The following is a 57671-nucleotide window of genomic DNA, read 5'->3' as shown; positions in this document are numbered from 1 at the left end:
TAATCAGCTAATTGAGTCTTGATTTCGTCAACTTCTTGTTCTGTTTGTTCTACTTGCTCACGATAGGTTTGGTACTGTTCATTCGCTTCAAGTACCACTTCGTTTTGTTCTTCTAACTTTAAGTTTAAATCATCTAAATCTGCTTGATAACGGTCGATTTTTTCCTGTTGACGTAATGCAGTTTGCGCTAAATTGAGGTGATCATTAGCAGCCTGTAAATCGGTTTCCAAATCATTTTGCGCATCTTGATATTCTTTAAGTTCTTTTGCCATTTCAACTTGGCGGTATTGATTGCTTATAAGCAGATCTTGCGTTTTAAACATGTCACGACGCAGGCCAAGTACTGATTCTATATGAACTCGGCGTTCATTATTATGGCGCATATAATCAGCTGCCACATAATTAGTTGACTCAGTAATTAAGTGTTTAAATAAGTCACGATCTGATTGAGTTACTCGAATAGCTTCTAACGTCATCCGATTCTCGCGTAATGCGGCTTCCATATCTTGGAAAGCTTTTCGCACACCACTATTTTCTGGTAATAAATAATCACGTAGGGAACGAGTAATAGCACTTGAGATACCACCATAAAGTGAGGCCTCAATCAAACGGTAATATTTACTTCTATCGGATGGAGAGCGTAAGCGTTTTGGTAAAATACCAAAATCAAACATAACCGAATGATAATCAGTAATTGAGTTAAATTGTTTAAAGATAATGCCTTCCATTGATTCGGCTTTATCTTTTAACTCTGGTAACGATAAAATTCGCGCTTGTTTATCATTTAAACGCTCCGTAACCAACTCTGTTGGGCTTACACTGATAGATAATCCTTGCAATAAAAAAGGCTTGATATCGACTTTTTTGTCTCGCCCTGCTACTTGTTGCAAACGTACACCACAAATAATTCTTTGATTCCGTGAGTTAATTACGTCCAGCATAGAATAACAGACGCCTGGTTTTAATTTACCATGCAAGCCTTTATCTCGTGAGCCTGATGTGGCTCCAGCTTCGGTTGTATTTCTAAAGTGTAATAAAGTTAAGTCAGGTATTAATGCAGTTACAAATGCCGCCATGGTAGTTGATTTACCAGCACCATTACCACCAGATAATGTCGTAACTAATTGGTCAAGCTCAAAAGTTCGTGCAAAAAAACCATTCCAGTTAATTAGCGTTAATGAGTGAAATTTACCGTGTCCAATCATGATTATTCAGTCTCCTCATTAACATCTTCATCTTGTTCTTCATTATTATCATCTAAAATAAGTGCTGATTCGATTTTAATTGCTTCGCCATCTCGAATTAGGCGTAATTGCGCTTCTTGTGCGTCATCACTACTTCGTACATCCGCACCAAAACGGAAAATTGATTCGTTAATGCGAAAACGGCTACTGTCATTACCAACAATAAAAAAAATCATGCCTAGCCGGCGTAGGCGATTTAACGCTGTTTTCACTTTATCAAATAGTTTTTGGCGATCTAAATCTGAACCTGTTGAACGTTGGTTTACTAATTTGAGTAACTTACTCTCATCGGCTAATGAAACCAGTTCATCAAACAATTCTTGTAAGGTAAAAATCCCCTCATGCGCTAATCTCTCGGGACTCAAATACAAATAACAAAGTACTTTGCCAACAAGCATATCAAGTTCCGATAATACTGAACGAGGTATTAATGTTGTTGAGCGAGGGCGAAGATAGAAAAATCCTTCGGGTGCACGAATTAGCTCAACATTATAACGTTGATAAAATTGTTCAAGCTCAAGTTGGAAATCCATTAGAAAAGCATGATGATCAAGTTCATCAATACCAATATGACGGCCAGAGCGTAATAAACTATCCAGTTCTGGAAAGATCGGATTAGCAATTGCTTGGGCCAACTTAACGGGCATATATTTATCGATAGAAGCCTGAGAACTAGCGACTATGCGCCCCATAACTTCATCAAGATGATGTGCAGTTTGTTGTGTTTCGAAATCGTTAGTATCTGTTGATGACATGTGCTTGTACCTTAGCTCCATAATCGTTAATAGGTTTCCATTCGGCAGGAATTCCAAGCCAATCATCTTCAGCAATACCGAGACGAATGGCTTGATCAATAAATAATCTTGCTATATCAAAATGTTGTTCGCGCGGGAACTGAGCCAAATAGCTATGAATGGTAGCGCCCATATCAAGTAGTTTATTTTCTTGCTTAAATACCATTAAATTTTGTTCAATATGAGCAATAATATGTTCTTGAATCTCTTCAATCATTTCAAATTCAAGTTCCGACGGTAATTCCCCAGTTACTTCAGCATCATGTAAAGCCAATTCTTCATCACGCATATCTAGTAAGCGATCGGCATTAGCAAAAGTGAGTGACCAAGGCAAATCAAAGTATCCTTGAATCGATTTTCGTAAGCGTTGTGAAAACACACGATTTTTATCTAAATCAATAGCAGTACGAATAAATTTATGAACATGGCGATCATAACCGATCCAAAGGTCAATCGCTTTTTGCCCCCAACCAATAATGCGATCTAGTTTACCTTGCAGATCCATAACTACATTGTTGATTTTATCTAGTTCTGGATTATCAAGCGTCGCATCTTGTATTAAAAGTAAACTGGCTTGTAATTTATCACCTGCAGCAGCCAAAGTATCTTGTAACTCCCGCAATGTTTGTGATGTTTCAGTCAGCAACCCTTCACAACTGCTAATTGCTGCTTGCCAATCTTGACTTAATAGGGCAGAAATATTTTGTTTAACATCAGCTTGTTGTTCATCCATCACTCGTTGTGTGATATCGATACTATCAAAAATTTCAGCGACTGAATATTTTAATGGAGCAAAGACATTTCGATGCCAATGTAAATCATCACCACCTTCGATGGCTGCATCTGCAGCTCGTTTTAACTCTTGCGCAACAATAGATAACTGAATGGATAAACGCAGCGTTGAGAATTCACGTTGGCGAATATAATAATCAGAAATACCTATACCTAACGGAGTTAAACGATAAATCGAGAAACCGTCTGTCATTTCACTTGCAAAACGTGTGATTAAGCGTTGGCGTACCAAATCATTGATAGCATTATTGGCTCGCAATGTAATAGTGTCTTCACTCTGCTCGAAAATTTGTGAAACATGCCTAAAAGCATCAATTAATTCAGATTCCGTCATTTCACCGTCAAAACGTTCGCTATTTAATACGGCAATAGCTAATAAAAAAGCTAACCTTTCCACAGGCAAAGCGATCGAAAAATCATTCTTTTTTGCCCAAGAGACCAGTTCTGGCACTGATTGGGAAAAATCAATCATAAAAAATCCTTAATTCAAGGAGAACAAAATCGAATCATGCCTTAAAGTTTACACTTCAAGGTAGACACAAAAATAACGCCAATTATATAACAATATAGAGTAAATTTGTAATGGAATTCAATGAAAGCATTAAAACTGTTTTATTTAAATTATAGCTATTTCGATATAGCCTTATAATAATATTAATTAATAAATATTACTCAAATAATTTAAAAATCTTATTTCTTGAATAAAAAATAGATTCACTACTCGCACAGAACCCTATTTATGCTAAAATCAACTTACATACAATAAACTAACATAAGGACGTAACGAAATGCATATCGGTATACCTAAAGAACGGTTAGCCAATGAAGCTAGAGTTGCAGCAACTCCTTTGACTGTTGGACAACTGTTAAAACTGGGCTTTACAGTTTCCGTAGAACAAGGCGCTGGACATGCAGCTCATTATGAAGACCAAGCTTTTATTGATGCTGGAGCCACAATTCAAAACACACAAGATGTTTGGCAAAATGATTTAATTTTGAAGTTTCATGCGCCAAGCGATGATGAAATTTCTTTAATGAAAGAGGGTTCAACCCTTATTAGCTATATTTATCCAGCTCAACATAAAGAGCTATTAGAAAAATTAGCCACCAAAAATATTACTGTAATGGCTATGGATTGTGTACCACGTATTTCACGTGCACAATCTCTAGATGCATTAAGCTCAATGTCTAATATTGCTGGTTATCGTTCAGTTATTGAAGCAGCAAATCAATTTGGTCGATTCTTTACAGGGCAAGTTACTGCTGCTGGTAAAGTACCGCCAGCTAAAATATTAGTTATTGGAGCAGGTGTTGCAGGCCTTGCAGCCATTGGCGCAGCGGTGAGTCTGGGGGCAATTGTTCGTGCTTTTGACACCCGCCCTGAAGTTGCCGAACAAATTAATAGCATGGGAGCTGACTTTTTAGAGTTAGATTTTGAAGAAGAAGCAGGTTCTGGTGACGGTTATGCTAAACAAATGTCAGCGGCCTTTATTGAAGCTGAAATGGCACTGTTTGCAGAGCAAGCCAAAGATGTTGATATCATCATAACAACTGCACTAATTCCAGGTAAACCAGCTCCAAAACTCATTTCGAAAGAAATGGTTGAATCAATGAAACCGGGTAGTGTTATTGTTGATTTGGCTGCGTTAACTGGTGGTAACTGTGAATTAACTAAACCAGGTGAAATTTTCGAAACAGATAACAATGTTAAAATTGTTGGTTATACTGATTTAGCTAATCGTATGCCAGCACAAGCATCACAGCTTTATGGTACTAACATTGTTAACCTATTAAAACTGCTTGCTAAAGAAAAAGACGGTAATATTGATATCAATTTTGAAGATGTTGTAATTCGTGGTGTAACTGTGGTTAAAGATAAAGAAATCACTTGGCCAGCACCACCGATTCAAGTATCTGCTCAACCTCAGAAAAAAGCAGCAGAGCCAATTGTTAAACCAGAACCAAAGCCAATGGATCCTCGCAAAAAATATGGTATTTTAGCTTTAGTTCTCATTGCTTTCTTCTGGCTTGCAAACTCCGTTCCTGAAAGCTTTTTAGGGCATTTTACTGTATTTGCATTATCTTGCGTTGTTGGTTACTACGTTGTATGGAATGTTACACATTCTTTGCATACACCACTAATGTCGGTAACTAATGCAATTTCTGGAATTATATTGGTCGGAGCAATATTACAAGTCAGTGATGATAATGGCTTAACTACGGCAATTGCTTTTGTTGCTATTTTGATTGCTAGTATCAATATTTTTGGTGGATTCTTTGTTACTCAAAGAATGCTGAAAATGTTCCAACGTGGCAAGTAAAGGAGAGCATACATTATGAGTAATGGAATCATTCAAGCAGCCTATGTTATTGCTGCATTACTTTTTATCTTTAGTTTACGAGGTCTTTCCAACCAAGAATCTGCCAAATCTGGTAATATTTACGGTATGATTGGTATGGTAATCGCACTTATTGCAGCAGTTGCAAGTATTAAAGGCGGATTACACTGGATAGTTATTGCAATGATTATTGGTGCTGTAATTGGTTTATATTTGGCTAAAAAAGTTGAAATGACTCAAATGCCAGAGCTTGTTGCACTACTTCATAGCTTTGTTGGAATGGCTGCTGTTCTAGTTGGCTTAAACAGTTATTTAGAACCACACATTCAAAATTTTCAAGGTGGTGAGTTAACTGTACATTTAGTAGAGATTTTTGTTGGTGTCTTTATCGGCGCAGTAACCTTCTCCGGCTCTGTTGTCGCATTTGGTAAATTAAATGGACGCATTAGCTCAAAACCATTATCAATTCCAAATAAACATTATTGGAATCTAGCAGCAATTGTTGTTTCTATCATTTTAATGTTTACTTTTGTTGAAGTAAAAAGTGGCGCTGGTGCAACAATTAGTTTGTTGATCATGGCAATTATTGCATTCGTGTTTGGTTTCCATCTTGTTGCTTCAATTGGTGGTGCTGACATGCCTGTTGTTATTTCAATGCTAAATTCTTATTCAGGTTGGGCAGCAGCAGCAGCAGGCTTTATGTTAGGCAATGATCTATTAATTGTAACAGGCGCATTAGTTGGTTCATCAGGCGCAATTCTTTCATATATTATGTGTAAAGCGATGAACCGCTCATTTATTAGTGTTATTGCTGGCGGTTTCGGTAGCGATGGTAGCGCAGCTAGTTCATCGGATGAAGAACAAGGTGAATACCGTGAAATGCAACCAGCTGAAGTTGCACAAACTTTAAAAGAAGCTCGCTCAGTTATTATTGTCCCTGGGTATGGTATGGCAGTTGCTCAAGCTCAAGGTGCAGTAAGTAATATTACTGAAAGACTACGTGGTATGGGTATAGAAGTTCGTTTTGGTATTCACCCAGTAGCAGGACGTTTACCTGGGCATATGAATGTATTATTAGCCGAAGCAAAAGTCCCTTATGATATTGTATTAGAAATGGATGAAATCAACGATGACTTCCCTGATACTGATGTGGTTTGGGTAATTGGAGCTAACGATACAGTCAACCCAGCGGCAGAAGAAGATCCAAATAGCCCAATAGCAGGCATGCCTGTTCTTGAAGTTTGGAAAGCAAAAACGGTTGTTATTTCTAAACGCTCAATGAATACTGGTTATGCAGGTGTACAAAATCCACTATTCTTTAAAGAAAATAGCTATATGCTATTTGGTGATGCTAAAGACAGTGTTGAAAAAGTACTACAAAACCTTTAAGTATCACTAAAAGTATTACTGCGGCTTTTGCCGCAGTATATTTCTAAAATAGGCACTTAATTTAAATTCACCTTAGCTAAAAAATCGATTATTTGATCCGTTATTTCACGGTGTATCTCTGTCCTTGTGCGATTCCCACCATCTTTACAAATGATTGCTTCTCCTTTAGCCTCTTGCTCTAAAATATCTATAGCATCTGATTTACAAATTTGCATGAAACTAAAATGCGTTGCATCAGGGATAACAATATAAGTTGATAATGATTTTGAAAGAAACTGTTGTAAATAACCAGATTCTAGTTCTACATTCATATCACCAACATCAATACCAGCGCCAATGATTAAAGAAGGAAAAGCAATATTTTTCAAACTATCTGCAGTAAATCCTCTAACTAATCCAGCATCTAAAGAAATAAATGACTTTATTCTCTGATCTGACATGTTTTTATTTAATTGTGGGTTATCCAGTCCAAGTTCATTTACTAACTGGCAAGCTTTTAAATGTGAATGTATAGTGCAATCTTGTTTAAAAAGATCTGTATCAAACCTTGCTCCAGCAAGTGCAGCTACTGTCCAACCGCCAAGGGAATGTCCAATAGATGAAATTTTATTCATATCAATATAGTTTGCCAAAAACTCATCTATTTGTAACGCATCAATAGTTTTACTTAGATCTTGAGGACGTAACCACAATTTAGTAGATTGAGTAATATCTTTATTAAAATAAGTAGTTCCCGGATGATTTGGTGCAGCAACAATATATCCCCTATCTGCCAGTTCATAAGCAAGCCAATTTAAACTTTGCCAACTTCCTCCATAACCATGCGAAATAACAATCAAAGGATGTTTACGATAATTTGAAATAGATGCTGCATTAGGAATGACTTTAGAACCGTAAAAAACGGCATTATCGCCAATAGCTACTGCTCTTTGTTGAGCATCTGTCGGATACCATATTGCAATATTTAAAGGTCTACTGTCTTCTTTGCTATAATAGATTTCCTTAAATCCCACATTTGAATAAGCATAGTTGAAAAAGGGAAAGGACAAAATAAGCGAATAAAGCAAAAAGTATAGTTTAGTCATGAAATTAATTTCTATTTAACAATGTTTCTCTTTTTTTTTTAATGCTACAGTATGAATAACAAAAACACAATAAATAGTAATAGTAAAAATCAGTAATTAGTAGATATTCTTATTGAAAATAATTAATTGCTAAACAGCATGAAACTTTAATATTACAACCAAATTAGGGTTTTGAGATGAGGCATATCGATTAATGACTATCTTTTTTGATTTGTTCTTTATGGTATAGATAATAAGCTCCACGAGATACCATTCGTAGTTGAAAAATGAGATCTTCAATTAATTTTTCACGCTGCACCAAATCAAAATCAATCGCTTCTGCACCAGCATTAAATGCAATAGTGACCATCGCTTCTGCTTGAGCTTCATTATAATGGTGAGGCATTTGGTTAGCATTATCAAGATAATCCACAAGTTCGACAATAAAGTGTTGAATTTCACGGGCAATAGCAGATCGAAAAGCGGCTGACGTCCCCGCTTTTTCACGAAGAAGTAATAAAAAGACCTTCGGATTCTTATCAATAAATTCAATAAATGTGGTCACCGATGTCCGTAATACACTACCACCTTTTTCAATACGCTTACGTGCTTGTCGCAATAATTGACGAAGCGTTAAACCGCTTTCATCAACCATGGCTAAACCCAACTCATCCATATCACGAAAATGACGATAAAATGAAGTAGCAGCGATTCCAGCTTCACGCGCTACTTCTCGCAAACTTAAACTTGTAAAACCTTGCTCAGCATTAAGTTGATTAAATGCTGTTTCAATTAAAGTACGGCGAGTTCTTTCTTTTTGTTGAGCACGAACACCACCGGTCTTGATATTTTTCATTTGATAGCTCAGTTATAATATTTTCGATTTACTACCTATCTCTAAATTGATTTGTTTAATAATCGTTCTTTCTCAGCAAATACTTTGGGCATATGCTCTCGGATTGTTTTAGCTATTGTTTCATAACGGGAACGTAATGGTGAACCAGGACGATAAATAAGAGCAATGCTGCGTACAGGTACAGGATCAGTACAAGGAATATAGCAAATATTATCACGAATTCGCTCGTTAGGTATAGCAAGTTCAGGAAATAAAGTAATACCGCGACTAGCAGAAATCATACTCCGAAGCGTTTCAAGACTAGTAGCTTTAAATTGTTTATCTTCATCAACTCCAACTTGAAAACAGTATCCCATTGCATGATCTCGTAAACAGTGACCATCTTCTAACATTAAGAATTTTTTACCTTTTAAGCTAGAAAGTTTAACTGTATTTTTGCTAGCTAATTCATCAGTAGCAGGAACAGTTAAAAACATGGGTTCATCAAATAAAGGTAGTTCAATAAATTGTGATGTTTCTTTGACTTGTGCAATGATTGCGCAATCAAGCTTGCCGCTTTCGAGTTGAGCAACAATATTGGCGGTTTGTGCTTCGTGCAAGTAAAGTTCCAACTGAGGAAAAAAGTCATGTAAAACTGTAATGACATGAGGTAAAAGATAAGGTGCTATAGTAGGGATCAGGCCTACATGCATTGGTCCAGACATTTCTTCGCCTTGACGGCTAGCCATTTCTTTTAAAATTTGGATATTACGCAAAATCTCTTTGGCTTGTTCAACTAGCATCATACCAGTTTGAGTAAATAGTACTTTGCGACTTGTGCGCTCTAATAACATTACGCCTAATTCATCTTCTAATTTTCTAATTTGACCACTGAGAGTTGGTTGACTCACATTGCAAGCATCAGCAGCTTTACGGAAATGGCGAAATTCAGCTAACGAAACAAAATATTCCAAATCACGAATGTTCATAATGTCCCCAATAGGTTATCAGTTAATGGTATATACTCAAATAACTTCTATTATGTAATAGTTATAACAAATAACATCAAAAGCGCTTTATAATTTATCAAATTATAAAGCGTTATTAATTATATTTTGTGATACAAATAAGTAAAAAGAAGTTCTGAGTACAGTTTTATTCCATCTTAATTAGCTAATTAAATACACTAATCAGAGTAAAACAAAGTTTATTTTTTTTATTAGATGTTGTTAATATTACTATACGAGACACTATTGTTGATAATTATGTTTAAAAAATCAAATAGAATATTTAAGTCATCTAAAAAAATACAATTTTATTGAACGAAAAAATACCAATTCCAAGAAAAATGGAAACTTATTAGCAATTACTATATAATTGCGCGCTATATTATTATGAAGCAAAAAAACTTTTTGAGGTGCACCATTTTTAAACAAGTTTCACGCTTTTATCGAAAGTTTTTTCACAATGAAGACGAACAAAAAGCTAGCTATGTGTCCATTCCTCGTAATGAACATAATATATCTCGTAAAGAGATTAGTGAAAATGCATTAAAAGTCCTTTATCGATTAAATAAACAAGGGTACGAAGCTTATCTAGTCGGGGGATGTATCAGAGATCTTATCTTAGGTAAAACACCAAAGGATTTTGATATCACAACGAATGCTACGCCAGAACAAATTCAGAAAATTTTCCGTAACTGTCGCTTAATAGGAAGACGATTTCGTCTTGCTCATATTATATTTGGGAAAGAAATTATTGAAGTTGCAACATTCCGCGGTGAGCACGATTCTCAAAAAGGACAAACCAATATATCTAAACGTTCGCAGTCAGGTATGCTATTACGTGATAATGTCTACGGAACCATTGAGCAAGATGCTATCCGTCGGGATTTCACTATGAATGCACTTTACTATAATGTAAATGATTTTACTTTACGTGATTATTGCGGAGGATTAGAAGATTTACAAAAAGGCATTATTCGATTAATTGGTGATCCGCAAACACGTTATCGAGAAGATCCTGTTAGAATGCTAAGGACAGTCCGTTTTGCCGCAAAACTGAATATGAAAATTGAACTAGCTACTGCTAAGCCAATTAAACAGCTTGCATCATTATTAAGAAATGTACCTTCAGCACGACTTTTTGATGAGTCCATTAAATTATTACAAACTGGGAATGGTTACAAAACTTATAAGTTACTAAGAGAGTATGGCCTTTTTGAACAACTATTTCCTGTTATTGAGCATCTATTTGCTAACAATCCAAACAGTTATTTAGAGAAAATCATCGAACAAGTTTTAAAAAATACTGATTATCGCATTGCCAACAATAAGCGAATTAATCCAGCATTTTTGTTTGCAGTTTTTTTCTGGTATCCAATAATTGAACAAACACAAGCAACGTGTATCGAAAGTGGTTTGCCATTTCATGATTCGTTTTCGATGGCAATTAACGAAGTACTAAGTGAACAATGTAAAAGTATTGCTATACCTAGACGCTTAACGAGCATCATGGGTGATATTTGGCGTTTACAGCTACGAATGAAGAAACGGAATGGTAAACGAGCGTTTGCCATTTTAGAACATCCTAAGTTTAGAGCTGCTTATGACCTTTTAGAAATGCGAGCCTCAATCGAAAAAGGAGAGCTCTTGCAGTTAGCTAGGTGGTGGGATGAGTTTCAAAATACTACAGCCGAAAAAAGAATAGCAATGGTAAAACAGCTTAATAAAATAAATAAACGCATAGGGAAACGTTAATTTTTAATTCGCACTTTTATAAATAACCGCTATAATGCTGCAATTAAAATAATCAAAAATAGCTTTAGAATCATTGATGAAAAATTTAACGCCTTCTCTTATTGCTATAGCCGTTACTCTTTTTTTGTATAATAGCTCTAGTTATGCTTTAGATTTACCTAAAACCGTTGTAAGCAATAATCCTCAATGCCTTATAGACGTTCCTAAGTTTGATCGCCCTTTAGTTAATGGAGATATAGATACTTTACCCGTAAATGCTGAAGCTAATCAACTTGAAGCAATCTACCCTAATATTGCTATATATAAAGGTGAAGTATTAATAGAACAAGGCAACCGAACGGTTCAAGCAGACAAAGTAACAATTGATACTCAAGATAGTAATAATAGAATAGTAACATTAGAAGGTGATATTACTTATCAAGATAATTTAATAAAAATGAAAGGCGATAAAGCATCAATGAATCTAAATAACAATGATGCAGATATGATCCCAAGTGAGTATCATCTTGTCAATAGGCTTGGTCGCGGTAATGCAGATAAAATGCAACTTGAAAAAAATCGTTATGTTATTTTAAAAAAAGGTAGTTTTACATCTTGTCCTATTAATGACAGCACATGGGATATTAAAGGAACGACCGTTATTCATGACAACGAGGAGCAATTTCTAGAGGTCTGGAACGCTGTATTTAGTATTGGTAAAGTGCCTGTTCTATACTCGCCTTATTTACAATTACCAACTGGTAATAAACGCCGTTCAGGATTATTAATTCCTAATTTCGGCTATGACAGTATCGATGGCATTGATTTTTCAATACCTGTTTATTGGAATATTGCACCAAATTATGATGCAACCTTTACCCCAAGAGTATTAGAAAAACGAGGTCTACAATTGCAAACAGAATTTCGTTATTTAAACGAAATAGGTTTAGGTACACTTGCATTTGACTGGCTTCAACACGATACTAAATATAATGAAGATAGAGACAATCGTTTTAATGGTAACAATTATGACGACAATCGTCACCGTTGGTTATTTCATTGGAAAAATGATGAATTAATTAACTATAATTGGCGCTTTTATGCAGATACAACTCGAGTTAGTGACAATCAGTATCTTACAAACTTAAGTTCTAAATACGCCTCCCAAACTGCAGGATATTTAACGCAGTATTATAAAATTGCTTATAATGATGAAAGTTGGGATATTATGTTAGGCTATCGACACTTTCAACCATTCCATTCAGAATTAAAAAATTCGCTTTATCAAACTCAACCACAATTGGATATGAATTATTATAATAATGATTTGGGGCCATTCAAATTTAGAGTATTCTCTCAAGTATCTCGCTTCTTGACGTCTGGAAAAAGTAAACCTAAAGCATGGCGAGCACATTTTGAACCAACGCTTAATTATACTTTATCCAATTCTTGGTCATTATTAACCACTGAAACTGGGATTATGGCAACTCATTATAATCAAGATAATATCAATAAAAATATTGAACAATATAAATATTTAGATAAAAAGGTAAATCGCTTTTTGCCTAAGTTTAGCATTGATGGTAAAGTCATCTTCGAGCGTGATGTTCCATTTATTAATGGCTATACGCAAACCTTAGAGCCTAGAGTAAAATATATCTATATTCCCTATCGGAACCAATCTAATATTAGCGACTATGATTCCACTATATTACAGTCAGATTATATTGGTCTATTTAGAGATCAACCATATAGTGGTTTAGATAGGATTGCTTCAACCAATAAAATATCAACTGGTGTAACAACTCGATTTTATGATAATAACAAGGTTGAAAAATTTAACTTATCTATTGGGCAAATTACTTATTTCACCAAATCAAAAACGAGTGAACACAATAATGATTTAGATGAAAACTCCGATACAGGCAGTATTACTTGGGCATCGGATAACTTTTGGCGTATAAGTAATGATATAATCTTTAGAAGTGGCGTTCAGTATGATACTCGAATTGATACAATATCATTAGCCAATGCAATATTTGAATACCGGCCAACTGGCGATAAGTTAATCCAATTATCATACCGATATGCAAACCGTAACTATATTGATACTGTCGATAAGAATCCATTTTATAGAGGCTATAGACAAGATATTTCACAGGCAGGAATGATGACCGCTTGGCCATTATCGCAAACATTCAATGCTGTTGGTTCATATTATTATGACGTTAAATTAGAACAAACTACAGATGGTTCTATCGGATTGAATTATAGTGATTGTTGTTGGGGAACAACAGTACAATATGGTAGAAAATTGACGGACTGGGATAATACTTCTCGCAAAAGTAAATATGAAAATAAACTATCGATTAACTTCGAATTAAAAGGATTGGGTAGCAACCGAGATACCAAAGCTAAAATGCTTAATTTCGGTAAACTACCGTATAATACAGCATTTGAATAAAATATTTTTGTAACTATAAGATTACCAATAAATTTATTACTAGCTGTCTATGCTGAAAAACAAAATGAGTTAAGTGAATATGAAATTATTAAAACTATTAATAGCATTAAATCTAAGCATAACTTTAGGAATTATAACTCCGTTATCTGCTAATGCAGCTCCGAAAGTTGTAGAACAAGTTGCTGCGGTTGTTAATAACAATGTCATTTTAGAAAGTGATGTTAATGATATGTTAAAAACGATTAAAGCTAGCTCAGATCCTAAAAATCTACCTAATGATAAAATACTTAGGCAACAAATTATTGAACGTTTAATTATTGAAAATTTAATTTTACAAAAAGCAGCTAAAGCTAAAATTACAGTTAGTGATGACGAGGTAACTGATGCTATTAATAGAATTGCAGCAGAAAATGGTATGAGTGTAGACCAACTTAGAAGTAGACTTTCGATGATGAGAATAAGTTATGGTGCCTATCGTGAAAGAATTCACAATGATATGCTAATAGATAAGACTCGAATGCATGAAGTTAGATCAAGAGTCAGAATTTCAGAAAAAGAAATAGAAAATTTAGCAAAAAATATTGCTCGTCAACCAGCCAATAATATTGATGTAAAAATAAGCCATATTTTGATTTCTGTTCCAGAAAAAGCATCAAAACAACAAATTGATAATGCAACAAATAAAGCACGAGATATCATTAATCGAGCTCAAAAAGGGGAAAGTTTTGCTAAATTAGCCACTTCATATTCAAACGATGATTTTGCATTAAAAGGTGGTAGTATGGGGTGGCGTAAACTTAATGAATTACCTACTATCTTTGAAGAGCGATTAGTACGAGCTACAAAAGGTAGTATTATTGGACCTATCCGTTCTGGGGTTGGTCTACATATTCTAAAAGTTGATGATACTCGTTCAGAAGCACCAAGAACCTTCACAATTGAAGAGGTAAATGCGCGCCATATACTGATTAAAACAAATGTATTAGTCACCGACCAAATTGCAAAACAAAAGCTAAGTGATATCCGTAAATCAATTACTAGTGGAGCCACAACTTTTGAAGCAGCAGCTAAAGCTAACTCTGAAGATACAGGCTCGGCAAGTAAAGGGGGCAACTTAGGTTGGAATCGTCCTGAAATTTATGATAATAGCTTTAGGACTGCTCTGATTCAGTTAAAAAAAGGAGAAATTAGCCAACCAATAAAATCAGCCTACGGTTGGCACTTAATCCAATTAATTGATAAAAGAAAAGCTGATGGAACAAATGCAATGAATAAAGATCAAGCTTATCGACTTATTTTTAATCGTAAATTTTCTGAAGAAGCCCAAGTATGGATTCAAGAAATAAAAGGTGACGCTTATATTAAAATCACAGGTGAAGATAAACATGAATAACCGTGTTCACCAAGGGCATTTTGCCCGTAAAAGATTCGGGCAAAATTTTTTACATGATGATTACATTATCGAAAGTATTGTTTCAGCTATACAACCTAAAAAAGATCAAGCACTAGTCGAAATCGGTCCTGGGCTTGCGGCATTAACAATACCTATCAGTAAACATATTGATCATTTGACAGTTATAGAGATAGATAGAGATCTAGCTAATAGATTAATTGAAAATCCATTTTTAAATAATAAATTAACGGTTATTGAACAAGATGCCCTGACCTTTGACTTTAATCAGTTAGCCGATCAATTAGGTAAACCATTAAGAGTATTTGGTAACTTACCTTATAATATCTCGACACCGTTAATGTTTCATTTATTTGAACATACAAATATCATCACTGACATGCATTTTATGCTACAAAAAGAAGTAGTAACTCGCTTAGTTGCATCGCCTAACAGTAAACATTATGGTAGATTGAGCGTTATGGCTCAATATTATTGTCAGATTATTCCTGTTCTTGAAGTACCACCAACATCATTTAAACCTGCTCCAAAAGTTGACTCTGCTGTTGTTAAATTAATACCTTATAAAGAAAAGCCTTATCTTGTTAATGATATAAAAATACTTTCTCGCGTAACTACAGAGGCATTTAACCAACGACGTAAAACTATCCGTAACAGTTTAAGTAACTTGTTTACTGTTGAACAATTAACTGAATTAAATATTGATCCTAATTTACGTGCCGAAAACTTAACAGTACAGCAATACTGTCAACTTGCAAATTCATGGAGTTAACAGGAATGGCAAACTTACTTATTGGTGATATTCATGGTTGTTATGATGAGTTTATGCGCTTACTTGAAAAAGTGAAATTCTCATCATCGGATATTTTATGGTTAACAGGTGATCTAGTTGCTAGAGGTCCAAAATCATTAGAAGTTCTAAGATTTGTTAAACATAATGCTAACCAAATTCGATTGGTATTAGGTAATCATGACCTACATTTATTATCAATTTATGCCAATGTTACCCCTTCTAAAAAGAAGGATAATCTTGATGAAATTATTCGTGCACCAGATTTTGGTGAATTAATGGAATGGCTGCGTAGACAGCCATTGGTCCAAATTGACGAATCATTAAAGTTAATTATGACCCACGCTGGTATTTCACCACAATGGGATATCGAAACACTAAAAAAATGTGCTTATGATCTGAATGTTATGCTATCTAGTGATTCCTATATCCTATTCCTTGATAAAATGTATGGCAACTTTCCGGATGAATGGTTTCCTGAACTACAAGGATTAGATAGATTGCGTTATATTGCTAATGCATTAACTCGTATGCGTTTTTGTTATGAAGATGGTCGATTAGATTTTTATTACAAAAAATCACCTGAGCAAGCACCTTCGAAACTTAAACCTTGGTTTTTATTACCAAGCAAAATTCCAAACGAGTATGCAGTTGCCTTTGGCCACTGGGCTGCATTAAATGGAAAAGGTACACCAGATAATGTTTATGCACTCGATACAGGATGTTGTTGGGGTGGAAAATTAACGTGCTTAAGATTTGAAGATAAAAAATACTTTAAAAAGAAAAATATTGAAGTAAAAAATTAGATAAACTATCTATGAAAGGATCATTTATTATGTCTGCTTTATCTGTCATTAAATCAATATGGAAAGTGATTAACTTAATAAGAGAAATATTTCTTAATCTAATATTTCTAATTATTATTATTTTAATCTTTAGCGTCATCGCATTAGTCCAAGAAACACAAAAACAAGAAATTATTCCACAATATGGAGCATTGGTGTTGGATATTGAAGGAGTAATTGTTGACAATACATTATACGGTGATGAAATTTATGCTTTACAAAGCAAAATCTACGGTAAGAAAGTAAATACTTCTCGTGAAAATAGTTTATTTGAATTAACTCAAAAAATAGCTCAAGCCACAGCAGATCCAAAGATTACAAGCATGGTTCTTAAATTAGATCATTTTGTCGGTGCTGATGTGAGTTCGCTACAGTATATTGGTAAATATTTAACCAAATTTAGTAAGGCGAATAAACCAATTTATGCTTATGGTTCTAACTTCAATCAAAGCCAATATTATTTAGCCAGCTATGCTGATAAAATATATTTAACACCACTTGGCTCAGTTAATGTATATGGTCTAGCGGCCAACAATCTATACTATAAAACTTTGCTTGATAATTTAAAAATTAACACACATGTTTTTAGAGTAGGAACTTATAAGTCAGCCATCGAACCATTTATTCGTGATGATATGTCAGAAGAAGCAAAAAGCAATACGACACGTTGGTTAACACTTATGTGGAACAATTATCTTCAAGACATTTCAACACAACGGAAAAAGGCCGATACCCAATTGGTTCCAACTCCAGAGGCTATGTTGACCAATTTAAAAGAGGCTAATGGTAATATGGCTCAATATGCTATGTCTAATGGATTGGTCGATGAAATTGCATCTAACTATCAATTTGAATCTGAGCTTAATAAGCAACATCAAATCAGTATTTATGATTATCAACTTAAGTCAAAAGATACAAATTTAGATAGTGATAACGGAAGCAACAAACCACTAATTGCGGTTGTATTTGTAAATGGCACTATTACGGATGGTGAAAATAGTAGTAATATTGCTGGTAGTCAAGACATTGTTGAACAATTGAGAAATATCCGTAAAAACTTAAATAAACATAACACACAAGCAATAGTATTACGAGTAAATAGCCCAGGAGGAAGTGTAGATGCGTCAGAAGCAATTCGTAGTGAATTAGAAGTATTACGTGATTACCAGATTCCTGTTGTTATCTCTATGGGAGGAATGGCTGCATCGGGTGGATACTGGATATCAACTGCATCGGATTACATAGTTGCAAGCCCAAATACAATTACTGGCTCTATTGGTATCTTCGGTATTATTCCAACATTCGAAAAATCTTTATCTCATATTGGTGTTTATAGCGATGGTGTAACTACCTCTCCATTAGCAAGTAATAATTTTGCGCAAGATCTACCAACCGAAATGAACCAACTAATTCAATTAAATATTGATAATGGCTATCAAACATTTATTTCGTTAGTAGCAAAAGCACGAAATATGACAACCGAGCAAGTCGATAAAATTGGACAAGGACAAGTTTGGTTAGGTTCAGAAGCAAGTAAGATTGGACTTGTTGATAAATTAGGTGACTTTGATGATGCCATTGAAACAGCTGCAACATTAGCTAATTTAACTGATTATGAAATTGACTGGCAAAAGCCAAAAGGAAATTGGTTTAATGCATTTTATTCAGATATGATAGCCATGTTACCTAAATCAACGGCAGAAATATTTTTTGAACAACTTCCTGCAGCAAAACAACTTCAACAGCATGTTTCTTTATGGAATAAGTTTAATGATCCACAAAATCGCTATATTTATTGCTTAAATTGTGCTGATGTTCGTTAATATACTTTTGCTTATTATCTGCCACTGTTGTGGCAGATAATAATTTCTTTCTCACTCTAATTTATAATTTGAGGAAAAACGTGAGTTGTTTTACTGCACGATTAAAATAATCTTCTAAACTACTTATAGGCAGTTGCTTAAAATCTGGTTTTATCTCTTTCAAATTATTAAATATTTGCTTATTATATGGTATCTTGATTAAAGGATATATACGTTTTTTGCCTTCTAATTCATTTGAAGGCAAGTTGGTTTAGTATATTTTTGATTGATAAGATGCCTATTACAAAATCTAACAAATGAAATACTGTGAATTTTCAATTAATCATAAAACAGTATAAAATCCTGAATATTTTTTACAAAATATAACCCCAAAAGTGAATAGTTATGTAAATACCTTATAGTTAGTTTACAACTTAGGTTAAAATTTGTTGCTTGTTTTAGTGTTTTATATCCAGTAAGACTATTGTCAAATAGCCACAAAAAGCGCAAATAATTCCTACAATTAAATATATATCTTATTTATCTCCCTTGTATTTCACTAGCTGGTAGAAGTTTAGTTGCTATTGATAAAATTGAATAAAATCAATACCCTACCTGAATGATTTTTGCTGTTCATCTTATTGCTTCATTAACATTAAAAAAATATTTAAAATTTAATAATGAAGGTATTAATTGTAAAATTGAAAAAAGTATTAATAATTCAAACTAAAATAATCAGTAAAAATAGCGTACAATAGCGCAATATTAAACACAAGCTTATTATAAATAGATTAGGAATTTAGTATGACCGGCAAATTTATTGTCGTCGAAGGGCTTGAAGGGGCAGGTAAGACCACCGCTATTGATATCGTTGCTCGTATTTTAAATCGACACAATATTGGCGATTTGCAGTTTACTCGAGAGCCAGGTGGAACAGCGATTGCTGAGGCATTACGCAATATTATTAAAAATGGTTTAGATAATGAGCTTTTGACTGATAAAGCCGAATTATTGATGTTATATGCCGCACGTATTCAGCTGATCGATAATGTAATTAAACCAGCACTTCATGCAGGTAGATGGGTTATTGGTGATCGTCATGACTTATCAACGCAAGCTTATCAAGGAGGTGGGCGCCAGTTAGATAAAGTTTTTATGATGACATTGAAAGAACAAGTGTTAGGTGATTTTAAACCTGATCTTACTTTATATTTGGATATTGATCCTCAAATAGGATTAATGCGAGCAAGATCTCGAGGTAAACTCGATCGCATCGAGCAACAGTCATTGCCGTTTTTTGAACGAACTCGTCAAAGTTATTTAGAACTTGCTAAACAAGATAAAACCATCATTACAGTTGATGCAGGAAAATCAATCGACAATGTGAATGGGCAAATTGAACAAATTTTAACTGCATGGTTAACTAAACAGGTTGATATTGAATGATCTTAAATGACTACCCTTGGCTTTCTTTGCCGTATCAGCAATTAGCTTCTGGAATTATGCACAAACGGGCTCATCATGCTTTATTAATTAATTATGTCCAAGGTAGTGGTGAAGATGAGTTTGTTTCAAAGATTGCAAGCCGTTTATTATGCCAATCCTCACAGCAATTGGAGCCGTGCTTAAACTGCCATAGTTGCCAATTATTTTTGTCTCACCATCACCCTGATTATTATGTAATAACCAATGAACAATCTAAACAGTCAATAGGTATTGATCAAATCCGTAAAATATCAAACAAAGTTTACGAAAAATCTCAGCAAGGTGGAAATAAAGTTATTTGGATAAAAAACGCAGTTTTAATGACCGAAGCTGCCGCCAATGCATTGTTAAAAACGTTAGAAGAACCACCAGAAAACACATATTTTATTTTAAGTGATGAACATAACAGCAAATTGCTTCCAACAATTCACAGTCGCTGTTTTTCTTATTTTTTACCTATTCCTAAATTGGAACAATCCATTGAATGGTTAAAAAGTCAACGCAATCAGCAATACAGCGATAATGAGCTTGCTTCAGCATTATTATTGAGCGAAAATGCACCTCTAAAAGCACTTGCACTATTGGTACCTGAAAAGTGGCAACAACGAAAAGCATTTTGTGATCATTTGTTAGAAGTTGTACCACAAAACAATTATTGGCAACTAGCTAAAACCTTTGATCATGAAGAATTTATTGAAAGAGTTATTTGGTTTTGTGCTTTATTAAGTGATGCGCTTAAAGCGAAGCAAAAAGTGGGGCGTTTTATTGTTAATCGTGATCAAGTCCCATTGGTTCGACTGCTCGCCACTAAAAGCAATGAAAAAATTTCTGAGCTCTATAATTTATGGTTGCAGGCAAGAAATCAGTTATTAACTGTTACTGGATTGAATAAAGAATTGATTGTTTATAATGTACTTGCTCAATCCGAATTGATTAGCTAGCAAAAAGTAAAGTATTTTATAAAGGGTTTAGTCAAAAATTTTCAGTAAAGTATACTGTTAAGTAATAAGGATTGCAGTGAGTTATTTATCTATAGAGTTTGGTTTACTCTTTATCGCTTTCTTTGCCTTGTATTGGGGATGTCACTTATCACCCAAAATACAAAATATTCTACTTTTAGTAGCAAGTTATCTTATTGTTGGCAGTTATAGCTGGCAATTTTCGCTTATCCTTTTTATTTATACATGTGCAATCTATTTGTTCTCAGTACTGATTGCTACATCTGAGCGTCACTCAAAACGATGGTTAATTTTAGGATTATGCTTATCAATAATTAATCTGGCGTTGTTTAAATATTTTGATTTTTTTCGTTATGAGTTGCAGGATCTACTTAATTTATTAAATTTACCAGTTTTACTACCTGTTATAACCGTACTAATTCCAATAGGCATCTCATTTTATACTTTCCATTCGGTAAGTTATTTAGTTTCGGTAAAAAAGAAAGAGTTACCCGTCGCTAACTTTTGGGATTTTGCCTTGTTTTTGTCTTTTTTTCCAAGTATTATTGCCGGTCCTATTAACCGAGCTAAAGAATTTTTACCTCAAATTAGCATCAGTCAGCCTCGTAAAATTTTAGAGCCATTTCGTGCATTTACGTTGCTTATCTTGGCCGTAATTAAGGTTTACTGTTTAGGTGGTTTAATCAATGAATATTGGGTTAAACCAATATTTGCTAACCCGTTAGAATTTAGTGTAATTGATTTACTAGTAGGTCTTTATTCTTATGCAATGCAAATTTATTTAAATTTTTCAGGGTATACTGATTTAGTTACAGGTATTGCCTTATTGCTAGGATTTCGTTTACCAATTAACTTTAATTTCCCTTATTTAGCATTAAATTTGAGAGATTTTTGGGCACGTTGGCATATTAGCTTATCTCGTTGGATTCGCGATTATATTTATATTCCTTTAGGAGGAAGTCGTCGAGGTTTTATTCGGACTCAAATCAATGTCATGTTGGCAATGTTACTATCTGGATTATGGCATGGCGCTGGCATTAATTTTATTATTTGGGGGGCATGTCACGGCATTGGTATTGTGGCACTCAACATTGGCGATCGTTATTTTGGGCAAGATTGGATAGCTACACGTTCACCATGGATAGCACGGTTATTAACATGGCATTATGTCTGTTTCACATGGTTATTTTTTAATAGTGACAGTTTACCTGATGCAGTAGATTATATGACAGCATTAATGCATAACTTCTTGATAGAACCACATCATGCAGGGGCATTTTTAGTGATTTGTTTCATTTACTTTGCCTACCCGATGTGTAAAACTTTTACTGATTGGTTTATTATGCAGTTAACCAAAATACCGCATTTATATTTACCATTGATTTTTATTTTAATTCTGTGGTTGGTTATTTATATTGCACCATCAGGTATGCCAAACTTTATTTACGCTAATTTTTAATTATATTAATTTAATTATGATGATATATAAAAAATCGTTCTCAAAAAATAATAAAAAACCAAAATCTAGTTTGAAACGGCAACGTCATAAATCGCTGAATAAAAGTGTAATTAAAAAAAATCTTCACAAAAAAACAAACACACCTCTCGTTTTTACTGGCAGCCCTTTATCAGCTCGTTATATATTAGTTATAATGTCTGTTACTGCTATTGCATTAATTGCGATTTATTATAAATCTATATTGATTTATTGCCAGCAAGCATACCATACTGATTTATTTGATGGTAATACGATTGCTTCCCAAGAAATTTCACCACAAGATATTGAAAAAAACTACATTGATGAGCAAAATGATCAAGAACATATAATCACACAAGCATCAACTTCACTTACTCAACCGATTGATGTTGCTTTACCCGTTACTGAAAATAAAACATCCAAGTTAGCAACGGATGAGTTTGATGAGATAAAACAAAATAAAAAAATCGAAGAAGTAGTTACAGACAAAAATCTAAAAAGTGAAGATACTGGTGCGGATTACAATTTAGAGATATATTCTGATACTACTAATCAAAATAAGCAAGAAATAGCATCTGTACTTCAAGATAGGAATGATGAAGTTCATAAGGATATTGAATCAATCCATGAACCACTACCGATTGTTCTAACAAGTAATGATAAGGTATTTTTTGCAGGTGACTCTTTAATGCAAGGCGTTGCACCATATGTAAAAAAAATGTTGTTTAAGCAATATAAAATAGAAAGTATTGATTTGAGCAAACAAAGTACAGGACTTGCTTATCCAAGTGCCTTCGATTGGCCAAAAACAATTAATGATAATTTAATTGCTGATCCTTCAATAAAATTATTGGTCGTTTTTCTTGGTGCTAATGATCCTTGGGATTTTCCTGTTAAAGGTTATGCCAAATACGCTAAATTTAAATCTGAATTATGGGAAGAGCACTACCGTTTGCGTATTGCATCTATTTTAAATAGTGCTATAGAAAATGATGTTCAAGTACTTTGGCTTGCTGCGCCTTGTATGCGTAAACACAAATTAAATAATGGAATGGTTTATCTAAATAATTTATATAAATCTGAAATAGAAAAAACTCAACAACATTTCTTAACAACAAACGAATTATTGGGTTGCACATACGAAAAGTTCAGTAATTTCATAGAAACCGATAAAGCCAAAATTAAAGTAAGAGTTGATGATGGGGTACATTTTACACCAACTGGCCAAAAAATTTTGGCAAAAGCGATTATGGAACAAATAATTTATAAAGAATTAGAGGATACCTTTAATGATTAAATCTTTAAAGTATATTATAACCGTAATTGCAGTAACAATTACCGTTGGTTGTAGTGTAGCTGAAAGTAAAACCACCACGGTATCTACTATTGTTGATTTTGGTGATCCTAATGCTAAACAATTTGCAATGCGTTTAAAATCGTTAGAGGATAATAAAAAAACGGATCAAGTGGTCAATATAACTCAATTTGGTGATTCGCATTCAGCCGCTGATTTTTTTACTGGTGAGTTAAGAACATTAATGCAACAAAAGTATGGTAATGCTGGTATTGGCTGGATAACGCCTGTAGCTATAAAAGGACAAAGCCATGCAGCTGTTACGTGGAGTTCTAAAAATTGGAATGTGCTAAGTAGCCGAACTTTAAGTAACTTGGATTTTCCTATGGGTGGTTTTATTGCTAAACCAAATAAAGATTTTGCCACTATCCGAATTACACCAAGAGGCTCTAATAATAAAGATTGGCAAGTTAAGTTAACCTTTAAAACACTTAAAAATAACACAAATTCATTAGCGCTTTATGATGCTAATAATCATAAAATTAATTTAAGCAATACTCCAAAATCAAATACTTGGCAAACAGCTTCGGTTGTTTCTAAAATGCCATTGGTTATAAAAGGTCAAAAAGATATAGAGCTTGGTGGAATTTGGTTGACTCGTTATCAACAACCAGGTGTTATTGTTTCATCTATTGCCACTAATGGAGCTAAACAGACAATTTGGCAAAAGTGGGGGAAAGATTGGTTTAAAGAACTGTCTATATCACAAAGTGATTTAATTATTTTAGAATACGGGACAAATGAAAGTTTTGATGGAGCATTAGATGCTAATCAATATCGAAAAAATTTAGTGAATAATATTAGACTGATTCGTAAAACATTACCCAATGCTACGATCTTGATAATGACACCCCCTGATACTATGGCAAATGAAACAAATATGCCTAAGTCTTTTGCAAAGATAATGGATATTCAAAAACAAGTTGCTAAATCTGAAAAAACATTATTTTGGGATTGGCAAGTGGCAATGGGGGGAAAGTATTCTATTAAGCAGTGGCGAAAACGGGGGTTAGCACGCCCAGATTTAGTGCATCAAACTTTACGAGGTTATAAAGAAAGCGCTCGTATTTTTTATGCTGATTTGAATGAATTTGTTAGAAAGAATAGCTAAGAATTTTGATTAGAAGGAATAAATGAGTTATGGCATCACCAATTATTGTTGCAGTTGATTTTCCAGATGTTAAATCAGCATGGAATTTTATTGATCGTGTAGATCCCAAAGATTGTCGCATTAAAATTGGTAAAGAGCTTTTTACACATGCAGGACCTGACTTTATCAAGCAAATTATGAAAAAAGGTTTTGATGTTTTTTTAGATCTTAAATTCCATGATATTCCAAATACTGTCGCAAAAGCAATTGCTGCAACTGCTGACCTTGGTGTGTGGATGACCAATGTTCATGCTAGCGGTGGTTCACGCATGATGACAGCTGCTAAAGATGCGCTTTATTCATATGGTAAAGATGCCCCTATTTTGATTGCAGTAACAGTATTAACTAGCATGGAGTTAGCAGATCTACAAGAAATTGGTATTAACGTATCACCTTTAGAGCAAGCAACCAGATTAGCAATACTTGCTAAAAACTGCGGGCTTGATGGTGTAGTATGTTCAGCGAAAGAAGTACAAAGTTTTAAAACCCGTTTGGGCAGTGATTTTAAATTGGTGACACCAGGTATTAGACCAGTGGGTGCTAATTCTGATGACCAAAGGCGTATTATGACACCTCAGCGAGCTCAAGCTGCAGGTTCTGATTATTTAGTCATTGGACGCCCAATTACCCAAGCAGAAGATCCTGCCAAAGCTTTACAAACAATTTTAGCAACACTAGATACAAGTAAGAGTTAATAATATTATTATGTCTGATAATTCAATTGTTTACTCGACCGATAAAGGTCGAATTAAACCGACCCAAACACTTATCTCACGCCCTAAGGGGGATGGTATTATTCGAATTCAACGACAAACATCAGGCCGTAAAGGTAAAGGTGTTTGTGTTATTACTGGATTTGATATCGATCATACTCAATTATTACAGTTAGCAGCAGAATTAAAAAAACGTTGTGGTTGTGGGGGAGCAGTTAAAGATGGTGTTATTGAAATACAAGGTGATAAACGTGATTTATTAAAGTCATTGCTAGAAGATAAAGGATTTAAAGTAAAGCTAGCAGGTGGCTGATTTAGTTTATAAAATTAGCGCCCACAATAAAAATGGACGCTAATTACAGCACAATAGATTTTAATTAGAACGATAACTACGCATTTTTTTACTGATCTCTCGACGTTCTTTTGAAATTTCAGCATTTTTAATAATGTAATCATCAACACGATCATCGTAATCGCTTTTCATGTTCGCAATAATTGCTTGAAGCTCTTCATAAGTCATATCTGGTTTAATATATTCGCTCAAGTTTTCAAGTAGCAGTACTCTTTTTTGGTTGTCACGAATTTTCTTCTCGTTATCTGATATTTCACGTTTTAATTTATTTAAACGGCGTGATAAACGAATGTATTCTAATACATCTTGAAACGATGGTGCGGTTGTTTTTTCCTTGTCCATCTATAACCCCTTATTTCAAAAAATGGAAAATAAACTTCTACCAATTATATACCAATAATTTTTTAAGATCATATTAATTATATTTTTAAACAAAATGATATTTCAGTAGATTAGTTATCTGTTGAGTGTTAGCTATTTTAAATTCGATTTTAAGCAGATTTTATTTCTAAATCTTTATCAAAATATTTTTTTATTTTATAAGGTTATTTGCAAAATAACATAAAAATAAAAACAGCTATTAAGAATTAGTGCAAAGTATTGTACAATACATTCAAATTTGTAAAAAGTGCCAGAATGAGAGAATCATAATGAGCTGGATTGAAAAAATTCTTAGTAAAAATAATATATCGTCAGATCATAAAAAGGCGAATATTCCTGGTGGCGTTTGGACAAAATGCACTAACTGTGATCAAGTCATTTATCAAGCTGAACTCGATCTTAATTTAGAGGTCTGTCCAAAATGTGATCACCATATGCATATCCCTGCCCGAGTGCGTTTATATCGTTTTTTAGACGAAGGTTCGGATATCGAAATTGGTGCAGATCTTATGCCTAAAGATATCTTAAAATTTAAAGATACTAAAAAATATAAAGATCGATTAACAGCAGCTCAAAAAGAAACTCACGAAAAAGAAGCAATGGTTGTCATGAAGGGAACATTGCTTGGCGTACCAGTAGTTGTTGCTTGTTTTGAATTTGCTTTCATTGGTGGTTCAATGTCTTCTGTTGTTGGTGCATTATTCACTCGCGCCGCAGAGCAGGCCATTGAGGATAAATGCCCTTTAATTTGCTTTTCAACAAGTGGTGGTGCACGAATGCAAGAGGCGCTATTCTCATTAATGCAAATGGCAAAGACGAGCGCTATTCTTGCTAAAATGCAAGATGAAGGTTTACCATATATTTCAGTAATGACCGACCCTACCATGGGAGGTGTATCGGCAAGTCTGGCAATGTTGGGTGACATTAATATTGCTGAACCTAAAGCACTAATTGGTTTTGCTGGTCCTCGAGTGATTCAACAAACTGTTCGTGAAACATTACCAGAAGGTTTTCAACGTAGTGAATTTTTACTTGAAAAAGGGGCAATTGATATGATCATTCATCGCAAAGATATGCGTTCTAAAATTGCCAGTTTAGTAACAAAATTAATGAAACTACCTGATCCGTTTAATGAAGTTACTCTTAACGAGACAGCTTAATTGAGTATGACAAATAACCAACTGAATGCCATGTCAGATCTAAAGACATGGCTTTATTATTTAGAACAACTACATCCTATAACTATTGACTTAGGTTTAGAACGAGTAAAAGCTGTAGCTCAGCGCCTAGATTTATTACAACCAGCGCCTTATATTTTTACCGTTGCTGGCACTAATGGCAAAGGAACAACTTGTCGAACGCTTGAAATGATATTACTTGAAGCGAATTTAAAAGTTGGTGTTTATAGCTCTCCCCATTTATTACGTTTTACTGAACGGGTACGTATTAATAATCAAGAATCAAGTGAACAACAAACCGTAAAAGCCTTTGTAGAAATAGAACAAGCCAGAGGTGATATATCGCTTACCTATTTTGAATATGCAACACTTGCTGCACTTTATCAATTTAAACAAGCAAAATTAGATGTAGTTATATTAGAAGTTGGTCTTGGTGGGCGACTTGATGCAACTAATATCGTTGATGCTGATGTGGCAGTTATTACAACTATTGGTATTGATCATGTTGATTATTTAGGTGATACCCGTGAAAGTATCGGACGTGAAAAAGCAGGCATTTTTAAACCTAAAAGTATTGCTATTGTTGGTGAGCCAGATGTACCAGCATCTATTTTAAATGTGGCTAAATCTGTGAATTGCTCTATTTATAGGGTAAATTGTGATTGGCGTTACCAACAACTTAATAAAGATTTATGGTCATTTGAATCGGCAATAAGACAGTATAAAAATTTACCTATTGCCAATGTTCCTTTAGCTAATGCAGCAACTGCAATTGCAGCTATAAGTTATTCATCACTTAAAATAACACAAGATGAAATAACTAAAGGATTGGCAAAATCAAATTTAATCGGGCGTTTTCAAATTATTCAAACATCGCCACTGGTTATTCTTGATGTAGCACATAACCCACATGCAGCAGCTTATTTAACACAACAATTAGAAAAACTAAAAGCAGAATATTTGCAAGTAGGCAAAGTTAGATTTGTTGTTGGTATGCTTAAGGATAAAGATATTAAAAGTACCTTATCCATCTTAAAAGGTGATAGATGGTATTGTGCTTCACTTTATGGTGAACGAGGTTGTAGTGCTGAAGTATTAAAACAGCACTTATTTAATGAAGGTGAGTTTAATGTATCAGCATTTGATACTGTATCTAAAGCCTATCAAAAGGCAATGCAAGATGCTAAAGAAGATGATATCATCGTGGTATGTGGCTCATTTCATACTGTATCGGATGTGTTAACTGAAATTGAGCATTAAGTGGAATTAGTCATGGTAGACAATCAAGAAAATAATCCCAATAGAGTAAGAAATTGCCTTGTAGGTTTTGCTACATTACTACTTATTATTGCAGCAATAGCCCCGTGGATTATAACGGATAAACCTAACTTACGAACGACAACAACACCAATTTTGCAACCTGAAGTGGTTACGCAGCAAAATCAAGTGGTAGTACCATTTGATGATGTTGATGACAATTTTACCCATAATATATCAGATGTTCCTTACCTATCTGGCTCAGATCAAGATCTAAATTCATCAGCTTCATCTGATATTGTTGATGATACTGACGATTCAACAAATATAATTCAACCTTCAATGTCACAGCAAGAATCTAAACCTTATATGATCCAACTTACGGCTTTAAAAAATAAACAAAAAATAGAAGAGTTAATTGCATTATTACGATTAAATAATTATAGCGTTAGAACAATACCTGATAACCCAGAACCTAATCAGTTAATTAAGTTACAGGTTGGCCCTTATGCTAAAAAAGAGCAAGCTGAACAAGTCATTATTAATTTAAATAACCTAACAAAATTAGAAGGTATTATTATTACTAATTGACCGTTGTGCTACTTGTTTTTAAGTTGTAAAGAATAATTATTATTAATAAAAAGTTGTGAGTTATTATGATGAACTGGGCTGATTTTACGATTATTGGTGTAATTGCTTTTTCTGCATTAATTAGCGTTGTTCGAGGTTTTGTTCGAGAAGCGTTATCATTAGTTAGCTGGATATTAGCTTTTTTTATTTCCAGCCAATTTTATATTTATATTACTGATTATTTAACTTATTTTGATAGTGATGTTATACGTATTGCTGTAGCAATTGTTATTTTATTTATTGCTACCTTATTGGTTTGTTCGATTGTGTCTTATGTTATTGGACAATTATTAAAAAAAACGGGATTATCTGGTACTGATCGTTTATTAGGTATCTGTTTTGGTGTATTACGAGGCGTTTTAGTTGTTGCAGCTATTCTTTTTTTAGTTGATACTTTTACGCCGTTATCACAATCACCTTACTGGATTCAATCTCAGCTAATTCCGCATTTTAGTTTTATTATTCGCTGGTTTTTTGATTTTATACAACAGTCTTCTTCGTTTTTAATACAATAAATTTGGGGTAACCATAGTATGTGTGGTGTTGTTGGTATTGTTGGGAATAGTTCTGTTAATCAATCTATTTATGATGCATTGACTGTTTTGCAACATCGAGGGCAAGATGCAGCAGGTATTGTGACTATTGATAATCAAAATCGATTTCGTTTACGCAAAGCGAATGGTTTAGTCAAAGATGTGTTTCAAGAGCATCATATGCAACGGTTGCAAGGTAATTTGGGCATAGGACATATTCGTTATCCTACCGCAGGTAGCTCAAGCCCATCCGAAGCGCAACCTTTTTATGTCAATTCACCTTATGGTATTGCGCTTGCTCATAATGGAAATTTAACCAATACTGATCAGTTGCGTAATAAAGTGTTCGAACTTGCAAGGCGTCATATTAATACCAATTCCGACTCAGAGGTGCTACTCAATATTCTTGCTGATGAACTTGACAAATTTCCCACCTATCCACTAACTGCCGACAATATTTTTACAGCAATACATAATGTTCATAACATAATTAAAGGCGCATATGCTTGTGTTGCAATGATTATTGGGCATGGTCTTGTTGCTTTTCGTGATCCTTATGGAATACGGCCATTAGTTATTGGTAAACGGGTACTTGAGAATCAGAAAATTGAGTACATGGTTGCCTCTGAAAGTGTAGCATTAGATATTCTTGATTTTGAGTTTATACGTGATGTCGAACCAGGTGAGGCAATTTATATTACTCAAGATGGACAATTATATTCTCAGCAATGTTCGGATAACCCTCAATATTATCCATGTATTTTTGAATATGTTTATTTTGCAAGACCTGATTCTTTAATGAATGGTGTCTCAGTTTATCAATCACGTATTCAAATGGGGCAAAAATTGGGGGCTAAAATAGCAAGAGAATGGAAAGATGTTGATATTGATGTAGTCATCCCTATTCCCGAAACATCTTGTGATGCCGCTCTTGAAATTGCACGTATTTTAAATAAACCTTACCGGCAAGGATTTGTTAAAAATCGCTATGTTGGACGCACCTTTATTATGCCAGGGCAAAGCGCACGTAAATTGTCTGTAAGACGAAAACTCAATGCTAACCGTATTGAATTTGAAGGCAAAAATGTTTTATTAGTTGATGATTCGATTGTACGAGGAACAACCTCAAAAGAAATTCTTGAAATGGTACGTTCTGTTGGAGCTAAAAAAGTCTATTTAGCGTCTGCTGCGCCAGAAATCAGGCATCCAAATGTTTATGGGATAGATATGCCGGTTGCCCGTGAACTTATTGCTTATAACCGAACAGTTGATGAAATAGCAAAAAATATTGGTGCTGATAAGGTTATATTTCAAGATTTATCTGATTTAATTAATTCAATTACAGAACAAAACTCCAACATTCATCATTTAGAATGTTCTGTTTTTGATGGAAAATATGTTACCGAAGGAATTGATGATAGCTATTTATCATTATTAGAACAGAAAAGAAATGAAACTAAAAAATCTTCAGACATTAAAGAATCAGAAAACCTAGAGATTTATAATGAAGGTTAATAAATTGTGAAAATATAAAATACAATATAAAGGCCTAAAATTATCAATTAGGTCTTTTTTTTATTTAGAGAATAATTTTATAATTTATTTAGCTAGTTACCTACAATAAATTCTTTAATATCAAAAGAAATAGCAATTCCTCACTACTCAACTAGATCTACATCCACTATTAAATTTACAAAACTTTACAAATCTTAATAAATCTTTACTTAATAAATTGAATAATAATGATAAATAAAAAATATATAAAAAACTCAACAAAAAACATAACAAAAAAGTAATAAATTATTTTGATAAATGACATTTTTGTAATAGAATTGCAAAAATTAAAAAATAGTTGTAAAAATCTAAATAGTAAAAGTTAATAAGAAATAATTATATTGCTATTTAAAATTAGAAATTGATATTGGCAATAGATTTCATATTATGCGCTTTATCGGTGAAATATAAGGAATATTAAGATGAGAAAGAATCTTAATTTAACGATTATCTCTGCATTTGTAATAGCTACATTAGGATGGCAATCTGCTTTTGCTTCTGAAACTCAAGTGTCGCAAGGTCCTATAGATAGTAATAAAATAATTGAGTTAAAAGATGGTACGAAAGCTCGTGAGATGCTTAACAATCAGCAACGTAGTCTTTATCAAATTGCACTTTTAAGTAGCATCTCTATTTCAGAATTACGTGCAATGAATGCGGGGCGTTTTGATAAAAAAGATGTTGTTGAGATCGGTGAGCGTATCGTTCTGCCAGAGAATTCACCATTGTTACCTGCAATTAAATTAAACGATGATAAAAAAGATGAACACGCCAATTTGCCTCAATTAGGATCAGATGATAATTACGATGTAAAAAAGGATAAAGACGCACTATCAACTCAAATAGCTTCAACATTACAAACTTTAGCTAGCCAAGACTGGAAACAAATAACTTCGCCAGACAATGGTGGTCTATCCCAACATTTAAAAAACAAGGGTAAAGATTACGCAGAAAGTTATGTACGAAATGGGGTTAAAAACCAAGTTGTTGATCCAGTACGTAATGCTGTACAGGATTTTTTAGGTCGTTTTGGTACTGCTCAGTTACAATTTGATTTAAGTGATAAAGGCGAATTTAACAATGTCAATTTGAAGTTATTTAGCCCATGGTATGACACAGAAGATACATTAATATTTAGCCAAATATCATTTCAGGAATATGAACACAACCGTCGAATAGGTAACTTTGGTATTGGTCAACGTTGGGATGTTGCTGATAAAAAATGGTTACTTGGTTATAACGTATTTTTTGACCATGATTTCCAGCGTGCACACAATCGTTTAGGTATTGGTGCCGAAGCTTGGACTGATTATATGAAATTTGCTGCTAACTATTATCATCCGTTATCAGACTGGAAAGATTCTAAAGATTTTGATGATTATTTAGAACGAGCAGCAAGAGGCTTTGATGTTCGATTCCAAGGATATTTACCACAATATCCACATTTGGGCGGATCACTGATGTATGAACAATACTATGGTGATAAAGTTGCTTTATTTGGTAAAGATAATTTACAAAAAGACCCGCGAGCAATTACTGTCGGTCTTGATTATACACCAGTTCCACTTTTCACTATTAAGGCTGAGCATAAACGAGGTCAAGACAATAAAAAGGCAACTAAAGCTGAACTTACAATGAACTATCGTATAGGTACACCGTTAAAAGATCAGTTAGATCCAGATATGGTTCAATCTGCTCGTTCTTTAAAAGGTAGCCGTTATGATTTAGTTGATCGTAATAACTATATCGTTCTTGAATATAAAGAAAAGAAAATATCGGTCGATTTAGGGCTTGAGCAAACTCAGTTAATCGAAGGACAAGCCTATCCGCTAAATATCAGTGTTCACAATGCTAAGAACTTATCAAGTTTAGTATGGTCTGGTGATATGCTTGAAATTGACGCTGGAGGTGGTTTTTTATGTATTGCTACAGGTGAATGTACCGCTTCTTCATGGCTTAATCCACCAGCCGATGTGAATAATTGGCAAATTGTTGCTCCTAGTTATGTTGATCAAGATGGTCAGCGTCGCCCAGTTAGTACAAATGGCAAATATTCTTTATCAGTATCAGTCACTGATAGCCGAGGAAAATCTGCAACATCTAATGCTGTAAGTTTTGAAGTGTTACCAGACCCAGCAATGCGTAAAATTGGTGTATGGGCAGTAGATAGTTCAGGTAACAAAACAACGTTGGCGACTCAGCCTGCAAATGGCTCAAGTAGTTTGACCGTGTTAGCAACTCTCGTTAAACCGAAGGTAAATAATGGTTCAATCAACTCTTTTCAAGATGTAGATGGTTTTAGTGATAGTGAACTAATGGATAGTATACCAGTAACATTTAACGAATTTGTCGGATTGTGGACTGCAACCAGTAATGGCGAAAAAATTGCTTTAATCAATGGTACATCAGGTAATGTAAATGAATGTCCAGAGCAGAAACCTTGTGTTATTGTAAAATCATTTGAAAAAGTAGCAAAAGGTCAAAAAGTATCATCTCGTGCTTCAACTGCGGCTGGTTTAGAAGTAATTGGTGATAGTTATGCAATAGATGTAGCTTCAAATATTGAAGGACTGATTGATTTTTCAATTTCGTTAGATCAGTATGGTTTTGGTTCGTCATTCAATAGAGCCTCTGTTGATTTTTCTGGTGGTAGATCGGGGTATATAGAGGTTTGGAATAAATCTGGAACATTAGTTGCTAAGAGCTCAGGTTCTGTACTTGAATTTGACCCTGCTGGGCCAAACGAATGGCGTGTTGGTAATGAATACCTTGTTAAAGCATTTACATCTGAAAATGGTACCCAAATTGTTGAACCGTATGTAATTTGGTCATTGGTAGGTTCAAATGCAAGTGCTTGTCCTAATAATGAGACTTTATTACCAAATGACGCTAGGAATCATCCTAATGGACCGTGGTTTAACGTTGCTTTGGGACGAGATGCTCACTATATAATAAGAGGTAAAACGGCTAACAATTATAGTTATGCTTCATCTGGCACAAGTATACCAGCGTCTGGTGAGACAGCTCCAGAGAATTTAGATTTAACATCACAGCATGTTTCTACCCCTGCGTGTGCTGGCGATCAAGGATTTAAATTGCAAGTGACCGTTTTATAATAGATAAAAGTTTAGATTATCGACGTAAGTCGATAATCAAGAAGGGAACACCAACAAAATGGTGTATTTATATAAATACAACATGTTAATTTATAGAGAAAAATAGGAAGTTAAACATGAAAAATTTTACAATTAAAAAAGTTGCATTAGGCTTATTTTTAGCTGGTTATGCAGCAAGCAGTGCATTTGCTTTAGATGCAACTACTAATAAGGTGATTAATGGTAATGCACCAATATTGAAAGCTGTAAATGGTACAAAAGCAGAACATACTTTGACTGTTGTTGTATCTCAAAATGAAGATGGTAGTACACCAATCGGTAATCGAGTAGCTAAAGTAGGTGACTATGTCGTTATTAAATTTAATCTAGAAGATGCAGATGGCGATAATGATACTGGAAAAATCAAAGACACATTAAAAGTTTTTGCAAAAAAAACTAATGGTTGGGAGGCTATGAGTGTTCAGGCGACTGAAGACCATAGTGATGCAATAGCTCGTATATCTTTTAAAATAACTAGTGATTTCGCAGGCGCAGAAAAAATTGGTTTTAAACTTTTAGAAAGAACTGACTTTGGTATTCCTTATACCAATAAATGGTTAGAAGTAAATGATATTTGGGCAACAGGTACTCCTAATACTGCTCCAGTAGATCCTAATAACCCAGAAAACCCTCCAAGTAATCCAACTGATTCAGATAATCCAATTTCTGATGATAATCAGGTAAATAATCCCCATGGTCCAGGTGGTGATAATACAGGTATTGGTAATGGTCCAATTATAACTGATGATGCTGAAATTGGTATTTTCCTAGTCAAAGATGATGGTACTCCAAACAAAGATGTTAACTATAAGTTAAGTTCAGCTCCTGAACCTAAATATGGTCAGACATTCCAAGCTATCGTGTGGATTGATAGCGATCTTACAAATGGTGTAATGGATAGTGGTGCAGTTGAATTAACTGGTTATAATTTTGTCTGGACTCTAGATGGTGAATATAAAGGCAAGTCAGCAAATACAGAAGAAATAGCAAGTGGTGATACTATTACCTTAGCTACGACTAATAGTGATACCATGTACAATAAAGGTACCCCGAACCCGAACTACTATGCTGGTGGTCAAGGTTATCACCTTAAAGTTACAACTAACTAATTTTAAATTTGATTATATTTATAAGTGTAAAAAACCACTCTTTGGAGTGGTTTTTTATTTAATATACGCATAACTTAGTGATGCTTTATATTATTTAAATGTTGTTATAAAATAACTAGAAATCTAATTTACTATCATCAAATATGATTATTCCTTGGCAAAATCTTGATCCACAAACATTAAATAACCTAATTGAATATTTTGTATTACGTGAAGGCACTGACTACGGTTTACAAGAAAAATCACTCCAAGAAAAAGTTAATGATGTTAAACTTCAATTAGAGAATGGTTCGGCAGCACTTTTTTGGTCTCAATTACATGAAACAATTGATATTAAACTAATTAAATAGCAGTTAAAATGATTGTTTGTATATGATTTAGTGCGTAACTTTGTTATAGTGTTAGTGTTGTAAATAAAATGGAGAGGTAGGATTAATGATTGGTAAACAACAGTCGGATACAACGTTAGAATGGTTTTTATCTCATTGCCATATTCATAAATATCCAGCTAAGAGTACCCTTATACATCAAGGCGAAAAAGCAGAAACTCTCTATTATATTTTGAAAGGCTCTGTTGCGGTATTGATTAAAGATGATGAAGGCAACGAAATGATTTTGTCTTACTTAAATCAAAATCAGTTTTTAGGCGAATTAGGTCTTTTTGAAGAAGACACAGAGCGAAGCGCTTGGGTTAAAGCTAAAACAAGTTGTGAAGTAGCCGAAATTTCATACAAAAAATTTAAGCAACTTGTTCAAGTTAATCCTGATATTTTAATGCGTCTTGCCAGTCAAATGGCTAGCCGATTACAAGTAACATCTGAAAAAGTTAGTAATTTAGCATTTTTAGATGTTGCAGGGCGTATAGCACAAACACTTCTAAATCTTGCTAAACAACCCGATGCAATGACACACCCTGATGGTATGCAAATCAAAATTACGCGTCAAGAAATAGGTCAAATTGTTGGCTGTTCGCGTGAAACAGTTGGTCGAATTTTAAAAATGCTTGAAGATCAACATTTGATTTCTGCACATGGTAAAACAATTGTAGTTTATGGTACGCGTTAATTGGACAAAATAATATAATTAATATAATGATTGCGACAATATGAGATATTGCATGACACAAGAAAGATCTATTCCTAGTCATGTGGCTATAATTATGGATGGTAATGGTCGCTGGGCACAGCAACATAATCAGTTACGAGTTATTGGTCATCGAGCAGGCTTGAAAGCAGTTCGAAAAATTGTAGCTTATGCGGCAAAAATAAAGATAAAAGTCCTTACTTTATATGCTTTTAGTAGTGAAAATTGGAAACGTCCACACAATGAAGTTTCTGCCCTAATTTCCCTTTTTATTTATGCATTAAATCGTGAGATAAAAAGTTTAAATAAAAATAATGTTCGTTTGAATATTATTGGTGATATTTCTCGCTTTAGTGAACATTTACAAAATATGATTATTCATGCGCAAAATTTAACGAAAAACAATTCTGGACTAGTACTAAATATTGCAGCTAACTATGGCGGACGTTGGGATATTTTGCAGTCAGCAAAAAAAATTGCTATGCAAGTTACTAACGGAGAAATCAGTTTAGATGATATTACTGAGGATCGTTTTGGCTCAACAATGTGTATGAGCGAATTTCCTGAAGTGGATTTAGTTATTCGTACTGGCGGAGAATATCGAATTAGTAATTTTTTGTTATGGCAAATTGCTTATTCTGAACTCTATTTTACCAATACCTTATGGCCTGATTTTAATCAATCTTTATTCGATGAAGCAATCAATGCATTTAATGCCAGAGAACGACGCTTTGGTGGTATTCATAATAAGGAGCATTCATGTTAATCCATCGCATACTTGCTGCAATTGTGCTTATTCCGCTTGTGGTAGCAGTTCTTTTTTTTGTTCCATTACCCGTGTTTTCTTTCACTATTATTCTGGTTTGTGGATTAGCCGCATGGGAGTGGACTCAGTTTCTTCATATTAGAAAAAAATATTTAAAATTAATTTTTTCTTTTTCAACAGTTATTTTATTGGGCATACTTTATTTGGTTCCGGATTCTATTGAATTTAAAATGAATTTATATAGTATAATTTTATTTTTATCAATCATATGGTGGTTAACTGCTTTGTTTTTAGTAAGTAGCTATCCAACCACGACAAAGTATTGGTGTAATTCAATCTTTATAAAGTTACTATTTGCTTTTTTTACGCTAGCACCGTTCTTTATTAGTATGGTCGAATTAAGAGCAATTAACTACAATTCTAATTCTTATACGGGTGCAATTTGGTTGCTTTACGTCTTTGTGCTAGTATGGGCGACAGATACTGGAGCTTATTTTGTTGGGCGATCATTTGGTAAACGAAAATTAGCGGCAAAAGTATCCCCGGGTAAAACTATAGAAGGATTCATAGGCGGTATTAGTGTAGCAATTGCAATTAGTTTAATTGCTTACATACTTAACATGTTTGACATGACTTTCAGTACATTTTTTATTAGCTCTTTGTTAGCGATTTTAGTTTCGGTTTTAGGTGATTTAACTGAAAGTATGTTTAAGCGTGAAGCAAATATTAAAGATAGTGGTCACTTAATTCCTGGTCATGGTGGAATTTTAGATCGCATTGATAGCTTAACTGCTGCCGTTCCTGTTTTTGCTACATTAGCTTTTTACTTATTATAAAAGGTAATAGATTTTGTTGTGGTCGCTGTTATTGTTTGTTATTACCATGAGTATATTAGTTACTATTCATGAGTTTGGACATTTTTGTGTTGCTCGTTTGTGCAAGGTTCAAGTTGAATGTTTCTCAATTGGTTTTGGTAAAAAAATATGGTCTCATAAATTTTTAAGCGGAACCGAATTGGTAATTGCTATGATTCCGCTTGGTGGTTATGTTAAAATGCTCGACGGTAGAGCAACAACATTATCAAGCGATAACGAAAACTTTGCATTTGATAGAAAAAAAATTTGGCAAAGAACTGCAATTATTTTTGCTGGTCCATTTGCTAATTTTATATTAGCCTTAATTATCTATTGGATCATTTTTTTGATGGGTGTAGTTGTTTATCCTGTTAAAATAAAAGAAGTTATACCTAATACACCAGCTTCTACAGTAATAATACCAGCTGGTGCAGAATTGAAAACTATTGATAATATAAAAGTAGAAACATGGAATGACGTAAATTTAGCCTTAATTGCGGCAATGGGAAAAGCTAATGTGTCTTTTTCTTATATCGATAGCTTTGGTGATGATAACCAGAAAGAAGTTAAAAAAAATGTAGATATCAGTAATTGGCATTTTGATATAGAAAAGGATTCGACAATTACCGCATTTGGTTTTGTTCCTGAGAAGGTGAAAGTTTATCCAATTGTGAGTAAAATTGTATCGGGTTCGGCTGCTGAGAAAGCAGGTCTGCGTGTTGGGGATAAAATTATTGGTTATAATGATCACTCATACGTTGATTGGAATGATTTTTCCAATACAATTAAAACAGCTCAAGCAATGATGTTAAAGGTTAATCGAGGAAATATAGATATTTATCTTAAACTCGTGCCAACTATTGGAATAGATGGAAAAGGTGTCGCTGGTTTGTATCACAAGTCTGATGCAAGAATTATGCAGTATGGTTTTTTAGAAAGTTTTAATAAAGGTATGGCGCAAACAGTGTTAACCACGAAGTTAACGATTCGTTCGCTTTATCAATTAGTAACAGGTGTTATTGGTCTAAAACATTTGTCTGGACCAATAACAATAGCAAAAAGCGCAGGGCAAACAGCAAGTTATGGTTTTACCTCTTACTTATATTTTCTAGCTTTTATTAGTATAAGTTTGGGCGTTATCAATCTTGTTCCATTACCTATGTTAGATGGCGGGCACCTTGTTTTTTTATTATTTGAAAAGATAAAAGGTAAAGCCTTATCAAATGAAGTACAAGAACGATTTTCTCGTATTGGCTTTTTTTTATTGATGGTAATAATGGGAATTGCACTATTTAATGATATTTTACGATTGTGATGGGATGAGGTTATAAACATTTACGATGAAAATAAATAAATTACTTATAGCATCTTTGTTGTTTAGTACTACAGCAGTATATAGTTCCAATGCATTTTGTGTTGATGATTTTGTAGTAAAAGACATCAAATTTGAAGGTTTGCAACGTGTTACTGTTGGAGCAGCATTACTTGAAATGCCTATTCAAGTCGGTGATTATGTTAATGAAGCTGATTTAGGCCGTATCATTAAATCACTATATTCTAGTGGAAACTTTGATAATATTACCGTTTCTCGTGATGGTGATAGGTTAATTGTTCATGTTCAAGAACGCCCTACTATTGCTAGCATAACTTTTTCTGGTAATAAGTCTGTTAAAGATGAGATGCTGAAAAAAAACCTAGATAGTTCAGGTATTCGTGAAGGTGAAGCATTAGATCGTACTATGCTTTCTGGTATAGAAAAAGGCTTAGAAGATTTTTACTATAGTGTTGGTAAATATAATGCTCAAATCAAAGCTGTTGTAACTCCGTTGTCACGTAATCGTGTTGATTTAAAATTAGTTGTAGCTGAAGGTAAATCGGCACTAATTGATCAGATTAATATTGTTGGTGCTAAAGCTTTTTCATCTGAAGAACTTATTTCGCGTTTTACTTTGCGTGATGAAGTACCTTGGTGGAATATGTTTGGAGATCGCAAATATCAAAAACAAAAATTGGCAGCAGATTTAGATGAATTACAAAGTTTTTATTTAAATCGTGGTTATGCTCGTTTTAACATTGAGTCAACGCAAGTTAGTTTAACGCCAGACAAAAAAGGCATATACGTTACAGTTAATATTCATGAAGGTGAACAGTATAAGTTATCTCAACTTGAATTTATGGGTAATTTTGCTGGCCATAAAGGCGAGATTTCCAAAATTGCTAATGAAAAAGTAAAAGTTGGTGAACTTTATAATGGTAAAAAAATTACTGAAATTGAAGATGGCGTTAAGCGTCTACTTGCTAATTTCGGTTATGCGTACCCTAGAGTATCAATTCAGCCTGAAATGGATGATGTCGCACATACGGTTAAATTAGTTGTTCTTGTTGATGTGGGTGAACGTTTTTATGTTCGTAAAATTAAAATAGTTGGCAATACTGTAACCAGCGAAAGTGTAATTCGCCGTGAGCTTCGACAAATGGAGGGGGCTTGGTTAAGTAATGGATTAGTTGAATTAGGTAAAGAACGTTTAAACCGACTTGGATTTTTTGATACTGTTGAAGCTAATACTGAACGTGTGCCTGGTATTGATGATCAAGTTGATATTATTTATAAAGTTGCTGAACGTAATACCGGTAGTATCAAATTTGGTATTGGTGTTGGTTCTGATAGTGGTGTTAGTTTCAATGCCGGTATTTCTCAAGATAACTGGTTGGGAACAGGTAACAGTGTCTCATTTGATGTTAACACAACTGATACAGATAAAACTGCATCTATTTCTATCGTTGATCCTTATTTTACTGTTGATGGTGTAAGTTTAGGGGGTAGTATTTATTATAATACCTATAAAAATGACGATAAAGATGATGAATCAGAATATTCAAGTAAGACTTGGGGCGCATCAGCTAATTTAGGATTCCCAATTAGTGAAAATAATTTTGTTCGTTTTGGTTCTGAATTTGCTAACCATAAGTTATCTGGTATGCAAGCGCAATATGGAATGTGGCGTTATTTCAACTCTATGGGTGAAAAAGTGAACAATAAAAGTTCTATTTCATTTGATACTAATGATTTATTGTTAAATGCTTATTGGACATATAACTCTTTAGATCGTGGATTTTTCCCTACTGATGGACTTAAAATAACAGCTAATGCTAAAGTTACAGCACCATTATTTGAAAATAGGTTCTATAAACTAGTCTCAGATGCGTCTTACTATTATCCTATTGACAATGACCATAACTGGATCTTTTTAACTCGTGCTCGATTAGGCTATGGTGGCGGTTTAGGTGGAAAAGAGTTACCTTTTTATGAAAACTTCTATGCTGGTGGTGCCTCTGTGCTACGTGGGTTTAAATCAAATACTGTAGGTCCTAAAGCGGTATATCTTAATAAAAGTGGAGTTTGCGATAGCTTAGATAATACATCTGGATGTACAAAATCAAAAGATGCTGTAGGTGGTAATGCTATAGCTTTTGCAAGTACAGAGCTAATACTTCCAACGCCATTTGCTAGCGAAAAATATGCTGATAATATTAGAACATCACTATTTTTCGATGCAGGTACTGTATGGGATACTGAATGGAATTTAAAAGGAAAAAATATCCCTGATTATAGTTCCCCATCGGATATTAGGATGTCTGCTGGGCTTGCTGTGCAATGGATGTCTCCATTAGGTCCTTTAGTCTTTTCTTATGCTCAACCGTTTAAGAAATATGATGGTGATTCAACTCAACAGTTTCAATTTAATATAGGTTCTACATGGTAATTCCATGTTATAAAATAGAAAACAAATAGGTGATTAAAGTGAAAAAAATTATATATTTTCTTAGTGTTAGTACGGCATTACTTTTTGCAAGCTTTGTAAATGCTGAAGTAAAAATTGGTGTAGTCGATGTTATGTCAGTATTACAACGTATGCCGCAACGCGAATCGGTTGGTAAAGCATTGGATAGTGAATTTGAAGCAAGAGCTAAATCATTACAAGCTGAAGAAAAGAAAGCAAATGAAGCTGCTGCACGATTAAAAAAAGATGGTTTAACATTGTCTTCATCTGAAAAAACGAAATTAAATAAAACAATTTCTGATTTTGAAAATAAAGCTAAGGCTTTTTCTGCAGATTATCGTAAGCGTGAAACAGAAGAAGCAGAGAAATTATTAATTAAAATCCAAGAAGCTATTAAAGATATAGTCGCAAAAGAAAAATACGATATTATTTTAAAAGCAGAAGCCACCTTATCAGCTTCAGATGCGGTTGACATTTCAGACAAAGTGTTGGAAAAGGTTAAAAAATAATGTTTTCCTTTCGTTTAGAGCAATTAGCTAAGCAACTTGATGCTAGGTTATATGGTGATGGTGATTTAGCCATCACTGGTATAGCATCAATGAATAGTGCTATATCAGGTCAAATTACATTTTTATCTGATAAGAAATTACAAAAGAATTTATTAGAATGCAAAGCTTCTGCTGTGGTAATGACAGAAGAGGGTCTTGAGCATTGGAATGGTGCAGCCCTTATTGTAAAAGATCCATACCTTGCATATGCAAAATTAGCACAATACCTAGATACTACTCCAGCTCCAGCTAAGGATATAGCTACATCAGCAGTGATTGATTCGACTGCTCAATTAGGTAGTAATGTTTCTATTGGCGCTAACGCTGTTATCGAAAGCGGTGTGATATTAGGAGACGATTGTATCATTGGTGCAGGGTGTTTTGTTGGAAAAAATACAACAATAGGTGCAGGTACAAAATTATGGGCTAATGTTTCTATTTATCATAATTGTATTATTGGAGAAAATTGCCTGATTCAATCTGGGACTGTAATTGGTGCAGATGGATTTGGTTATGCTAATGATAAAGGGAAGTGGGTTAAAATTCCTCAATTAGGGCGTGTTGTCATTGGCAATAACGTTGAAATTGGTGCCTCAACGACAATTGATCGCGGTGCTCTTGATGATACTATTATTGGTAATGGTGTTATTATTGACAATCAATGTCAGATTGCTCATAACGATGTAATTGGAGATCATACGGCCGTTGCTGGTGGCGTTATTATGGCTGGAAGTTTAACTATTGGTCGACATTGTTTGATTGGTGGTGCAAGTGTTATTAATGGACATATGGAAATATGTGACCAAGTTACAGTAACAGGTATGGGTATGGTAATGCGCCCAATTACACAGCCAGGTGTTTATTCATCAGGTATTCCATTGCAAGAAAACAAAGTATGGCGAAAAACGGCATCATTAGTTTTACATATTGACGAAATGAATAAACGCTTGAAAGCGCTTGAGAAGAAACTATTAAATGTCTCGACGTAGACGATTGCGGTCGGTATAATGCATGCCTATTTTTTAATTTTTTAGCTCAATTATCGTTTTTATATAATTATGAGCAAATAATATTCAATAATTTCGAGGTATAAACATGCAAGTTTCGGTAGAAACAACACAAGGATTAGGTCGACGTTTATCTATTACAATTAAAGCTGAAGATATTAAAAAAGCGGTTGATAAAGAGCTTATTAATACAGCAAAAAAAGTACGCATTGATGGTTTTCGTAAAGGAAAAGTGCCTTTAAAAATTGTTGAACAACGTTATGGTGCTTCTATTTTACAAGATGCTTTAGGCGATTTGATGCAACGGAATTTTGTTGACGCTATTATTCAAGAAAAATTAAATCCAGCTGGAGCTCCGACTTATACTCCACAAGAATATAAAAATGGTGAAGATTATACATTTACTGTTGAATTTGAAGTTTACCCAGAAATAAAAGTTGAAAATTTAGATAAAATTGAAGTTGAAAAACCAGTTGCAGAAGTTGCTGATGCAGATGTTGAAACAATGATTGAAACATTACGCAAACAACAAGGTGCTTGGAAAGAAGTTGAAAAAGCGGCTGAAGAGCAATATCGTGTTACTTTGGATTTTGTCGGTCAAGTTGATGGTGCCGAGTTTGAAGGTGGTAAGGCTAATGATTTTGCTTTAGTGTTAGGGCAAGGTCGTATGATTCCAGGTTTTGAAGATGCAATTATTGGTCATAAAGTAGGTGATAAGTTTGATATTAATGTGACTTTCCCTGAGGACTATCATGCTGAAAACCTAAAAGGTAAACCTGCTGTATTTGCATCTACACTTAAAAAGGTTGAAGAACTTGAATTACCTGAACTTACCGAAGACGTTGTTAAACGCTTTGGTATTGTAGATGGTACCGTTGAAAGTTTGAGAGCTGAAGTTCGTAAAAATATGACAAGAGAACTCAACGCAACAATTCGTAACAAAGTTAAAACACAAGCTATTGATGGTTTAGTTAAAAATAATGAGATTGATGTACCTGTGGCATTAATCGATCGTGAAATTGATGTGTTACGTCAACAAGCCTTATCTCGCTTTGGCGGTAATGTCAAACAAGGTATGGAATTACCGAAAGAACTATTTGAAGCTGAGGCTAAAAAACGTGTTGCTACAGGCTTATTATTTAGTGAAATAATTGAAAGTAATAAATTAACTGCAGACGAATCGCGTGTTCAAGCATTAATTGATGAAATTGCGACTGCATATGAAGATCCAAAAGAAGTTTCAGAATATTATCATAAAGATAAAAAAGCGATGGAGAATATTCGAGCTGTTGCATTAGAAGATCAAGTTGTAGATCTGTTATTAGCTAGTGCGAAAGTAACAGAAAAGAATTATTCATTTTCTGAATTAATGAATCAGCAGATAGCTTAATCTATTAGCTTTTTCATTTAATTTAAAAACGCTCACTTTTAAGCCCAAATATGTATTATCTGTTTGGGCTATTTTGTTAATTAGGAGATAAAAATGCCTTTTGAATCATATATGGGTGTTATTCCAATGGTAGTTGAACAAAGCTCTCGGGGTGAACGAGCTTATGATATTTACTCACGGTTATTAAAAGAGCGAGTTATATTTTTGACGGGTCAAGTTGAAGATAATATGGCAAACCTTATTATTGCTCAAATGTTATTTCTAGAAGCAGAGAATCCTGATAAAGATATCTATTTGTATATCAATTCACCTGGTGGGGTTGTTACAGCTGGCATGGCTATTTATGATACAATGCAATTTATAAAACCAGATGTTAGTACAATTTGTTTGGGACAAGCTTGTTCAATGGGGTCATTGCTTTTAACAGCTGGAGCTAAAGGTAAACGTTATTGCTTACCAAATGCACGTGTCATGATTCACCAACCATTAGGTGGTTTTCAAGGACAGGCTTCTGATATCCAAATACATGCACAAGAGATTTTACAGGTAAAAAACCGGCTAAATAATATTTTAGCAATGCACACAGGTCAAGATATTAGTGTGATTGAAAAAGATACCGACCGTGATAATTTTATGTCTGCCGATAAAGCAGTTGAATATGGTTTAGTTGATGCCATATATAGTAAACGATCTTAATGTTGGGTAGGTGATAAACGTGAATAAAGAAAGTTCAGAAAAATTACTCTATTGTACTTTTTGTGGTAAAAGTGAGCATGAAGTCCGTAAACTTATTGCTGGTCCATCATCTATTTATATTTGTAATGAATGTATAGGATTATGTAATGATATTTTAAAAGAAGAGAAAAAAAGTTTTCTTTCTCATGAAGAGTTTATTAGTAAACCATTACCAACACCACACGAAATTAGAGAGCATCTTGATGAATACGTAATTGGTCAAGAAAGAGCTAAAAAAGTTTTATCTGTTGCTGTTTATAATCATTATAAGCGCTTACGTAACCATGCTAGTCGTAGTGATGTTGAATTAGGCAAAAGTAATATTTTGCTTATAGGACCTACTGGTAGCGGTAAAACATTATTAGCTGAAACATTAGCTCGTTTTTTAGATGTACCTTTTGCTATGGCTGATGCAACAACACTAACTGAAGCTGGTTATGTTGGTGAAGATGTAGAAAATATTATTCAAAAATTATTACAGAATTGTGATTATGATGTTGAAAAAGCTCAGAGGGGGATTATTTACGTTGATGAAATCGATAAAATTTCACGAAAATCGGATAACCCATCTATTACTAGAGATGTTTCTGGTGAGGGAGTTCAACAGGCTTTATTGAAAATTATTGAAGGCACTATCGCTTCTGTTCCGCCAAAAGGTGGACGTAAACATCCTCAGCAGGAGTTTTTGCAAGTAGATACTTCAAAAATTCTATTTATTTGTGGTGGTGCATTTAGTGGTTTGGATAAAGTCATTGAGAATCGTGTATCAATTAATACAGGAATAGGTTTTGGTGCTGAGGTAACAAGCACTAAAAATAAACTTTCTGAGTCGGAGCTATTAGCAAAAATTGAAGCAGAAGACTTAGTTAAGTTTGGTTTAATTCCTGAGTTTATCGGAAGATTACCTGTTATAGGAACATTATCCGAATTAGATAAAAATGCCTTAATTAATATTCTAACGGAACCTAAAAACGCTTTAACTAAACAATTTCAAACTTTGTTTGAGTTAGATGGTGTTGAGCTTGAGTTTACGAGAGAAGCCTTGGATGCTATCGCTATAAAAGCGATGCAAAGAAAAACAGGAGCGAGAGGTTTGCGTTCAATTGTTGAAAATATATTATTAGATATAATGTATGACTTACCATCAATGAATACTATTAACAAAGTAATTGTTGAAAAAGACACCGTTGAACAATCTCTAGCACCGAAATTAATCCATCGTGAAGATGCTGAAATCTCGGCTTGAAATATATATTTGCCATCATAAATATGATGGCAAGAGCTATACCTCAAATTAATATTAAAGCAAAATTTCAGTAAATACTGTCAAGATGTTCTAGAATTAATGTATGTTAAAACAAAAAAGATAGGCTTGAATATCTAAAAATGAACCCAATATCTATCTAATAGATTTGTACTACTAGAGAGAATAAAATGAAAATAAAACGAACTAAACAAATGATTATGCCTATTTTACCATTGCGTGATGTTGTTGTATTTCCACATATGGTAATTCCTCTCTTTGTTGGTAGAAGTAAATCAATACGTTGCTTAGAAGGTGCAATGGAAATGGATAAGCAAGTCTTTCTTGTAACCCAAAAAAATCCTTCTCAAGATGATCCTGATATAGATGATTTATATGATGTCGGAACTGTGGCTAATGTTTTACAATTACTTCAATTGCCAGATGGAACAGTAAAAGTTCTTGTTGAAGGTATTGCAAGAGCTAAAATGAATGACATTGTTGAGAACAACGACAATGAATATTTTATTGCAAAAGTCAAACCATTAAGTGAAGTAAAAAAAGCCGCGGATATAAGTGAAGCCATGATACGCTTGACTTTATCTAACTTTGATGAATACTCAAAACTAAACAAAAAAATAACTCAGGAAATTGTTGATTCTATACATTTTTTGAAGGAACCTTCACGTTTAGCCGACTCTATTGCTGCAACTTTATTTTTGAAAGTTGAACAAAAACAAGAGATTTTAGAAACCGCTAATCTTATAAAGCGTTTTGAATTGCTTATTTCATTGATGGAATCAGAAATTGATTTACTACAAGTTGAAAAAAATATTCGACACCGAGTTAAACAACAAATGGAAAAGGCTCAAAGGGAGTATTACCTCAATGAGCAAATTAAGGCGATTCGTAAAGAGTTAGGCGATATAGATAATAAACCTGATGAATATGAAGAATTAAAAGAAAAAATTACTAAAGCTAAAATGCCAAAAGAAGCTACAGACAAAGCATTAGCTGAGCTTAATAAACTTAAAATGATGCCAGCGATGTCTGCTGAGGCAACGGTTGTTCGGGGATATATTGATTGGATGCTTCAAGTTCCTTGGTATAAGCGTAGTAACGTTAAAAAAGATATTGAAGCTGCACAAAAAGTTTTAGATAAAGATCATTATGGACTTGAACGTGTAAAAGATAGAATTTTAGAATATTTAGCAGTTCAAGGGCGTGTTAATAAAGTTAAAGGTCCAATTTTATGTTTAGTTGGTCCTCCTGGTGTGGGGAAGACCTCACTTGGACAATCAATTGCTAAAGCGACAGGGCGTCAGTATATACGAATGGCGCTTGGTGGTGTACGTGACGAAGCTGAGATACGTGGACATAGGCGTACATATATAGGTTCAATGCCAGGTAAATTAATTCAACGTATGGTAAAAGTGGGGGTTAAGAATCCGTTATTTTTATTAGATGAGATAGATAAGATGGCATCGGATATGCGTGGCGACCCTGCATCTGCATTATTGGAAGTGCTTGATCCTGAACAAAATAATGCTTTTAGTGACCATTATTTAGAAGTTGACTACGATTTATCTGATGTGATGTTTGTTGCAACGGCTAACTCTATGAATATTCCTGCGCCATTATTGGATAGGATGGAAGTTATTCGTCTTTCTGGCTATACAGAAGATGAGAAATTGAATATAGCAAAACAACACTTAATTGCTAAGCAGATAGAAAATAATGGTTTGAAATCAAAAGAAATTAGTATTGATGACTCAGCTATTATTGGAATCATTCGTTATTATACACGGGAAGCTGGAGTTCGAAATCTAGAAAGAGAGATTGCAAAAATTTGTCGTAAAGTTGTTAAGCAATTAGCATTAAATAGCAAATTGAAAAAAGTAACGGTAACCCAAGATAACTTAAAAGATTTCTTGGGAATACAGCGTTTTGATTACGGTAAGGCAGATAATGAAAACCGTATTGGGCAAGTTATTGGTCTTGCGTGGACAGAAGTTGGTGGAGACTTACTTACTATTGAATCAGTAAGTGTACTAGGTAAAGGAAAATTGACTTACACTGGTTCATTAGGTGATGTTATGCAAGAATCGATTCAAACGGCATTAACAGTTGTTCGATCTCGTGCAGAAAAATTGGGTATTAATAGTGATTTTTATGAAAAACGCGATATCCATGTACATGTGCCTGATGGAGCAACGCCAAAAGATGGACCGAGTGCAGGTATCGCAATGTGTACTTCACTAATTTCAACATTAACGGGTAATCCAGTTCGTTCTGATGTTGCTATGACTGGCGAAATAACATTACGTGGTGAAGTTTTACCTATCGGCGGATTAAAAGAAAAATTATTAGCTGCACACCGAGGAGGAATTAAAACTGTATTGATTCCAATGGATAATGTTAAAGACTTGGAAGATATTCCTGATAATGTAAAATCTGAAGTTGATATACATCCAGTAAAATGGATTGATGATGTGCTTACAATTGCATTGCAGAATAATCCATTTGGTGTAGAGTCAGTACCAATAACTAGAAAAACTATTAAGAAATTAAAAAATAGCGTTGATAGTCCTGCTATATTAAACTAGTTATTTATTAATTTAATAAAAGATCAACTCTATGTTGATCTTTTTTTTGTAGTACATAATATTCGGACAATAGCCAATTTAGTTAAATATGCTATACTTTTACAATTCAACATTTGGTATGGAGAATCGCAATAAATGATGGAGACAATCCGAACAGCAGCAAATAATATTGTTGTTAAGATTATTTTTGCAATAATTATTTTATGTTTTATTTTCACTGGCGTCGGATTTCTAGGCTTTGGTGGCAGTGTAAGTGTTCAAGATCAACAGAAATATATCGCAAAAGTTGATGGTGAAGGTATTAGTCGGGCCGAATTCGAAGCTCAAGCTAGAGCAGTAACAGCGAATGCTGGAGGCGATAGTTCTTTTATCAAAAAATTACGCCGTAATGTTTTATCTTATCAAATTGATAATTATTTAGCTTATAAATTTTCAGAAAAAGTTGGTGTAGCTATTAGTAATGATCAAATCAAAAAGTTTATCAAAAAACAAAAAGAGTTTTTTAAAGATGGTAAATTTGATAATCAGACATATTTAAACCTTCTAGCTGAAAATAATTTTACTCCAGATAGTTATGCTGAAATTATAAGAACTGTATTACAGCAACAACAGACTGTTAATGCTATAATAAATAGTAATTTTATTCTGCCAATTGATTCTGAAATAGCTTCTCTTAAAAATCAAACTAGAAGTGTATATGCTACTTCTGTTAATGCTTCTGTAAGTGATATTGATGAGTCGAATATTACGTTAGATGATGAACAAAAATATTATAACGAACATTCAAAAGATTTTTTTAAAAATGAGCGTGTAAAAGTTAAATATATTATGACTTCTGACGAATCTTTGAGAAAAACAATTAGCGTTACTGAAAAAGAAATTAAAAATGAGTATGATAAAAATATTAAAACTTATTCATATCCAGCTAAGAGAGCTTATAGTGTAATTTTTGTGACTAATAAAGAACAAGCTAATGAAATTGCAAAGGATCTTTCGTCTGGAGCTGATTTTGATACTATTGCTAAAACTGTTAATCAGAATCATGATATTTCACCTTATGGCAAAAATGGTTCATTAGGCTGGTTTGCTGATGATGATTCATTACCTCAAGTTTTTAAAGATGCTCAATTAAAGAAAGTAGGGAAAATCTCATCGCCAATAGCCGTTGATAGTGGTTACGCAATAGTGAAATTAGATGGTATACAACCTAAAAAAGTTATGGATTTCGATTATGCTAAATACCAAATCAAGCCAAAACTCACTGAACAAAAAATACAAAAAGCTTTAGAAAATGAAGAGAATAAAATTAAAACTGCATTACATGATTCTCCTAAAAGTATTGAAGAGCTTGCTAACAAACTTGGATTTGAAGTAAAGACCTCAAATTGGATATCTTTCAACGATAAGTTTTCACTTGCTGCTCATCCTGAGGTTAGGGATGTGATTTTTAGTGAAGAAATGATAGTCGATGGTAAGGCAACGGATAAAATTTCTGATTTAATACCTGTAGATAGGAGTTTTGGGAAGTTTGATTTTGTTGTACAAACAGTTGATTATCGCCCTGAAGGTATAGCTCCATTTGATGAGGTTAAAGATGATATTCATAAAAAACTTTTTACAGAAAAGGCTCAAAGCCAGTTTAGATCTAGTGTTGATAATATATTGACTCAACTTAACGAAACTGGAAAAGCCAAAAATGTCCAATTTGCAAAAAAATATGTTTTGAATCGAAATTCAACAGAACTTGATCAAAAAGTTGTTAATATGGTCTTTAATTTAAATCCTTCAGTATCTGGGAAGACTGTTTATGGTGTGGAATTTTTAGATGATAAAAATGCTTATATTGTTGCGCTAACTAAGGTAGATACCCCAAAAGAATATGAAGATATTTCTTCTGAGTTATTACCTTTATTTATTAATAATATGCATTATTATCTTGCTGCTGACATACGCTCTAAGGCTAAGATAGAAATTATGCCTGATTCCAATTTGTGATTTAACTCCCAAAATAGTAGAAATAATTGAAAAAATGAAAAGTCACTTAGGTGGCTTTTCTCATTTTTATTATTAATGAAATTTTTTTATTTGATGAAGTGAGATAGTTATAAAGCAAATTTAATTGCGTAACTATTTTATGAGGTTAATCAAATGAAAGTATTTTCACTATTATGTATTATATTATCAAGTTTTATTTTTTCGAACATAAGCTTTGCTAATTCGGTTCCAGAAACACCAACTTCCGTTAAACAAGAACAAAAACAAGTTGCTCAAGTAAATATCAATACTGCAACAGCAGAAGAATTATCAAAAGTATTAACTGGGATTGGGGCAAGTAAAGCTCAGAAGATAATAGAATACCGAGAAAAGTTTGGTCCTTTTGTTTCAGTTGAGCAGCTAAAGGAAGTTTCAGGTATTGGACAGGCAACATTGGATAAAAATGCTGGTAAAATAATATTATAATTTATTATCTCCACTAATTAGTATTGGTGGAGATAATATCACTTTAATTATCAATGGGATCGACATCAATACTCCATCTTACTTTTGATGTTTCACTCCATTTTCCTATTACGATTAATAGTTGATCCAAAATTTTCTGTAATTGTTGTCTACTTGTATGTTGAAGTAGTAATTGCCAACGATGATATCCTGCTTTTTTCGGTTGACTTGCAGGCATTGGCCCCAACTGCCATAAAGTATTATTACTATGTTCTTTTAGCCAATCATGCACATGTTGTAAGAATGCTGGAGCGTAATGATTGTTACGATCAGCTGCACGAATTAATGTTTGGTAACTAAACGGAGGTAATTGTGTATGTTGCCGTTCTTGTAACGTTAATTTAGCAAATTTTTCATAACCTTGAGTTAGTAAAATATTGAGTAAAGGGTGATCTGGATGATATGTTTGTAAAATAACTTGTCCAGCTTTAGTTTCACGACCTGCTCTTCCTGATACTTGAGTATAAATTTGTGCAAATCGCTCAGTTGCCCTAAAATCACTTGAGAATAATGCCCCATCAACATCGACAATTCCAACTAAAGTTACATCCGGGAAATGATGCCCTTTAGCTAAAATTTGCGTGCCAACTAAAATGTGTGCGCCACCTTGTTGAATACTTTGTAAATAGTTATCTAATGCGCCTTTTTTATTCACTGTGTCTCGATCAATGCGGCTAATTTTAATATTAGGAAAGAGGATTTCAAGTTGTTGTTCAAGTTGTTCTGTTCCAAATCCAATAGGCATTAAATGAGTTGATCCACATTTTGGGCATTGTTTAGGAATCGTCCTCGGTGTATCACAATAATGACATATAAGTTTGTGTTGTTTTTGATGTAGTGTATAAGGTCTATCACAGCGAGGACATTCAGCAATCCATCCACAGTCATGGCATATTAACAATGGTGAAAAGCCTCGGCGATTTAAAAATAGCATTACCTGATTATTATTAGATAAATGTTTTTTTATTTGTTCAATTAATGGTTGAGATAAACCTGCAGTAAGTACTAACCCACGCAGATCCAAAATTGACTGTTTGGCTAGCATTGCATTACCGGCTCTTTCGGTTAATTGTAATAAATGGTATTTGTGATTTTGTACATTATTGAGTGTTTCAAGCGACGGTGTTGCGGAGCCTAAAACAATTGGAACATTGTTAAATTTTGCTCGAATAATTGCTAAATCTCGGGCATTATAACGCCAACCTTCTTGTTGTTTATAGGAACTATCATGCTCTTCATCAATAATAATCATTCCTAAGTCTTTAAAAGGAGTAAAAAGTGATGAGCGAGTGCCAACAACAATAGCATTTTCACCATGTTTACTTCTTAGCCAAACAGTGAGTCTTTGTTTATCCGTTAATCCTGAGTGCAAAATATCAATTGGCGCATTAAAGCGTTTTTTGAAACGTCCAATTGTTTGTGGTGTTAACCCAATTTCTGGAACTAGTACTAATGCTTGCTTACCTGTAGCTAATATATTAGATAGTATATTTAAATATACTTCTGTTTTACCCGATCCAGTCACTCCTTCTAATAAAAATACTTCAAATTGATGATTTTTGTTGTTGATTGTTTCTATAGCATAGGTCTGTTCTTTATTTAGCTGAATTGAACTAGTATTTGTTGAAAAATTGGTTTGCCATTGAATATTATCGGATTGGCAGTTTACTTGTTCTATAAGATTTTTTTTCTGTAATTCTTGATAGATAGTACTACTTACTTCATTTTCAGAAGGGGTATTATTTCTGAATGATGATAATAATAATTTTTGTTTCGGAGTCCGTGATAATGATTTTAAATCAATATTTTTACCCAATTGAGTTAATTGCCATCGTTTGGTGTCTTCCTTGATTGCTTTTCGCCCTTGTCGTAATAAAACAGGTATAGAATGAAAAAGAACTTCGCCAATAGGATAATGGTAATAACTAGCAGCCCAGTTTAACAACCGCCAAATAGAAGGTGTAAAAACAGGTTCAGTATCAATAACAGTTGTAATCGTTTTTAAGCTTTCAATATCAAATTCGGTTTTTTCGTCAATACTAACAATAATTCCTATTGCGTCACGTTTACCAAAAGGAACTTTAACCCGCATTCCAACTTGAGCTGGTTTAGTTAATTGATAATCAAATATTTGGTAAAGTGGTACAGGTAAGGCTATATGAGCGATAAGCATTAAAAAATCACAGATATTATAATTTATATAAAGCTATATTGTACGCAGTTTTTACATAACCCGCAAAAGTTATAAAAACAATCTAGTTTTTATTCATCTAGATTTATTACATTAATAACCTTAAAAGGATTAGTAGTAACTATTAATAAAATTTGCTATCTTGGTAAAAATTGATAATTAATAAAATAGTAGGGATTAAAGGATGAGTGAATCATTTTCGCACATTAATCAGCGAGGTGAAGCCTGTATGGTTGATGTCTCAGAAAAACTAATAACAACACGCGAAGCAAGAGCTGAGTCATTAGTCTTAATGAATGCTGAAACATTGAAGATGATTATTGAGGGTAAACATCATAAAGGCGATGTTTTTGCAACAGCAAGAATTGCAGGGATTCAAGCTGCTAAAAAGACTTGGGAGCTTATTCCGCTTTGTCATCCACTTTTTTTGAGTAAAATTGAAATTAACATAGAAGTAGATCAAATAAAAAATTGTGTCCGAGTTCAATCGCTTTGTCGATTGAATGGGCAAACAGGTGTTGAAATGGAAGCAATGGTTGCCGCATCTATTGCAGCATTAACCATTTACGACATGTGCAAAGCGGTTCAAAAAGATATGGTGATTTCTCAAGTAAGATTGTTGACGAAAAGTGGTGGTAGGTCAGGGGAGTTTATTGCTCAAAAGGTTTAATAGATAGAAAATGAATAAAGTTATTTTTTTCGCTCAAATTAGAGAATTAGTTGGGACTGAGAGTGTTATGTTAGATGCTAATCAACTTCCAGTTTCCTATCTTATCGATCAGTTAAGTGAACGTGGTGAACAATGGTTTTTGGCATTTAAGGAAAACTCTGTTTTATGCGCTGTAAATCAAACGTTGGTTGATTTTGATTATATTGTGAAAGAAGGCGATGAAATCGCTTTCTTTCCTCCTGTAACAGGTGGATAATATTATGGATCTTATCAAGGTTAGTGAGCAGCCGATTGATATTAATAAGTTAAACGATTGGCTTTCACAATTACCACAAGATGGTGCTGTTGTCTCTTTTATGGGCAAAGTTCGTAGTAATGAAAAACAAACGATAAGCTTATTTTTAGAACATTATGCAGGAATGACAGAGAAGGTCTTGGCTAATATCATAGCCCAAGCTAGAGAGCGGTGGCAATTAAGTCGAGTTGCGGTAATTCATCGAGTAGGTGAAATTAGCGCAAATGAAAAGATTGTTTTTGTGGGAGCAAGTAGCGCACATCGTTCAGATGCGTTTGCAGCAGTAGAGTTCATTATGGATGTATTAAAGAACGAAGCGCCTTTTTGGAAAAAAGAACGAACGCCCCAAGGCGAAACTTGGGTTGAAGCAAAAAAAACAGATAAAGAAGCTTTGAGAAAATGGTATTAGTATTTATTTAGTATATAATGATATTAAGTTATGTCATTCTTTTTTAACGAGAGGTAATTAATGAGAAATTATTCACCTAATGGTTCGATTATTGAACAATCTAGTAATCGCGTGCAAACATACATGAGTCATGTTTATGGTTGGATGACCGTCGGATTACTATTAACAGCTCTGGTTGCTTGGTTTGCATCCAATAACTATCAGCTTTTGAACGTTTTATATCAAGGTATGTGGGTATTGCTTATTGCTGAATTTGCTTTAGTTTTTGCCATTTCTGGATTGATTAATCGTCTCTCTGGAGCTGTTGCGACAACATTATTCATGCTTTATTCGGTTTTAAATGGTTGCACATTTTCGATTTATTTTATTGTTTATACTTCATCATCAATAGCAAGTGTATTTTTTATTACTGCTGGAATGTTTGCAGCTTTGGCTCTTTATGGTTATACCACTAAACGTGATTTGTCTGGTTTTGGACGCTTTTTATTTATGGGATTAGTAGGTGTTGTAATTGCTTCGCTCGTTAATATCTTCATGCAAAGCCAGCCATTAATGTGGGCTATTACGTATATTGGTGTATTTGTTTTTGCTGGATTAACAGCTTATGATACACAAAAACTGAAAGAGTTAGGCGATCAATTATCGCAGGATGATCCTAATATGTTTAGGCGATTTGTTATTTTAGGTGCACTAACCCTTTATCTTGATTTTATTAACTTATTCATTATGTTGTTAAGAATTTTTGCAGATCGTCGATAACTGTATTTCATTCAACTAAAAGGGCTCTAAATTGAGCCTTTTTTATTAAAATTTTATTAGAATCGTATTTTTTTAGTGCTAGTTTGTTAAAAAGTTTCAGGAAAGACTATGTTTCAATATAAAATACAGTAAAATTCTTATTATAATGAATTAATAACTTACTTAACACTATGAAAAAATTATACTATTTTGCCTTAATTAATCTATTTATTTCATCAATACTATCAATTCGTTTTTTTCTTGTCCCCGAGGCATCATTTAATTGGCCGAGTGTGGCATTTTCAATATTTGCTGTATTGGGGCATTTTTTCTCGGCTTATTTATTACTTTTGGTTGTTTGTATACCTCTTTTATGGTTTAAACAAGCTATTCGCAATATTATTTTAGCTGCAATATTTAGCTTTATTCAAATTGGATTATATATCGATACTATTGTATTTCAACAGTATCGATTTCACGTAAATCAATCTGTCTTATCCATGGTTTTGTCTGGACAGGTTGTCGATTTTTCGATAATTACCTATTTTTTAATGTTTACGCTTATTGTTGTTGTATTTTGCACCGAGCATTTTATTCTTTACTTGCTCAATAACAAATTAACTTCATTGCATAAAAATTCAAGAATTGTTTTATTATCAACAATATTTCTTTTTAGTTCATTTTTAATTAGTCATGTTGTGCACATGATTGCATTTTATTATGCTTATTCGCCTCTTATGGTAGTGAAAGAATATATTCCACTTTATCGACCATTTACGTCAAAAAGAATCATGAATTTTTTTGATGAAAAAGGGCAACAAAAAGCCGTGTTGTATAACAAAGATAATAGTAATGCTAGTGTTGATTACCCCAAAAATCCTTTAGTGATTAATCCAGAAAATAAAAAAACTAAAAATATTATGTTTATTGTTTTGGATTCTTGGCGATATGATACGTTTAGTGAAGAAATTTCGCCTAATACATTTCGTTTTGTTAAGCAGAATAATGGGGTCATTTTTGATAACCATTATTCAACTGGTAATGCAACACGTACAGGTATT

At 33.7% G+C, this 57671-nt stretch carries 49 protein-coding genes (2 of these 49 cut by a window edge); 41 read left to right on the top strand and 8 right to left on the bottom strand.

Annotated elements, in window-relative coordinates:
* The 3 genes in view from mukB to mukF are tightly spaced (at most 43 nt apart) and all read right to left on the bottom strand, a layout consistent with a single transcriptional unit that may run on beyond the window.
* Positions 1 to 1205: the start of a chromosome partition protein MukB gene (mukB, locus tag ACGH6S_RS03905; protein ID WP_411578332.1), read on the bottom strand. It extends 3214 nt beyond the left edge of the window; 1205 of the gene's 4419 nt are visible here — the first part of the coding sequence; the start codon lies at positions 1203 to 1205; the stop codon falls past the left edge of the window.
* 2 nt (positions 1206 to 1207) lie between these two features.
* Positions 1208 to 1936: a chromosome partition protein MukE gene (gene mukE / locus ACGH6S_RS03900; protein ID WP_081299322.1), complete on the bottom strand. Its 729-nt coding sequence runs from the start codon at positions 1934 to 1936 to the stop codon at positions 1208 to 1210.
* Between the two features lie 43 nt (positions 1937 to 1979).
* Entirely contained in the window at positions 1980 to 3302 is a 1323-nt protein-coding gene (mukF, locus tag ACGH6S_RS03895) for a chromosome partition protein MukF (protein WP_411578333.1), read from the bottom strand.
* Positions 3303 to 3618: 316 nt separating this feature from the next.
* Here mukF and pntA point away from each other — a divergent pair, with 316 nt between their 5' ends.
* Both pntA and pntB read left to right on the top strand, forming a co-directional pair.
* Positions 3619 to 5151 carry a Re/Si-specific NAD(P)(+) transhydrogenase subunit alpha gene (gene pntA, locus ACGH6S_RS03890; protein WP_065610228.1) on the top strand — a complete coding sequence of 511 codons (1533 nt, stop codon included), beginning with the start codon at positions 3619 to 3621 and terminating at the stop codon, positions 5149 to 5151.
* A 15-nt stretch (positions 5152 to 5166) separates the two neighbouring features.
* A complete protein-coding gene (gene pntB / locus ACGH6S_RS03885; RefSeq protein WP_174798780.1) occupies positions 5167 to 6558 on the top strand; it encodes a Re/Si-specific NAD(P)(+) transhydrogenase subunit beta in 1392 nt (463 codons plus the stop codon).
* Between the two features lie 56 nt (positions 6559 to 6614).
* Here pntB and ACGH6S_RS03880 read toward each other — a convergent pair whose 3' ends face one another.
* The 3 genes from ACGH6S_RS03880 to oxyR all read right to left on the bottom strand — a co-directional run bounded on the left by ACGH6S_RS03880 (position 6615) and on the right by oxyR (position 9446).
* Positions 6615 to 7643: an alpha/beta hydrolase family protein gene (locus tag ACGH6S_RS03880; protein ID WP_065590316.1), complete on the bottom strand. Its 1029-nt coding sequence runs from the start codon at positions 7641 to 7643 to the stop codon at positions 6615 to 6617.
* Positions 7644 to 7833: 190 nt separating this feature from the next.
* On the bottom strand, positions 7834 to 8478 hold the full coding sequence (gene fabR, locus ACGH6S_RS03875) for an HTH-type transcriptional repressor FabR (protein WP_065626638.1): 645 nt from the start codon (positions 8476 to 8478) through the stop codon (positions 7834 to 7836).
* 41 nt (positions 8479 to 8519) lie between these two features.
* Complete coding sequence (oxyR, locus tag ACGH6S_RS03870; protein ID WP_174798778.1) at positions 8520 to 9446, bottom strand: DNA-binding transcriptional regulator OxyR; 927 nt, start codon at positions 9444 to 9446, stop codon at positions 8520 to 8522.
* Positions 9447 to 9851: 405 nt separating this feature from the next.
* Here oxyR and pcnB point away from each other — a divergent pair, with 405 nt between their 5' ends.
* From pcnB to yciH, 13 genes are all read left to right on the top strand, one after another.
* A complete protein-coding gene (pcnB, locus tag ACGH6S_RS03865; RefSeq protein WP_174798777.1) occupies positions 9852 to 11216 on the top strand; it encodes a polynucleotide adenylyltransferase PcnB in 1365 nt (454 codons plus the stop codon).
* A 76-nt stretch (positions 11217 to 11292) separates the two neighbouring features.
* Positions 11293 to 13659 (top strand): LPS assembly protein LptD, encoded by a 2367-nt coding sequence (gene lptD, locus ACGH6S_RS03860; protein WP_296301871.1) that lies wholly within the window; start codon positions 11293 to 11295, stop codon positions 13657 to 13659.
* A gap of 79 nt (positions 13660 to 13738) precedes the next feature.
* Positions 13739 to 15052, top strand: a complete 1314-nt coding sequence (surA, locus tag ACGH6S_RS03855; RefSeq protein ID WP_174798775.1) for a peptidylprolyl isomerase SurA — start codon at positions 13739 to 13741, stop codon at positions 15050 to 15052.
* Positions 15045 to 15842: a 16S rRNA (adenine(1518)-N(6)/adenine(1519)-N(6))-dimethyltransferase RsmA gene (gene rsmA / locus ACGH6S_RS03850; protein WP_174798774.1), complete on the top strand. Its 798-nt coding sequence runs from the start codon at positions 15045 to 15047 to the stop codon at positions 15840 to 15842. The genes surA and rsmA overlap by 8 nt, the downstream gene beginning before the upstream one ends.
* Before the next feature lie 5 nt (positions 15843 to 15847).
* On the top strand, positions 15848 to 16666 hold the full coding sequence (gene apaH / locus ACGH6S_RS03845) for a bis(5'-nucleosyl)-tetraphosphatase (symmetrical) ApaH (protein WP_174798773.1): 819 nt from the start codon (positions 15848 to 15850) through the stop codon (positions 16664 to 16666).
* 29 nt (positions 16667 to 16695) lie between these two features.
* Positions 16696 to 18528: a signal peptide peptidase SppA gene (gene sppA, locus ACGH6S_RS03840; protein ID WP_174798772.1), complete on the top strand. Its 1833-nt coding sequence runs from the start codon at positions 16696 to 16698 to the stop codon at positions 18526 to 18528.
* 783 nt (positions 18529 to 19311) lie between these two features.
* Positions 19312 to 19953 (top strand): dTMP kinase, encoded by a 642-nt coding sequence (gene tmk, locus ACGH6S_RS03835; RefSeq protein WP_034910296.1) that lies wholly within the window; start codon positions 19312 to 19314, stop codon positions 19951 to 19953.
* Positions 19950 to 20933: a DNA polymerase III subunit delta' gene (gene holB, locus ACGH6S_RS03830; protein ID WP_174798771.1), complete on the top strand. Its 984-nt coding sequence runs from the start codon at positions 19950 to 19952 to the stop codon at positions 20931 to 20933. The genes tmk and holB overlap by 4 nt, the downstream gene beginning before the upstream one ends.
* Before the next feature lie 76 nt (positions 20934 to 21009).
* Entirely contained in the window at positions 21010 to 22410 is a 1401-nt protein-coding gene (locus ACGH6S_RS03825; RefSeq protein ID WP_411578334.1) for an MBOAT family O-acyltransferase, read from the top strand.
* A 16-nt stretch (positions 22411 to 22426) separates the two neighbouring features.
* The gene (locus ACGH6S_RS03820) at positions 22427 to 23725 is read left to right on the top strand and encodes a DUF459 domain-containing protein (protein ID WP_065590325.1); all 1299 of its coding nucleotides are present in this window, start codon (positions 22427 to 22429) and stop codon (positions 23723 to 23725) included.
* Entirely contained in the window at positions 23718 to 24893 is a 1176-nt protein-coding gene (locus ACGH6S_RS03815; protein WP_411578335.1) for a GDSL-type esterase/lipase family protein, read from the top strand. Before ACGH6S_RS03820 ends, ACGH6S_RS03815 begins: the two co-directional genes overlap by 8 nt.
* 29 nt (positions 24894 to 24922) lie before the next feature.
* Positions 24923 to 25627 carry an orotidine-5'-phosphate decarboxylase gene (gene pyrF, locus ACGH6S_RS03810; RefSeq protein ID WP_296300244.1) on the top strand — a complete coding sequence of 235 codons (705 nt, stop codon included), beginning with the start codon at positions 24923 to 24925 and terminating at the stop codon, positions 25625 to 25627.
* Positions 25628 to 25637: 10 nt separating this feature from the next.
* Positions 25638 to 25958, top strand: a complete 321-nt coding sequence (gene yciH / locus ACGH6S_RS03805; RefSeq protein WP_296300246.1) for a stress response translation initiation inhibitor YciH — start codon at positions 25638 to 25640, stop codon at positions 25956 to 25958.
* A gap of 60 nt (positions 25959 to 26018) precedes the next feature.
* On the opposite strand, the gene tmaR is transcribed toward yciH, so the two are convergent.
* Entirely contained in the window at positions 26019 to 26339 is a 321-nt protein-coding gene (gene tmaR, locus ACGH6S_RS03800) for a PTS system regulator TmaR (RefSeq protein WP_085165540.1), read from the bottom strand.
* Positions 26340 to 26647: 308 nt separating this feature from the next.
* Here tmaR and accD point away from each other — a divergent pair, with 308 nt between their 5' ends.
* The 21 genes from accD to ACGH6S_RS03695 all read left to right on the top strand — a co-directional run bounded on the left by accD (position 26648) and on the right by ACGH6S_RS03695 (position 52268).
* Entirely contained in the window at positions 26648 to 27538 is an 891-nt protein-coding gene (gene accD, locus ACGH6S_RS03795; protein WP_065590328.1) for an acetyl-CoA carboxylase, carboxyltransferase subunit beta, read from the top strand.
* Between the two features lie 6 nt (positions 27539 to 27544).
* A complete protein-coding gene (folC, locus tag ACGH6S_RS03790; protein ID WP_065590329.1) occupies positions 27545 to 28816 on the top strand; it encodes a bifunctional tetrahydrofolate synthase/dihydrofolate synthase in 1272 nt (423 codons plus the stop codon).
* A 12-nt stretch (positions 28817 to 28828) separates the two neighbouring features.
* Positions 28829 to 29404 carry an SPOR domain-containing protein gene (locus ACGH6S_RS03785; RefSeq protein ID WP_411578336.1) on the top strand — a complete coding sequence of 192 codons (576 nt, stop codon included), beginning with the start codon at positions 28829 to 28831 and terminating at the stop codon, positions 29402 to 29404.
* Positions 29405 to 29472: 68 nt separating this feature from the next.
* Complete coding sequence (locus ACGH6S_RS03780; RefSeq protein ID WP_085165571.1) at positions 29473 to 29958, top strand: CvpA family protein; 486 nt, start codon at positions 29473 to 29475, stop codon at positions 29956 to 29958.
* Positions 29959 to 29976: 18 nt separating this feature from the next.
* Positions 29977 to 31491 (top strand): amidophosphoribosyltransferase, encoded by a 1515-nt coding sequence (purF, locus tag ACGH6S_RS03775; protein ID WP_411578337.1) that lies wholly within the window; start codon positions 29977 to 29979, stop codon positions 31489 to 31491.
* 461 nt (positions 31492 to 31952) lie between these two features.
* Positions 31953 to 34646: an inverse autotransporter beta domain-containing protein gene (locus ACGH6S_RS03770; protein ID WP_174798764.1), complete on the top strand. Its 2694-nt coding sequence runs from the start codon at positions 31953 to 31955 to the stop codon at positions 34644 to 34646.
* A gap of 116 nt (positions 34647 to 34762) precedes the next feature.
* A complete protein-coding gene (locus ACGH6S_RS03765; RefSeq protein WP_174798763.1) occupies positions 34763 to 35794 on the top strand; it encodes a hypothetical protein in 1032 nt (343 codons plus the stop codon).
* 143 nt (positions 35795 to 35937) lie between these two features.
* On the top strand, positions 35938 to 36144 hold the full coding sequence (locus ACGH6S_RS03760; protein WP_065575078.1) for a YheU family protein: 207 nt from the start codon (positions 35938 to 35940) through the stop codon (positions 36142 to 36144).
* Positions 36145 to 36229: 85 nt separating this feature from the next.
* Complete coding sequence (gene crp / locus ACGH6S_RS03755) at positions 36230 to 36859, top strand: cAMP-activated global transcriptional regulator CRP (protein WP_034910269.1); 630 nt, start codon at positions 36230 to 36232, stop codon at positions 36857 to 36859.
* A 52-nt stretch (positions 36860 to 36911) separates the two neighbouring features.
* Positions 36912 to 37643, top strand: coding sequence for an isoprenyl transferase (locus tag ACGH6S_RS03750; RefSeq protein WP_218059337.1), 732 nt, complete (start codon positions 36912 to 36914; stop codon positions 37641 to 37643).
* Positions 37637 to 38479 carry a CDP-archaeol synthase gene (locus ACGH6S_RS03745; protein WP_065590335.1) on the top strand — a complete coding sequence of 281 codons (843 nt, stop codon included), beginning with the start codon at positions 37637 to 37639 and terminating at the stop codon, positions 38477 to 38479. The genes ACGH6S_RS03750 and ACGH6S_RS03745 overlap by 7 nt, the downstream gene beginning before the upstream one ends.
* A 13-nt stretch (positions 38480 to 38492) precedes the next feature.
* Positions 38493 to 39812 (top strand): RIP metalloprotease RseP, encoded by a 1320-nt coding sequence (rseP, locus tag ACGH6S_RS03740; protein WP_411579484.1) that lies wholly within the window; start codon positions 38493 to 38495, stop codon positions 39810 to 39812.
* Between the two features lie 25 nt (positions 39813 to 39837).
* Positions 39838 to 42261, top strand: coding sequence for an outer membrane protein assembly factor BamA (bamA, locus tag ACGH6S_RS03735; protein ID WP_174798761.1), 2424 nt, complete (start codon positions 39838 to 39840; stop codon positions 42259 to 42261).
* A 38-nt stretch (positions 42262 to 42299) separates the two neighbouring features.
* The gene (locus tag ACGH6S_RS03730) at positions 42300 to 42788 is read left to right on the top strand and encodes an OmpH family outer membrane protein (protein ID WP_065590337.1); all 489 of its coding nucleotides are present in this window, start codon (positions 42300 to 42302) and stop codon (positions 42786 to 42788) included.
* Positions 42788 to 43816: a UDP-3-O-(3-hydroxymyristoyl)glucosamine N-acyltransferase gene (gene lpxD / locus ACGH6S_RS03725; RefSeq protein ID WP_174798760.1), complete on the top strand. Its 1029-nt coding sequence runs from the start codon at positions 42788 to 42790 to the stop codon at positions 43814 to 43816. Before ACGH6S_RS03730 ends, lpxD begins: the two co-directional genes overlap by 1 nt.
* A 106-nt stretch (positions 43817 to 43922) precedes the next feature.
* A complete protein-coding gene (gene tig / locus ACGH6S_RS03720; RefSeq protein ID WP_174798759.1) occupies positions 43923 to 45224 on the top strand; it encodes a trigger factor in 1302 nt (433 codons plus the stop codon).
* Positions 45225 to 45317: 93 nt separating this feature from the next.
* Complete coding sequence (clpP, locus tag ACGH6S_RS03715; protein WP_065590340.1) at positions 45318 to 45920, top strand: ATP-dependent Clp endopeptidase proteolytic subunit ClpP; 603 nt, start codon at positions 45318 to 45320, stop codon at positions 45918 to 45920.
* Positions 45921 to 45930: 10 nt separating this feature from the next.
* On the top strand, positions 45931 to 47205 hold the full coding sequence (clpX, locus tag ACGH6S_RS03710) for an ATP-dependent protease ATP-binding subunit ClpX (protein WP_065590341.1): 1275 nt from the start codon (positions 45931 to 45933) through the stop codon (positions 47203 to 47205).
* Between the two features lie 188 nt (positions 47206 to 47393).
* On the top strand, positions 47394 to 49808 hold the full coding sequence (gene lon, locus ACGH6S_RS03705; protein WP_174798758.1) for an endopeptidase La: 2415 nt from the start codon (positions 47394 to 47396) through the stop codon (positions 49806 to 49808).
* A 135-nt stretch (positions 49809 to 49943) separates the two neighbouring features.
* The gene (locus ACGH6S_RS03700) at positions 49944 to 51803 is read left to right on the top strand and encodes a SurA N-terminal domain-containing protein (RefSeq protein WP_174798757.1); all 1860 of its coding nucleotides are present in this window, start codon (positions 49944 to 49946) and stop codon (positions 51801 to 51803) included.
* 153 nt (positions 51804 to 51956) lie between these two features.
* Complete coding sequence (locus ACGH6S_RS03695; protein ID WP_065590344.1) at positions 51957 to 52268, top strand: ComEA family DNA-binding protein; 312 nt, start codon at positions 51957 to 51959, stop codon at positions 52266 to 52268.
* 43 nt (positions 52269 to 52311) lie between these two features.
* Here ACGH6S_RS03695 and priA read toward each other — a convergent pair whose 3' ends face one another.
* Positions 52312 to 54480 (bottom strand): primosomal protein N', encoded by a 2169-nt coding sequence (gene priA, locus ACGH6S_RS03690; RefSeq protein ID WP_174798756.1) that lies wholly within the window; start codon positions 54478 to 54480, stop codon positions 52312 to 52314.
* A 202-nt stretch (positions 54481 to 54682) separates the two neighbouring features.
* On the opposite strand from priA, the gene moaC reads away from it, so the two are divergent.
* From moaC to ACGH6S_RS03665, 5 genes are all read left to right on the top strand, one after another.
* Entirely contained in the window at positions 54683 to 55168 is a 486-nt protein-coding gene (gene moaC, locus ACGH6S_RS03685) for a cyclic pyranopterin monophosphate synthase MoaC (protein ID WP_065590346.1), read from the top strand.
* 10 nt (positions 55169 to 55178) lie between these two features.
* A complete protein-coding gene (gene moaD / locus ACGH6S_RS03680; protein WP_065590347.1) occupies positions 55179 to 55424 on the top strand; it encodes a molybdopterin synthase sulfur carrier subunit in 246 nt (81 codons plus the stop codon).
* 4 nt (positions 55425 to 55428) lie between these two features.
* The gene (gene moaE / locus ACGH6S_RS03675) at positions 55429 to 55872 is read left to right on the top strand and encodes a molybdopterin synthase catalytic subunit MoaE (protein ID WP_065590348.1); all 444 of its coding nucleotides are present in this window, start codon (positions 55429 to 55431) and stop codon (positions 55870 to 55872) included.
* A 60-nt stretch (positions 55873 to 55932) separates the two neighbouring features.
* Positions 55933 to 56631 (top strand): Bax inhibitor-1/YccA family protein, encoded by a 699-nt coding sequence (locus ACGH6S_RS03670; RefSeq protein ID WP_411578338.1) that lies wholly within the window; start codon positions 55933 to 55935, stop codon positions 56629 to 56631.
* Between the two features lie 170 nt (positions 56632 to 56801).
* Positions 56802 to 57671 carry the 5' end (the start) of a sulfatase-like hydrolase/transferase gene (locus ACGH6S_RS03665; protein ID WP_411578339.1) on the top strand. 978 nt of this gene lie beyond the right edge of the window, so 870 of the gene's 1848 nt are visible here — the first part of the coding sequence; the start codon lies at positions 56802 to 56804; the stop codon falls past the right edge of the window.

This window comes from Gilliamella sp. BG3, from assembly GCF_046635605.1.
GTDB lineage: Bacteria > Pseudomonadota > Gammaproteobacteria > Enterobacterales > Orbaceae > Gilliamella > Gilliamella bombi.
This window is presented reverse-complemented; position numbering and strand designations above follow the sequence as displayed.

Excerpts from the sequence above, each read along its gene's own strand:
- purF (WP_411578337.1), top strand. The coding sequence starts at position 29,977 with ATGTGTGGTGTTGTTGGTATTGTTGGGAATAGTTCTGTTAATCAATCT.
- tig (WP_174798759.1), top strand. The coding sequence starts at position 43,923 with ATGCAAGTTTCGGTAGAAACAACACAAGGATTAGGTCGACGTTTATCT.
- ACGH6S_RS03785 (WP_411578336.1), top strand. The coding sequence starts at position 28,829 with ATGGTAGACAATCAAGAAAATAATCCCAATAGAGTAAGAAATTGCCTT.
- pntA (WP_065610228.1), top strand. The coding sequence starts at position 3,619 with ATGCATATCGGTATACCTAAAGAACGGTTAGCCAATGAAGCTAGAGTT.
- moaC (WP_065590346.1), top strand. The coding sequence starts at position 54,683 with ATGAGTGAATCATTTTCGCACATTAATCAGCGAGGTGAAGCCTGTATG.
- ACGH6S_RS03820 (WP_065590325.1), top strand. The coding sequence starts at position 22,427 with ATGATGATATATAAAAAATCGTTCTCAAAAAATAATAAAAAACCAAAA.
- ACGH6S_RS03880 (WP_065590316.1), bottom strand. The coding sequence starts at position 7,643 with ATGACTAAACTATACTTTTTGCTTTATTCGCTTATTTTGTCCTTTCCC.
- holB (WP_174798771.1), top strand. The coding sequence starts at position 19,950 with ATGATCTTAAATGACTACCCTTGGCTTTCTTTGCCGTATCAGCAATTA.
- moaE (WP_065590348.1), top strand. The coding sequence starts at position 55,429 with ATGGATCTTATCAAGGTTAGTGAGCAGCCGATTGATATTAATAAGTTA.
- priA (WP_174798756.1), bottom strand. The coding sequence starts at position 54,480 with ATGCTTATCGCTCATATAGCCTTACCTGTACCACTTTACCAAATATTT.
- yciH (WP_296300246.1), top strand. The coding sequence starts at position 25,638 with ATGTCTGATAATTCAATTGTTTACTCGACCGATAAAGGTCGAATTAAA.
- tmaR (WP_085165540.1), bottom strand. The coding sequence starts at position 26,339 with ATGGACAAGGAAAAAACAACCGCACCATCGTTTCAAGATGTATTAGAA.
- ACGH6S_RS03750 (WP_218059337.1), top strand. The coding sequence starts at position 36,912 with ATGACACAAGAAAGATCTATTCCTAGTCATGTGGCTATAATTATGGAT.
- ACGH6S_RS03760 (WP_065575078.1), top strand. The coding sequence starts at position 35,938 with ATGATTATTCCTTGGCAAAATCTTGATCCACAAACATTAAATAACCTA.
- ACGH6S_RS03780 (WP_085165571.1), top strand. The coding sequence starts at position 29,473 with ATGAACTGGGCTGATTTTACGATTATTGGTGTAATTGCTTTTTCTGCA.
- folC (WP_065590329.1), top strand. The coding sequence starts at position 27,545 with ATGACAAATAACCAACTGAATGCCATGTCAGATCTAAAGACATGGCTT.
- sppA (WP_174798772.1), top strand. The coding sequence starts at position 16,696 with ATGTCTGCTTTATCTGTCATTAAATCAATATGGAAAGTGATTAACTTA.
- lpxD (WP_174798760.1), top strand. The coding sequence starts at position 42,788 with ATGTTTTCCTTTCGTTTAGAGCAATTAGCTAAGCAACTTGATGCTAGG.
- mukE (WP_081299322.1), bottom strand. The coding sequence starts at position 1,936 with ATGGGGCGCATAGTCGCTAGTTCTCAGGCTTCTATCGATAAATATATG.
- mukF (WP_411578333.1), bottom strand. The coding sequence starts at position 3,302 with ATGATTGATTTTTCCCAATCAGTGCCAGAACTGGTCTCTTGGGCAAAA.
- fabR (WP_065626638.1), bottom strand. The coding sequence starts at position 8,478 with ATGAAAAATATCAAGACCGGTGGTGTTCGTGCTCAACAAAAAGAAAGA.
- ACGH6S_RS03700 (WP_174798757.1), top strand. The coding sequence starts at position 49,944 with ATGATGGAGACAATCCGAACAGCAGCAAATAATATTGTTGTTAAGATT.
- ACGH6S_RS03670 (WP_411578338.1), top strand. The coding sequence starts at position 55,933 with ATGAGAAATTATTCACCTAATGGTTCGATTATTGAACAATCTAGTAAT.
- apaH (WP_174798773.1), top strand. The coding sequence starts at position 15,848 with ATGGCAAACTTACTTATTGGTGATATTCATGGTTGTTATGATGAGTTT.
- accD (WP_065590328.1), top strand. The coding sequence starts at position 26,648 with ATGAGCTGGATTGAAAAAATTCTTAGTAAAAATAATATATCGTCAGAT.
- crp (WP_034910269.1), top strand. The coding sequence starts at position 36,230 with ATGATTGGTAAACAACAGTCGGATACAACGTTAGAATGGTTTTTATCT.
- pcnB (WP_174798777.1), top strand. The coding sequence starts at position 9,852 with ATGAAGCAAAAAAACTTTTTGAGGTGCACCATTTTTAAACAAGTTTCA.
- lon (WP_174798758.1), top strand. The coding sequence starts at position 47,394 with ATGAAAATAAAACGAACTAAACAAATGATTATGCCTATTTTACCATTG.
- tmk (WP_034910296.1), top strand. The coding sequence starts at position 19,312 with ATGACCGGCAAATTTATTGTCGTCGAAGGGCTTGAAGGGGCAGGTAAG.
- oxyR (WP_174798778.1), bottom strand. The coding sequence starts at position 9,446 with ATGAACATTCGTGATTTGGAATATTTTGTTTCGTTAGCTGAATTTCGC.
- ACGH6S_RS03695 (WP_065590344.1), top strand. The coding sequence starts at position 51,957 with ATGAAAGTATTTTCACTATTATGTATTATATTATCAAGTTTTATTTTT.
- clpP (WP_065590340.1), top strand. The coding sequence starts at position 45,318 with ATGCCTTTTGAATCATATATGGGTGTTATTCCAATGGTAGTTGAACAA.
- rsmA (WP_174798774.1), top strand. The coding sequence starts at position 15,045 with ATGAATAACCGTGTTCACCAAGGGCATTTTGCCCGTAAAAGATTCGGG.
- pyrF (WP_296300244.1), top strand. The coding sequence starts at position 24,923 with ATGGCATCACCAATTATTGTTGCAGTTGATTTTCCAGATGTTAAATCA.
- ACGH6S_RS03745 (WP_065590335.1), top strand. The coding sequence starts at position 37,637 with ATGTTAATCCATCGCATACTTGCTGCAATTGTGCTTATTCCGCTTGTG.
- bamA (WP_174798761.1), top strand. The coding sequence starts at position 39,838 with ATGAAAATAAATAAATTACTTATAGCATCTTTGTTGTTTAGTACTACA.
- ACGH6S_RS03770 (WP_174798764.1), top strand. The coding sequence starts at position 31,953 with ATGAGAAAGAATCTTAATTTAACGATTATCTCTGCATTTGTAATAGCT.
- surA (WP_174798775.1), top strand. The coding sequence starts at position 13,739 with ATGAAATTATTAAAACTATTAATAGCATTAAATCTAAGCATAACTTTA.
- ACGH6S_RS03765 (WP_174798763.1), top strand. The coding sequence starts at position 34,763 with ATGAAAAATTTTACAATTAAAAAAGTTGCATTAGGCTTATTTTTAGCT.
- ACGH6S_RS03815 (WP_411578335.1), top strand. The coding sequence starts at position 23,718 with ATGATTAAATCTTTAAAGTATATTATAACCGTAATTGCAGTAACAATT.
- lptD (WP_296301871.1), top strand. The coding sequence starts at position 11,293 with ATGAAAAATTTAACGCCTTCTCTTATTGCTATAGCCGTTACTCTTTTT.
- pntB (WP_174798780.1), top strand. The coding sequence starts at position 5,167 with ATGAGTAATGGAATCATTCAAGCAGCCTATGTTATTGCTGCATTACTT.
- moaD (WP_065590347.1), top strand. The coding sequence starts at position 55,179 with ATGAATAAAGTTATTTTTTTCGCTCAAATTAGAGAATTAGTTGGGACT.